The following is a 55,451-nucleotide window of genomic DNA, read 5'->3' as shown; positions in this document are numbered from 1 at the left end:
TTCAACCCGGGACGCGTGTTCGCGATCATGTGCGCGTCGAGCCCGATCCCGGCGAGGACGACGAACCCGTGCTCCTCCGTGGATCCGTCCGGACGGGTCAGCGTGGCCCAGCCGATGTCGACGGGCTGCCGCGCGCCGCCGAGTGCGGCATCGAGTGCCGCGGTCTGATCGTCCAGGGCGAGACCCAGGTTGCGGGCGAGGAGGTTCCCCGTTCCGCTCGGCACGATCGCGAGCGGCACGCCGGATCCGGCCATGGCCTCCGACACGGCGCGGACCGTGCCGTCCCCGCCGGCGACGAGAACCGCGGCCGGCTCCTCGTCCAGAGCCGCGCGGGTCGCCTCCTGCCCGGGATCCTCGACCGTCGTCTCGATGATCCGCGGCTCCTGCCACCCGGCCGTCGCCGAGTGCGCGCGCAGCAGGCCGATGAGCCGCGGGGCGTCCGCCTTGATCGGATTGACGATGAGCGCGGCGCGGGGGCGGGCGTCGGCGTCTGACATGCGCCCAGCCTAGGCCGTGCTCCCGGAGGACGGCGCGCCACGGCTGACTAGACTTGACGGGTGATCGACCTCGCCCTCCTCCGCGACGAGCCGGAGCTCGTCCGCCAGTCCCAGATCGCGCGCGGGAACGCGCCAGAGACCGTCGATGCGGCGATCGAGGCCGACCGATCGCGTCGCACGGCACTGAGCGCGTTCGAGGAGCTGCGTGCCGAGCAGAACGCCTTCGGGAAGAAGGTCGCCGCCGCGCCCAAGGAGGAGAAGGCTGCGCTCGTCGCGCAGGTCAAGGACCTCTCCGAGCGTGTGAAGCAGGCCGAGCTCGCCGCCAAGGACGCCGCCGACGTCGCGTCCGACGCGTTGTCGCGCATCGAGAACGTCGTGATCGAGGGCGTCCCCGCCGGCGGCGAGGAGGACTTCGTCGAACTGCGCCGGGTCGGGGAGGCGCCGACCTTCGACTTCACGCCGCGCGATCACCTCGAGATCGGCGAGCTCCTCGACGCCATCGACATGGAGCGCGGGGCCAAGGTCTCCGGCGCCCGCTTCTACTTCCTCAAGGGTGTGGGCGCCCGCCTGGAGATCGCGCTGATGAACCTCGCGCTGGACAAGGCGCTCGCCGCGGGCTTCACACCGATGATCGTGCCGACGCTCGTGCGTCCCGAGATCATGCAGGGCACCGGCTTCCTCGGCAACCACGCCGACGAGGTCTACCACCTGGACAAGGACGACGACCTCTACCTCGTCGGTACGAGCGAGGTCGCGCTCGCCGGATACCACCAGGGCGAGATCCTCGACCTCTCGCACGGTCCGCTGCGCTACGCCGGCTGGTCGACCTGCTATCGCCGCGAGGCAGGGTCGTACGGCAAGGACACGCGGGGCATCATCCGGGTGCACCAGTTCAACAAGCTGGAGATGTTCGTCTACACCGAGCCCGCCGACGCCGAGGCCGAGCACCTGCGCCTCGTCGCCCTGCAGGAGGAGATGCTCACCGCGCTCGGGCTCAGCTACCGGGTGATCGACGTCGCGGCCGGCGACCTCGGATCCAGCGCGGCGCGCAAGTACGACATCGAGGCCTGGGTTCCCACGCAGGGCGCGTTCCGCGAGCTCACCTCCACCTCCAACTGCACGACGTACCAGGCGCGCCGGCTCGACATCCGCTTCCGCCCGGAGACCGCGAGCGGCGCGGCCGAGGGCAAGGGCAAGACCCAGCCCGTGGCGACGCTGAACGGCACCCTCGCGACCACCCGATGGATCGTCGCGATCCTCGAGACGCATCAGCAGGCCGACGGATCCGTGCGCGTGCCCGAGGTGCTGCGTCCCTATCTCGGGGGAATCGATGTGCTGCGCCCGCGGGGCGCGGAGGTCACCGAGGCATGAGTGCTCCCTGGCTCATCGCCCTCGACATCGACGGCACGATCCTCCTCGAGGACGAGACGATGAGCCCGGGCGTGCCGGCCGCCGTCGCGCGGCTCCGTGACGCCGGCCATGAGGTCATGCTCGCCACGGGCCGCAGCTGGATGGCGACGCACCGCTTCCTCGACGCGCTCGGGATCCGCCCCGAGTTCGTGGTGTGCTCGAACGGCGCGGTCACGATGCGCCGCACGGACGGTGCCGAGGAGCGCCCCGCCGCCGAGGGGTACGAGCGGTGGCAGGTCGAGACGTTCGATCCCTCTGCCGTGCTCGCGCTGCTGCACGAGCACCTGCCCGAGGCGCGGTACATGGTCGAGCTCGGCTCCGGTCAGCGCCTGTTCACCGCCGAGCTGGACGATTGGACCCTCGACGGCGGCAGGGAGGTGCCGTTCGCCGAGCTCGCCGCGCAGGAGGTCTCTCGCGTGGTCGTGGTCTCGCCCGGGCACGACGAGGACGACTTCCACCGCCTCGTCCAGGAGGCCGGTCTCAACGAGGTGTCGTACGCGATCGGCTGGACCGCCTGGCTCGACATCGCGCCGCGCGGTGTGGACAAGGGCACGGCGCTCGAGCGGGTGCGGCACGAGAGGGAGGCCGACGGAGAGCGGATCCTCGTCGCCGGGGACGGGCACAACGACGTCAACATGTTCGCGTGGTCGCAGGCGCTCGGCGGACGCGCCGTGGCGATGGGACAGGCTCCGGACGAGGTCAAAGCCGCAGCAGGGGAGGTCACCCAGGACGTGGAACGCGGCGGCCTGGCGATCGCGCTCGACAGCGTCGCGACCGGCGTCCTGCCGCGCTGAGCGCGGCGCACCAGGACGTCGCTTCTGGCGTCCGATCAGGTCATTCAGGACCTCTCCAGGCGCATCGGCCAGAATGACAGTGCGCCCGCCCGGGCGCGTCCTCGTTCTCGGATAGACTCGACGCCTGATCGGCGTGCCCCCTGGCGCGCCGGGGAGAGTTGTCCGAGCGGCCGAAGGACCTGGTCTTGAAAACCAGTGAGTAGCGATACTCCGTGGGTTCGAATCCCACACTCTCCGCAGATCTCGTGAAAGGCACCGTGTGAGCGCGACGTCCCGATCCCGACGCCCCGTCGCCGGGCATGGTCAGCTGCCCCGCCCCCGCGCGTGGACGCAGCTCATGAAGATGATCGGCATCGTCGCGACCGTCGTCCTCGTCGCGGGGTTCGCCGTGGCAGGATACGTCGTCTACGACCTCAACCACACGTTCACGGCGAAGGCCGTCGCGCTCGACGGGCAGGAGTCCGTCCCGCCGGACATCGCCGCGATCAAGGGCGGCGTGAACATGCTGCTGGTGGGCAGCGACGAGTGCGAGGCGTCGTTCTCCGCCGAGTTCGGGGACCGCTGCTCCGACCCGGGCAACGAGGGCGAGCGCAACGATACGAACCTCCTCCTGCACATCTCCGACAGTCCGCGACGCGTCACCGTCATCACGTTCCCGCGTGACCTCATGGTCCCGATCCCCTCCTGCACGGACGCGAGCGGGAACCCCACGAGCGAGATGTCGAAGCAGCCGATCAACGTCACCCTGGAGACCGGTGGGCTGAACTGCGTCGCGCGCACGATCCACGAGATCTCCGGGCTCGACATCCAGTTCGCCGCCAAGATCACCTGGGGCGGTGTCATGAAGATCACGGACGCGATCGGCGGCGTCGACGTCTGCGTCGCGAACGGCATCGACGATCCCGACACCGGTCTCAACATCCCGGCCGGCACGCACACCCTGCAGGGCTACTGGGCGCTGCAGTTCCTCCGCACCCGCCACGGCGTGGGGGACGGCAGCGACCTGGGCCGAGGCAGCAACCAGCAGGTCTACATGTCCGCGCTCGCCCGCAAGATGGTCTCCAGCGAGGTGCTGGGCAATCCCGGCACACTGCTCAAGCTCGCGCACACGATCATGTCGAACGTCACCCCCAGCACCACGCTGACGAGTCCGACCCTGCTCGTGCAGATCGCGCTCGCGATGAAGGACGTGCCGCTGGATCAGATCAACTTCGTCAACTACCCCGTGCTCACGGATCCCGACAACCCCAACAAGGTCGTTCCCGACGACGACAGCGCCGACCAGCTCTGGGCGGCTCTCAAGGCGAACCAGCCGATCCAGATCACGGGCCAGCGCAAGGACGCGGTCGTCTCCGCGACCCCTGCGCCGACGGACGGGGCCCCCGCCGACGGATCGACCGAGGCGGGGTCGACCGACGCCGCCTCGCCCACGCCGAACCCGACCTCGAGCTCGGTCGCGCTGCCGGACAACGTCTCCGGTCAGTCCGCGGCGCAGCAGACCTGCTCGAACGGCAACGGGTTCAGCGGCTGACTCGTTCCACGCGCTGGCCGGGGTCACGGCGTCCGCGGCGGACGGCCCCGGTTCGCGCAGCGTGGGCGGACCCGTTAGGATGATTGCTGGTGTTCGGCTCGCCGGACATCTGGAGACGTCGCATAGTCAGGCCTAGTGCACCACCCTGCTAAGGTGGAGTCCTCGCAAGGGGACCGAGGGTTCAAATCCCTCCGTCTCCGCCACAGAATCCCTGCTCCGGCAGGGATTTCTTCGTCAGGGCCGAACGCGGCTCAATCGAGCCCGCCAAGGAACCGGGTGGTGGCCTCAGTGATCTGCTCTCGTGCCTCGGACGCATCGATCGTGGCGGGCCGGTCGCCGGGCTGCGGGCCGTAGGCGCCGAACTGGGCATGGTCGGCGCCGTCGATTTCCGTGAACACGGTGTCGGCGGGGAGGTTCGCGCGAGACGCCGCGATCTTGGCCGGCGTCGCGAGCCCGTCGCGGCTGCCCGAGATCGAGGCGACGGGAATCCGCAGCGACGCGCTCAGGTCGCTCGCGGGATACGAGGCGTAGAAGAAGAGCGCCACGGCGGGGGAGTGCGCGTCGTGCTGACCCGCGTCCGCCTGGATCGCGGCGACCGTGCCGCCCAGGGAATGGCCGCCGAGCGCCCACGCCGCGACGTCGGGGAAGCGCGCCCGCGCCTCGTCGAACGCGCCGGTGGCGAGAAACGCGATGCCGAGCGGCTGCTTGGCGATGACGACGAGCCGGCCCTGCTCGGCCTGGGGCCGCAGCACGGCGGCATAGGCGCGGGCGTCGACGAGCGCACCCGGCTGGAAGAACACCGCGGGGCCGCGGGCGTCGCCCTCCGGCGTCAGGACGATCTCGGTCGGCGACTCGCTGACGGTCACGGCGGCGTCCGACCGCATCGCGCCGAGCGCCGGCTCGACGGCGGGAAAGGGGCGCAGCCAGGCGAGGAGGGCGATCCCGGCCGCGGCGAGCACGAGCAGCACGATCCGCAGCGTCGTCCGTCCGACGCCACCCCGGCGCCGACGCCGTGCGAGCAGGACGAGCGCCAGGATCGCGAGAGCGACGGCGACCCCTAGCAGCACCGGATACGCCGGATGCGCGTGCGCGATCGCCTCGCCGGCCGTGAGGACCGCCCACGCGACGACCCCGATCGCGACGACGGCGACGATGACGCCGAGGAGCCGGAGGACGGTCGTCGTGCGCGTCACGGGCGTGCGGGCGGTCGACATGCTCCGAATCTACCGAGCGCGCCGATCGTCCGCGATCAGGCGTTCAGCCGTTCAGCCGTTCAGGCCGGCGGCAGCGGGCGCTCTCCGCGGATCCGCTCGAAGTCCCCCGCCAGGCTCAGCAGCCGCGGGTCGGAGTACGCGGCTCCGGCGAACGTCACCCCGACCGGCATCCCGGTCGACGCCATGACGCCCATCGACGTCGTCACCGTCGGGACGCCGAGGTGACGGATCGCGAGATTGCCGTTCGAGTAGAAGGTGCCGTTGCGCCAGGCGAGGTCGGCGGCGTCCGGATGGCGGTCGGCATCGGCGGGACCGACGTCGGCGTTCGCCGGGAAGACCACGGCGTCGAAGCCGTTCTCCGTCAGCCAGGCCTCCAGCAGCTCCTCGCGCAGGGTCTCCAGTCGGCGCAGGGCCGCGTCGAAACCGGGGATGCTCTCCGGGCGGAGCGGGGGACCGTCGGGGTCGAGCGCTCCCGGCTGGCGACGGCTGATCTCCAGGATCTCGTCGTAGCGGTTGAGATTGTCCTCCACCTCCGGATAGCGGTCGGGCAGCGCCCCCTCGGGCAGCGGGAAGATCGTGGAGGGGTCGATGCCGGCCAGCCGGGGGATCGCGGGGTCGCCGTTCGCGCGGAGGAAGTCGTCCCACGCGGCCGCGACGAGGGTGGTGTACTCGTGCGTCATCCAGTCGTCGGGGAGCCCGGCGAACTCGTGCAGACGGTCATGGGCCTCGCTCGTCCCCTCGTACTGCTCGATGAGGGGGAAGTCGGTCTCGACCACGGTCGCGCCGGCCTGCTCGAGAAGGGCTCGCGTGCGTCCCCAGAGGACGAGCACGTCCGGATGCACTGCGATCGGAACCTCGGCGGACTTCCCCAGATAGCGGCGGGGAACGGCGAGCCGGGCGCCCTGAAGCGCGCCGGGCTCCGCAACCGCGCGGTAGTCGTCCGGGCGGTGGGCCCGCGCTCCGGGCAGTGCGACCGCCTGCTGCTCCCGCCAGAAGTCGCCGCGGGTGATCGGATCGTCCTGCACGAGCACGTCGAGCAGTTCGAGGAGGTCCGCGACGGACTTCGTGTGCGGCACGGCGACGTCGCGGGTGGGGAACAAGGGCCAGTTGCCGCGCAGCGACAGGATCCCGCGCGAGGGCGTGTAGGCCACGATGCCGTTGTTCGACGCGGGGCTGCGCCCCGACGACACCGTCTCCTCGCCCATCCCGAACTGGCTCAGCGACGCGGCCACCGCGACCGCGGATCCGTTCGACGATCCGGAGGCGTAGGCCGCGGCGAGGTAGTCCGGGTTGAAGGGGCTCTCCGCGCGGCCGTACACGCCGCGCTGCATGCCGCCGTCGGCCATCGGGGGCATGTTGGTCTTGCCGATCAGCACCGCACCGGCCTCCCGCAGGACGGCGACCGTGAAGGCGTCCCACTGGGCGACCAGGTCGCGGAAGGCGGGGGATCCGGAGGCGACCGTCAACCCGCGCACCATGTACGAGTCCTTGACCGTGAACGGAATGCCTTCGAGGGGGCGTGCGGTCCCGGCGCGGAGCCGACGGTCGGACTCGGCGGCCTCGTCCCGGGCCTCGGGGTTGCGGACGACGACGGCGTTGAGCTCGGGCCGGGCGTCGATCCGCGCGAGGTGCTGATCGAGCAGCTCTCCGGCGGAAAGGGATCCGGCCTGCAGCAGCGCGCGCAGTTCGGCGATCGTGGCGGTGGGGGGAGGGATGACCACGGCGTCTCCTCGTCTCGAAAGCTATTGACTGAATTTTCAGTCATGGCTAGCATAGCCACACGAACCGAGTCAGGGAGCACCCTCATATGAGCAAGGCAGCGCCGCCGAGCGTCGACATCGCATCCGCCACCGAGACGATCGATCAATTCGGGCGGATCGAGAAGGCCGGGGTCGACTACGTCCCCACCGCGGAGCGCCGCTCCTCGCCGGGCAACATGTTCCGCGTATTCGTCGGGGGCAACCTCGCACTCTCGGTCGTGATCTTCGGCTGGCTCCCGATCACCTTCGGGCTGAACTTCTGGCAGGCGATGGCCTCCAGCGCGGTCGGGCTCGCGATCGGACTCGTCCTGATGATCCCGATGACCCTGCTCGGGAGCAGGACCGGGACGAACAACCCGGTCTCCAGCGGCGCCCACTTCGGCATGCGGGGGCGGCTGCTCGGATCCTTCCTGACGCTTCTGTTCGCGATCGCCTACGCGGCCATCGCGGTGTGGACCTCGGGCGAGGCCCTCGTCGCGGGCGCGCACCGCCTGTTCGGAACGCCGGAGGACAGCACCGCGTTCATCGTCGGATACGCGATCATCGCGGTCGAGGTCGTCCTCATCGCGCTCTACGGGCACGGCACGATCGTCGCGCTGCAGAAGTTCATCATCCCCATCGCGGGACTCGTCCTGCTCATCGGCCTGTTCGCGTACGCCCCCGGATTCGACGGCGATCGCAGCACCGGGCACTACCTGCTGGGAGACTTCTGGCCCACCTGGCTGTTCGCCGTCACGATCTCGATCGGCGGCCCGCTCTCGTACGCGCCGTCGATCGGCGACTACGCGCGGCGGATCAACCCGCGTCGCTTCTCAGACCGCCAGGTCGCCGTCGCGGCCTGCGCCGGGATCTTCCTGGGGCTCTTCGCGACCGCCGCATTCGGCGCCTTCACGGCGAGCACGTTCACGACGCTTTCGCCGTCCTACGTCGGAGACCTCGTGAAAACCTCCCCTGGCTGGTACCTCGTCCCGCTGCTGATCCTCGCGATCATGGGCGGGTTCGGCCAGGGCGTCATCAACATCTACGCCAGCGGGCTCGACCTCGAATCGATCGTGCCCCGGCTGAGCCGCACACAGACGACCCTCATCACCTCGGCGATCGCCATCGCGGTGATGTACCTCGGCGTCGTGGCGACGGACGCGATCTCGTCGATCACGGCGATGACCGTCGTGCTCAACGCCGTCGCGGGACCCTGGGTCATCATCAACGGCATCGGCTACCTCGTCGCACGCCGCGGGCGATACGACCCCGTCGCCCTGCAGCGCTACGGACTCGGCCGCGGAGGCGGACGCTACTGGTTCTTCCACGGCTGGAACCTGCGCGCGGTCATCGCCCTGCTCGCCGGAGCGCTGGTGGGGCTGCTGACCGTGCAGAACGAGCTCTACACCGCACCGTTCGCGCAGATCGCGGGAGGGCTCGACGTGAGTCTCCCGCTGTCGATGCTCGTCGGCGGAGGACTCTATTTGCTCGCGCTCTGGATCTGGCCGGAGACTGGGGTGAACGAGGGCGTCCCGACTCAGGCGGAACGCATCCTGACGGAGTGACCACGGAGGCGGGAATGGCGGAATCGGACGCGCGCGAGCGGATCCTGCGGGCGAGCCGGCAGGAGATCGCCCGCACCGGCGTGCGCGGCCTGCGCGTGCAGCGGGTGGCCAAGCGCGCGGGCGTCTCGCTCGGGCTGGTGTACTACCACTTCGAGGATCGATCGGGGCTGCTCAATGCGACGATCGACGCCGTCAACCTCGCCGTCCAGGAGCGCAATCCCGACCCCGACGACGGCTCGAGCGCCGTCGTGGACCTGCTCGTCGCCGAGTTCGACGATGAGGGCGACGTCCGCGACGACTCCGTCGTGTGGAACGAGATCCGCGCGATCGCGGTGTTCGAGACCGACCTGCAGAACGGCCTGTCGCGCAGCACGGCCGAATGGGAGCTGCGTCTGCACGGCCCGCTCGCGCAGGCGGGCGTTGCCGAGGAGCAGATCCCCGAGGTCGCGACGCTGCTGACGGCGCTCGTCGAGGGGTTGTCCAGCCGCTGGCTCTCCGGCCAGCTCGGCACCGCGGACGCCCAGCGGCTCGTCCGTGCGGGCGCCGACGCGATCCTGCACACCGCGCGCACGAGCCGAGTCCCCGGCGAGACCCTTCCCCGAGAGTGAGCCCCCCATGAACGTCCTCACGCGCCGCACGTTCCTTCTCGCCTCCGGGGCGGGAGCTCTCGTCGCGATGGCCGGCTGCGCGCCGACCCCGGAGAAGGGCTCGGCGTCGCCCGCCGCCGGCGGGGTCATGCCCGAGGAGGGCGCCCGGCACCGCGCGACGTGGATGAGCCTGCAGGTCGACGAGGAGGTCTGGGGCGAGGAGCTCGCGCCCGCCGCGCGCACGGCCCTCCAGGACATCGCGCGCACGATCGCCCGCTACGAACCCGTGTCGGCGCTCGTGGCGAAGGGCTCCGCCGGAGAGACCGACCTCGAGGGCGTCCACCTCGTCGAGTTCGACGCCGACGATCTGTGGATCCGCGACACCGGTCCGACATTCGTCCGCACGACCGACGGGCTCGCCGGGGTGGACTTCAACTTCAACGGATGGGGCGGCAAGCAGGAGCACGACCGCGACGCGCAGGTCGCGCGCACGGTGTGCGAGCGCGCGGACGTGCCCCGCATCCGCACGGAGCTCGTGCTCGAAGGCGGTGCGCTCGAGGTCGACGGCGAGGGCACCGCGATCATCACCGAGAGCTGCGTGCTCAACGAGAACCGCAATCCCGGCTGGTCCAAACAAGAGGTCGAGGACGAGCTCGAGCGCCTTCTGGGCATCACCCATGTGATCTGGCTCCCGGGCATCGCCGGGAAGGACATCACGGACGGGCACACGGACTTCTACGCGCGCTTCGCCCGTCCGGGTGTCGTGGTCGCGGGCCGCGAGGACGATCCGGAGAGCTACGACTACGCCGTGACCCGACGCCATCTCGAGATCCTGGGGAGCGCGGTCGATGCGAAGGGCCGTCGGCTCGACGTGCACGTGCTGCCCGGCCCCTCCTCGGTGCGACCCGAGTACGCGAACGACGAGTTCGCGGCCGGGTACGTGAATTTCTACGTCTGCAACGGGGCGGTGATCGCGCCGCAGTTCGGGGACGCCGAGGCCGACGCGTTCGCGAAGGACACGCTGGCGGAGCTGTTCCCCGACCGCGAGATCGTGCAGCTGGACATCGATCCGATCGCGGCGGGCGGCGGCGGCATCCACTGCGCGACGCAGCAGGAGCCGGACGCGCGCTGACCCCCGACGAGTCGGTCCCGTCCCCTCGCCCTCCGTCGGCGGATCGGGTGAGGGCCGTGCCCGCGCGACGACTCCGCCCCCGGGCCGACGTGCGCCCGCGGACGGCCGCGCGGTGCCGCGACGTCACCCTGCGCCGGCGTCCCGGGCGAACGCGGGGTTGACACCGAAGGCTTTCGCTCGCACGATAGTTGGATAACATCCAATTCTTTGATCGAGGTCCTCATGCGACGACGCACGACCACCCTCTCCGCCCTGGTCTCCGGCCTTCTTCTGCTCGCGGCCCTGACCGGCTGCACGGCCGGGGATGCAGACGAGAGTCAGACCCTCCACGTGATCCGCGCCGAGTCGTTCGACGGGTGGGATCCGGACAAGGCGGCCGCCTACGCGACCTACCAGACACTCAGCAACGTGGAGGAGCCGCTGCTCACGTTCGGTTCGGACGGTCACTCCATCACGCCCGGCATCGCGACCGCCTGGAACTACGACGCCGAGGCCCGCACCTGGACCTTCACGCTGCGCGACGGTGTGGCCTTCAGCGACGGCAAGCCCCTGACGCCGCAGGACGTGATCTTCTCGGCGACCGTCTGGGCCAAGGGGAAGAACTACGGATCGCTCTACAAGAACATCGCCGCGGTGACCTCCGACGATCCGCACTCCGTGGTCTTCCACATGTCGACGCCCGATACGACGCTCCCCGTGCTGATGACCTGGAGCTCGTCCGCCATCTTCCCGAAGGACTTCGGGGGCGTGAACGAGTCGACCTTCTGGCAGAAGCCGGTCGGCGCCGGAGCGTTCGCGATCGAGTCGTGGAGCACGGGCGGACAGACCGTGCTCGTCGCCAACCCGCACTACTACGGCAAAGTCGGCGTCCGACGGGTGGTGATCACGACCGTGACGGACGCGAACCAGGGCGCCGCGCTGCTGGAGTCCGGTCAGGCCGACATCTCGGAGTACGTCACCCCGCAGGACGCCGCCGCCTACGGCTCCGCGATCAAGGCCCTGCCGTCGAGCCAGATCGAGCACCTCAGCTTCAACACCACGCGCGCGCCCCTCGACGACGTGCACCTGCGCCGCGCCATCGCCCACGCGATCGACACCCCCATGATCATCAAGGGTGCGTTCAAGGGATACGGCGAGGCCGCCGCGGGCATCATCCCCTCGGGGCTCGCCAACGGCGCCGCCCCCGACGTCCCGGAGCCGTCCTTCGACCTCGCCGCCGCCAAGGCCGAGCTCGCGCAGGCGGCCGCGACGCCCGCCGGCCTGGAGGTGGTCTACGACGCGTCCAACCAGACGGACAAGAACGTCGCGCAGATCCTGAAGCAGAACCTCGCCGCCCTGGGGATCGACCTCACCCTCGCGCCGCTCGAGACGGGGACCTTCCTCGACCGGGCGTACGGGCTGAAGTCCGATCTCGTGCTGTGGTCCTACGGGCCGGTCTCTCCGGACGTGAGCGATCCGCTCGCCTGGATCAGCGGGACCTCCTGGTTGTTCAGCGGCGCGGACACGGACAGGATCGTCGCTCAGTTCGGCGCGTACACGGCGGCGCAGGACCCCGCCGCGCGCCAGGACGTGGTCCGCCAGGTGCAGGACGACGCCGCCTCCCAGGTCCTCGCGGCCCCGATCGCGCAGTTCCAGGTGCTGGACGCCGTCGGCCCGCGCGTCCGAGGGTTCGCCCCCGCGCCGTGGGGCATGTACGCCTGGTCCGCGATCACGCTGGGCAAGGGCTGACCGATGGGAGGACGCTACACCTTCGTCCTGCGGCGGTTCGCCTTCGCGATCCCGCTGATCGTGATCGTCGTCCTGCTGGTCTTCCTCATCCTGAAGATCACGCCGGGGGATCCCGCCCGCCTCGTGGTCGGCCTCCGCGCCTCGACCGCGGAGCTCGACGCGGCCCGCGCGCAGCTCGGCCTCGACCAGCCCGCCGTCGTGCAGTTCCTGCACTACCTGGGCAACGTCGTCCGCGGGGACTTCGGATTCTCGTTCAAGTCACAGCAGCCGGTGGCGGACATCATCGCCCAGCGCCTCCCCGTCACGCTGTGGCTGCTGGGCTTCGGGGCCCTGTTCTCGGTGATGATCTCGGTGACCGTCGCGACCCTCGCCGCGCGCACACCCGACGGCGTGTTCGACCACCTCGCCCGCGGCGCGGGGCTGGTGCTGTTCGCGATGCCCTCGTTCTGGACCGGGATCATCCTCATCCTGCTCGTCGCTCTGCCCACCGGTTGGTTCCCCGTCGGCGGATTCGGCTACACGCCGATCGAGCACCTGCGCTCCATCGTCCTGCCGGCGATCACGCTCGCGGTGTCGATGGCGCCCCTGCAGGTGCGCAGCTTCCGCGCCAGCCTGCTGGAGGTGCGCTCCTCGGAGTACATCACCGCGGCCCGCACCCTCGGCGTCCGTCCGCTGCGGGTCATGACCCGCTTCGTGCTGCGCAACGCGGCGCCCCCCACCGTCGCGGTCCTCGCCCTGAACATCGGCTACATGCTGTTCGGCGCCGTGGTGATCGAGACGACCTTCGCGCTGCCGGGCATCGGCGAGGGCATCGTGCTCGCCTCCCAGCAGCGCGACATCCCCCTCATCCAGGGGTACACGATCCTCTTCGCGGTCGCCGTGATGCTCGTGTACCTGATCGCCGACGTCGCGGAAGCGATCCTCGATCCGAGAGTGAAGGTCGACTCATGACCGCCCATGCCACGGCCACCGTGCCGCTCGCCATCGCCCGGGTGCGGAAGGAGCGGGGGCGCCGGCTCCCCCGGATGGTCTGGGTCGGCACCGGGATCGTCGCGCTGTTCGTCGTGTGCGCGGTGTTCGCCCCTCTCGTCGCGCCCGCCGATCCGCTCGCCCAGGACGTGCTGGCGTCCCTGCAGCCGCCGTCCTGGGCGCATCCTCTCGGCACCGACTCCCTCGGCCGCGATGTGCTCTCCCGATTGATCTGGGCCTCCCGGATCGATCTGACGATCGGATTCCTCGGAGCCGTGCTGCCCGCCATCGTCGGCACGATCCTCGGCGCGCTCGCCGGGTACTACGGCGGCTGGCTGGACGCCGTCGTCATGCGGTTCTCGGACCTCGTGCAGGCCTTCCCGAGCTATATCCTGGTGATCGCCCTCGTCTTCGTCCTCGGCGCGGGGCCGGTCTCCATCCTCGTGTCGATGACCGTGGTGTCCTGGGTCGCCTACGCGCGGCTCATGCGCACGGAGATGCTGCGCGTGCGGGAGCAGGACTACATCGCCGCCGCGCGTGTGTCCGGCTTCTCCTCCGCCCGCGTGCTGTGGCGGCACGCGCTGCCGAACTCGATCAGTCAGAGCCTGGTCTACCTTCCCTCCGACGTCGTGGCGGCGACCCTCGGGCTGGCCGCGCTGTCGTTCCTCGGCCTCGGCATCCAGCCCCCGGCGCCGGAATGGGGCGCGATGATCGCGGACGGGCAGACGTACATCCGGGCGCAGTGGTGGCTGTCGACGGTGCCCGGCCTCGCGATCGTGCTCTTCGGGCTCGGTCTGAACCTGATCGGAGAGGGGCTCGAGTCGTGGGTGCGCAAGTGACGGGGACGAGCGCCGTGCTCGACGTAAAGGACCTCGCGATCGATCTGCGGATCGACGGCCGCCGGCTGACGCCGGTCGACGGGGTCTCGTTCGCGGTCGGGCGAGGGGAGACCCTCGGCATCGTCGGCGAGTCCGGATCGGGCAAGAGCCTCACCCTCCGCGGAGTGCTGGGGATCCTGCCCGAAGGCGCGGCGCGTCGCGGAGAGGTCCGACTCGGCGGGGAGAGCGGTGATCCGTCTCCGCGCGTGGCGCTCGTCTTCCAGGAGCCCATGCTCGCGCTCAACCCGACGATGCGGGTCGGCGAGCTGATCGCCGAGGGCATCCGCGCGCACGGCGGGACCCCGCGCTCCGGGATCCGGGCCAAGGTCCTGCAGCTCATGGCCGATGTCGGCATCCCCGAACCGGCGCGTCGTGCGCGGATGTGGCCGCACGAGCTCTCGGGCGGACTCCGGCAGCGGATCATGATCGCGGCGGCGCTCGGCACGGAGCCCGACGTGCTCCTCTGCGACGAGCCGACCACCGCGCTCGACGTCACGATCCAGGCGCAGATCCTCGCGCTGCTGAAGCGGCTCGGCCAGGAGCGCGGCATGGGGTTGGTCTTCGTGTCGCACGATCTCGCGGTGGTCGGGACGATCAGCGACCGCATCGCAGTCATGTACGCGGGGCGCCTCGTCGAGGAGGGGACAGCGGAGCAGGTGCTCCGTCGCCCGCAGCACCCGTACACGGCCGCGCTGCTGGGGTGCACCCCCTCCACGGTGCGCGGCGATGCCGACCTCGAGACGATCCCCGGCACGCCGCCCGACCCGGGACGGTTCCCCGAGGGATGCCGCTTCGCCCCCCGCTGCCCGTTCGAGATCGACGCCTGCCACGGCGCCGACTACCGGCTCGCCGCGGGACGCGAGGGGCGGACGGCCTGCATCCGCACCGACCTGACTCTGGAGACCCGCCGATGACCCCGATCCTGGAGGCCTCCTCCCTGACCGTGCACTACGGCCGAGCCCGGCGCGGGGCCCGTCCCGCCCTGGACGCGGTCGATCTCGCCGTGGCCGCCGGTGAGTCGGTCGGCATCGTCGGCGAGTCCGGATCGGGCAAGTCGACGCTCGCGAAGGCGCTCATCGGCCTGGTTCCCGTCTCCTCCGGCGAGATCCTCCTGGACGGCACGCCGGTCGCGCGGCGGCGGACCAGGCAGCAGGTCCGCGGGCTGCAGATGGTGTTCCAGGATCCGAGCGCATCGCTCAACCCGCGTCTGGCGGTCGGTCCGATGCTCGAGGAGCTGATCCGCTTCCACCGTCTCGCCGCCGGTGCCGGGGTGAAGGCACGGGCACGACAGCTCCTCGACAGGGTGGGGCTTCCCGCCTCGGCGTACCACGCCCTGCCCCGCCGGCTCTCGGGCGGTCAGCGTCAGCGGGTCGGGATCGCCCGGGCGCTCGCGGTGGATCCGGCGATCCTCATCGCCGACGAGTCGACCGCCGCCCTCGACGTCTCGGTGCAGGCGGCGATCCTCAATCTGCTGATGGAGCTGAAGCGCGACCTGGGGCTCACCCTGCTGTTCATCTCGCACGACCTGGCCGTGGTGCGGCACATCAGCGAGCGCGTCGTGGTGATGAAGAATGGCGTCCTCATCGAGGACAGGCCGGCGGAGGAGCTCTTCGCCGCGCCGGAGCAGGAGTACACCCGTCAGCTCCTCGCCGCCGTGCCGCGACTATAGACTCGCTGCCGTGGACCGCCCGGCGCGCGCCGCGATGGGCCGCGTGCCTGCCGGGAGGTACGAGAGGCCGCGGGCGGCCGGGAAGAAGGGTGGGCCGATGTCGCGTCATGCGAAGGGCCGGGAGCGCGAGGAGATCGTCCTGAAAGCGGCGGCCGAGGCGATCGCCGAGCTCGGCTACGCCAACGTCCGCGTCTCCGACATCGCCGAGCGCGCGCAGATGACCACGGGGCACGTCACCTACTACTTCCCCTCGAAGAACGACCTCCTCCTCCTCGCGATCCAGCGCAGCGAAGAGGAGCTGGTGCAGCAGTCGCGCGAGGAGCTCGCCGGCATCGAGGATCCGATGGAGCGCCTGCGCCACCTCATCGGCCTGGCCGCCGCGAGCGGATTCCAGGACGACGGCTGGCTGCTCTGGCTGCAGGCGTGGGCGAACGGGCTCTCCGATCCCACCGTGTCGCAGAAGCACCGTCAACTCGATCAGCGCTGGTTCGAGATGCTGACCGAGGTGGTCGCGTACGGGAGAGATCTCGGCGTCTTCCACGTCGCCCGCGTCGAGGACGTGTGCGAGACGATCGCGGCCATGATCGACGGCCTCTCGATTCAGGTCGCCGTCGGCGCCGGCCGGGTGGATCGTCCCCGGATGCTGCAGCTGCTGGAGACCGGCGCTGCGGCATTGCTCGGCGTGGGAACGCGGGTCGCGGATCCGGCGGGTTGATGTCTTGACCTGAAATTGGATGTCATCCAAAATAGTGGGAAACCACTCTTTGGAGGACTTCTCATGGCATCGTTGCCGCTCACTCCCCGCGCCGCCGGATTCCGCATGCCGCCCGAATGGGCGCCGCACTCCGCGACGATCATGCTGTGGCCCTCGCGCCGGTCGCTGTGGGAGGACCGCTACGACACGGCCCGCGACGAGTATGCGAAGGTCGCCGCCGCGATCGCCGCGTTCGAACCCGTCTTCATGGTGTGCGAGCCCGACGCCGTCGCCGACGTGCGCCGGCGCTGCCCGTCCACGGTGACGCCGCTGCCGTTCGGAGCGGACGACTCCTGGGCGCGCGACTGCGGGCCGACCTTCGTCACCGATGACGCGGGGGAGCTGGCCGTCGTGAAATTCGGTTTCAACGCCTGGGGCAACCGCTTCCACCCCTACGACCAGGACGCGCTCGTCCCCGAGCGGATCGCCGCCCACTTCGGCGTGCCGCTGTTCTCCGCGCCGATGGTGCTGGAGGGCGGATCCTTCTTCGTCGACGGCGAGGGGACGATGATCACGACCGAGCAGTGCCTGCGCAACCCCAACCGCAACCGGCATCTGGGCACGGAGGACATCGAGCGGATGGTCGGCGACTACCTCGGCATCGATCGCGTGATCTGGCTGCCCTACGGTCACAGCCTGGATACCGGCCCGACCGGCACCGACGGCCACATCGACGGCGTCGCCCAGTACGTCGCTCCGGGCAGGGTGTTGCTCGAAGTGCCCGAGTCCGAGGACTCGACCGAGTTCGCCCGCGCGCGGGCCAATCTCGCCGCGCTCCGCGGCGCCCTCGACGCCCGGGGGCGTTCGATCGAGGTGGAGAGGTTCGATCCGCCGCTCGACGCCGAGGTGTCCTATGCCAACCACTATCTCGTCAACGGCGCCGTGATCGTGCCCGTCGACGGCGGCGACGGCGTGGAGAGGTCCCTCGGCCGCCTGCGGGAGATCTACCCCGGACGCGAGGTCGTCGGAGTGCGCGCCGACACCATCGCGACCGGCGGTGGGGGCCCGCACTGCATCACCCAGCAGATCCCCGCGGGGCTCGCGCTCTGAGCGGCACGGCGGGCCGCGCTCTCATCACGAGCGGGGTGCGGCCGGCCCGTGCGGCGGCTTCTCGTCGACGACGCCCGAACGCGGTGCGCCGTGCCGTCGGCTCAGCGCGTGTCGTCCCCGTCCGCGTCCTCGCTGAGCAGGCTGCGCAGCGCGGCTCCGGGATCGTCGGAGAGCCCGAGGGCGGCGTACGCGGCCAGGCCGTCGGCGGCGGCCGCGGCGGCCCATCCGCGCGCCTCGGCGTCGATCCGCCGATCCGGTCGCTCCTGCCGGAGCACCAGGAAGAGATCGACGAACGCCGCCGTCCACTCGCGGTATTCGGCCGCGAGCCCCTCGCGCACCCGATCGTCGCTCAGCGCGAGGCCGTGCAGGGCCGAGAACAGCCGCGCAGAAGACGCGCTCTCGGGCTCGGTCAGCAGCTCCAGCACGAGGTCGGCGCGCTCTCGGAAGGAGCCGGGGTGGTCGACCGCCTCGCGCAGCGGCGTGATCCACTCGGGATGCACGTCCTCGATGATCGCGAGGACGAGCTCCGTGCGATCGCGGAAATGGTAGTGGCACATGCCGTGCGTGACGCCCGCGAGCGCGGCCACGTTCCGCGTGGTGAACGTGCCCTGCTCGTCCCCCGCGAGCAGCGCGCGCGCCGAGGCGATCAGCCGTGCCCTGGTCGCCTCGCCCCGGGCGCGGCGACCCGTCGCGGGCGCCGTGGAGGGTGTGCGTTCGGGGGTCGCGGCCATTCTCACATCGTATTCCGAGTATTGCTAACCAAGCGCTTGGTAAATTAGGCTCGCCACGCCACGTTTCCGACGAACGGAGTTCGACATGACCAAGACCGATCCCACCCGGGACGCCCGCTGGACGATGGGGCGCCGCGGCTTCCTCGCCGCCGTCGGCATCGGCGCCGCGAGCGCGGCCGCCGCCCCGCTGCTCGGCGGATCCCCGGCCTCCGCGGCGACGGCGTCGTCGACCGCGGGATTCGCCGTGCCCGCCGAGGACGTGCCGCACGTGCGGACCTGGATGGCGTTCCCTGATCGCACCAACATCTGGGGAGGCAGCCTCTCCGGCGTGCAGGAGGACATCGCCCGCATCGCCAGCACCATCGCGAAGTACGAGCCCGTGTACCTCTGCACGAACGCCAAGAGCGCCGCCCGCGCCCGTTCCCTGTGCTCCTCGAAGGTGACGGTGCTCACCGACATCCCGGTGGACGACTGCTGGATGCGGGACACCGGGCCGATCTTCCGCCAGGACACCGCGGGCGGGCTGGACGCGATCGGGCTCAACTTCAACGGCTGGGGCAACAAGCAGTCCCACGCGAACGACGGCAGGGTCGCCGAGCGGATCGCCGACTACCTGGGGATCCCCTTCACCGCGGCCGACGTGGTCGGCGAGGGCGGCGCGGTCGAACAGGACGGCGCCGGCACGCTCATGGCCACCCGCAGCAGCCTGGTCAATGCCAACCGCAACCCGGGGATGTCCCAGAAGGACGTCGAGAACGCGCTGCTGGACGCCTACGGCGCAGACAAGCTGATCTGGTTCGACGGCGTGAGGGGGCAGGACATCACGGACGACCACGTCGACGCGACCTCGCGCTTCCTCGCCGACGGCCGCGCCCTCGTCCAGGTGCCGCTGCCCTCTGACAACGACGCGTTCTCCAAGGACGCCCGCCAGCAGCAGGCCGTCCTGGCCTCCTCCACCTCCGCCTCGGGCACCCGGATCTCCGTCACCCCCCTGCAGGGGCCCGACTACGGCAAGATCCGTTCGACGAACAGCAGCTTTCTCGCGTCCTACGCCAATTACTACGTCTGCAACGGCGCCGTGATCATGGGCCAGTTCGGCGATGCCAAGGCCGACGCCGCGGCGAAGGCGACGATGGCGAAGCTCTTCCCCGGCCGGGTGATCGAGCAGCTCAACATCGACCGCCTCGGCACGGGTGGCGGCGGGATCCACTGCGTTACGCAGCAGCAGCCCGCGGCCTGATCCCGGCCGATCCGGATACCCTCCGTGCGGCGGCGAGCCCGTCCCGCCGCCGCACGGACAGTGTCGCAGGCGGTCTCGCAGATGGCCTCACGGACGGTCGCACCGGGGCTCGCGCGGAACGGCGGGACCGCGAGTTCGGGGCGGAGAGCAGGCGGCGTAGAATCGAAGCATGACCGACGAGGATCCGGCCTCGTCCAGGCCGGCGACCGCACTCACGCGTGTCGTCGTGCGCGGCCTCATCGCCTTCCAGCCCGCGCACGCCCCGCGCTGGCCCGTCGCGCTCCAGGCGGCCCTGTCGATGTTCCTCCCGGTGATGTTCTTCACCCTGATCGGGCAGCCGGGCGTCGGCATGATGGCGGCTGGCGGGGCGTTCACCGCGATCTACCTCGTCGGTGCGGCGCCCTCGGTGCGGATCCGTCTGCTCCCGGTGGTCGGGATGACACTGATCGCGTGCGCCGCGCTCGGAACGGTGCTCGCGCCGTTCCCGCTGCTCGCCGCGGTGGGCCTCGTCCTCGTCACGGTCGGCGTCTCCGCGCTGTACTACGCCGTTCGCGTCGGCCCGCCGGGCCCGGTGTTCTTCGTGCTGGTGTACGGCCTCGCGACGCGCGTCACCGGTGAGGTCGACGGGCATCGCCTGGTGCATCCTCTCGTCTTCCTCGGTGCCCTCGCGCTCGGCGTCGTCGTCTCGTACGCGGTCGCCGCGATCGCGATGCTGATCGGCCGGATCCGCCACGGCGCGCACCCGGGAGGGGGTCTGCGCCTGGAGCGCCGGCCCCGACTCGATGCCGAGCAGGGTGCGCTCGTGATCCGGATCGCCCTCGTCGCGGTGATCGGCACGGTGCTGAGCGTGCTCGTCGTCGACCCGGCGCGGGGCTACTGGGTCGTCTGCGCCGGTGTCGCGGTGGTCGGCGTCAACGCGGGGCGGCGGGTCGCCCTCGTGCGGGGCAGCCAGCGCTTCGTGGGCACGGTAGTCGGCGCCGCCCTGTTCACCGTGCTCGCCCTGCTCCCGATCCCGTCACTGCTGCTGCCCGCGCTGCTGGGCGTGCTGCAGTTCTCCGTGGAGATTTTCGTCGTGCGCAATTACGCGCTCGCGCTCGTCTTCATCACCCCGCTCGTGCTGTTCATCATCACCGCCGTCGCCGGTCTGCACGGCACGCTGACGATCGCGCTCGTGGGCGAACGCGTCGTCGACACGCTCGTCGGCGCCGTGCTGGGCGCGGTCACGGGTGTCGTGCATCCGCGCGATCGCCGCACCGCGCTCGCCTGAGGCGTCGTCCCCGCGAGGGAGCGCGTCCGTCGTGCGGAGGTCTCGTGGCGGCGGGCGGTCGCGCGTAGCATGCAGACAGGGAGGAACCATGACGTCCACCGGCACCGTGATCCGCTGCGCAGCCTGCCAGACCCCCAACCGGGTCGGCGCCATCTCGCGCGGAACGCCGCAGTGCGCGAAATGCCACGCGAAGCTGCCGTGGGTCGTCACCGCCGACGAGAGCTCCTTCACCGCCGAGACCACGAGCTCGGTCCCGGTCCTCGTGGACTTCTGGGCCCCCTGGTGCGGCCCATGCCGGATGATCTCGCCCGTCGTCGAGCGCCTCGCCGCGCGCTACGCCGGAAAGCTCAAGCTCGTGAAGGTGAACGTCGACGAGAATCCCGGGCTGGCGGCGAGGTTCCGGGCGCAGAGCATCCCGCTGCTCGTGCTGATCGAGGGCGGCAAGGAGGTCGATCGTCAGATCGGCGCCGTCCCGGAGGCGCAACTGCAGGCGTGGATCCTTCCACGCATCGGGGCGTCGGGGTCCTGAAGTCGGTGTCCTGAAGGATCCCTCGATCCGCGGCGCGGCCCGATCCTGCCCTCAGCGGTCGGCGAGGACGGCGAGCACGTTGCCCGCAGGATCGCGGAACCAGGCGATGTCGGGCCCGCGACCGGGAGCGCCATGCGCGATGCCCTTCGCGTCGGTGCCGAAGTCGGGATCGACGTAGATCTTCGTCACGACGCCGCGGGCGTTGAGGTCGTCGACGGCCGCCTCGACGTCCTCCACGGGGAAGTTGAGGATCGTGAAGCCGGCGGGCTCGTGGTTCGGTTTCGAGTACACGAGGATCGATCCGCCCTGCGGCAGATGGACGGCGAGGAAGCCCATCTCGTTCGTCGAGACCTCCAGGCCCAGGGTCTCGGCATAGAAGGTGCGCGCGGCGTCGATGTCGTCGACGCTGAAGCCGCTGAACGGCCGGGTCGCGGTGAAAGCGCTCATGCGTCCAGCATGCGCCGCGCGCGAGGCGGAGTCCAGACCGCGGAGGGGCGAAACCTGCCCCCGCGACTCATGCCTGCGTGCGCAGGTCGTCCCGCGTCACCTCGTGCTGCAGCGGGAGCCCGCCGGCGAGGCGCTCGAGCTCGTCGAGCGCGGCATCGGTCATCCGGGTGAGCTCCGAGCCCAGCGAACCCGCGACGTGCGGCGTGATCATGACGTTCGGGAGCGCGTACAGCGGCGAATCCGCAGGCAGAGGCTCGGGATCGGTGACGTCGAGGATCGCGTTGAGACGTCCGGCGACGCACTCCGCGGTGAGGGCGTCGTGGTCGATGAGGCTGCCCCGGGCGGTGTTGATCACGGTCACGTGGTCCTCGAGCGCGGCGAGACGGGGGCGGTCGATCATGTGCCGGGTCGAGGGCAGCGCCGGGGCGTGCAACGAGAGCACGTCCACAGCGGGGATGAGGGTGTCGAGGGCCACGAGCTCTCCACCGGCCGCCGCGACCTCCTCCGCGGCGGCGAGGGGATCGGCGACGAGCACCCGGATGCCCTCGAGCTGTTGCAGCATCTCGACCACGCGCCGTCCGATCCGGCTGAAGCCGACGACGCCCACGGTCCGATCGCGGTTTCCCAGAGGTCCGTAGCGGTCCGCTCCGCCCTCGAACCGGCGGCTCATCGGATCCGCGGCGAGGAACGGGGCCTTCTTGCCCGCGAGCACGATCGCGGCGAAGGCGAACTCGGCGACGGGGATCGCGTTGACCTCGGCGACCGAGGACGCGCGGATGCCGCGATCCCAGAAGGACTCGGTCACCTGGGGGCGTATCGAGCCTGCGCAGTGCAGCATCGCGCCGAGCCGCGGCATCCGGGCCAGCCGGGCGGCGTCGAGCGCGGGGGCGCCCCAGCCCGTGAGCAGCACCTCGACGTCGGCGAGCCGGGCGTCCAGGGCGGGGTCGTCGAGGTCGTCGACGGCTAGCGGATCGGGCACGTCGGCGATGCGGCGGAGGCGGGCGAGCTGGGCGGCGCCGAACTGATTCCGGAACACGTCGGCGGCCATCACGACGAGCGCGGTGGGCGCGCGACCGGCCTCCGCGTCGGGGTCGTGCTCACGTATGCTCATAGCGGGAAAGCGTATACCCATGACCGCGCGGCGCGATTTCCCCGATGCCCCCGAGGAGGGTGACCGTGACCGAGCTCGATCCCGACCGCCTGATCCTGCCTGCCGAGGATCGCATCCTGTCGCCGCACACGGGGTGGACGAGGGAGCACTGGGCGGCCGTCGCCGATCATCTGCTGCTGTCCCTGCGCCCCTACGTCGGCCGGAGTCGCGCACAGGTGCGCCTGCCCGGCCTCGTGAGCGGCAGCGGCGCGGCGAGCGACGGTCTCGAAGGCTTCGCGCGATCCTTCCTGCTGTGCGCGTTCCGGGTGGCCGGCGAGCACGGCGCGGATCCGCACGGCTTCCTGGACGGGTACCGCGACGGGATCGTCGCGGGGACGGATCCCGCCGACCCGGAGCGCTGGATCCGCCCGCAGGAGCGGCCGCAGGCGCAGGTCGAGGCGGCGTCGATCGCACTCGGACTGCAGCTGACGCGCCCGTGGCTGTGGGACACGCTCGACGCCGACGCGCAACGCCGGGTCGTCGACTGGCTCGCGCTGAGCCCGGTGGCCGGCTACCCGGACAACAACTGGCGATGGTTCCGGATCACGGTGGAGACCTTCCTCGCGTCGGTGGGAGGGCCGTACGACGCCGACCGGATCGCCGCCGATCTGGCCCGCATCGAGGACTACTACCGGGGCGACGGATGGTGGTCGGACGGGATCCGGAGGGCGTACGACCACTACTGCGGCTGGGCGATGCACCTGTACCCGCTGCTCTGGGCGGGATCCGCGGAGGCCGAGGGCTTCGGCGCTCAGGCCCTGGCGCCGGTGTTCCGAGCGCGCCTCGCCGACTTCCTCGACGACCATCTCGCTCTCCTCGGAGCCGAGGGCGTGCCCGTGCTGCAGGGGCGCAGCCTCATCTACCGGTTCGCGACGGCCGCGCCGTTGTGGATGGGGGCGTCCTCCGGTACCCGGCAGCCGCTCGGGCAGCTGCGCCGCGCCGCCTCCGGCACGCTGAAGGCGTTCGTCGAGCGGGGCGCGATCGACGAACGCGGCCTGCTCTCGGTCGGGCTGTTCGGCGCCTGGCCTGCGATGGCGCAGAGCTATTCCGGAGCGGGTTCGCCGTACTGGGCGGCGAAGGGCTTCTTCGGCCTCGCGCTGCCCGCCGAGCACCCCGTCTGGAGCGCCGTCGAGGAACCGCTCCCGGTGGAGCGGGGCGACGTGCGACGCGTGCTGCGGGCGCCGGGTTGGATCGTCAGCGGCACCGCGGTGGACGGCATCGTCCGGGCGATCAACCACGGCACCGACCACGGCGACGTCGGGGACCGGACGGGGGACTCCGCGCTGTACGCACGCTTCGGCTACTCCTCCGCGACGCTGCCGCCGCTCACCGGTGCGACGGTCGACGACCCGGCCGACAACATGGTCGGCGCGGTGGACGGAGCAGGTCGCTCCACGCACCGCACCGGCTTCGTCCGCGGCCCGATGGGGGACGACGGCACCGCGGCCTTCGCGGTCTCGATCGCCGACGCGCACTGGGTCGATTCGAGCATCGGCGGCCCGACGTACGACCACGGATCGGCGCGGATCGGCGCGGTCGTGGACGGCCCGCGCCTCGCGACGGCGTCGATCGTGCGCGGCGCGTGGGAGGTGCGCGTGACGCGCCGCCTCGCGAGCGGTCGTCCGGAGGCGGATGCGGATCCGATCCTGCTGCGGCTGAGCGGCTGGCCGTTGTCGGGCGCCGCACCCGCCCGCGCCGTGACCACGGCCGCGTCCGTCGCGCTCGAGCTCGCCGGCCTCCGCTCGGAGCTGCGGATGCTCGGCGCGTCGGGCACGGGCGCGTCGGGATCGGGCGCGTCGGGCACGGGCGGGTCGGTGACCGGATCCGTGCACGTCGAGGAGGGGACGTCGCCGATCGGGGCCGTGACGAGCCTGCCCCGGTTCGAGGTCGGCGGGATCGAGGTGGGCGACGTCGTGAGCACGGCCGTGCGGCTCGGGCGCGGATCCGAGCCGGCGCCGCAGACGGCCGTCGTCCCGGCCGAGGACGGAGCGGTCTCCGTGGTCGTGACGTGGCCCGGTGGCGCGGTCTCTGCCGTGCGCGTTCCGAGCTGAGACCCCGCCCTTGCACGACCGCCGAGGCGTTCGCGTCGCCGTCCGGGTCAGGGGGCGGGTGCGGCCGGCAGTACACGGCCGGAGCGCAGCACCGCCTCCCAGCGCGCGCCGGTCGCGAGCAGCCTCGGCAGCCCCGCGACGAGACCGCGCCGAGGCAGACGGTCCATGAGGTCGACCTCTGCGGGCAGTCGCCGGTGCTCGCCCCTGCTCAGACGCTCGAGCGCGTGCAGCAGCGCGAGCGGATGGGACTCCAGGGCGCTGTGCCCGTTCTCGATCTCGACGAGGACCGCGTCCGGCGCGGTTGCGGCGACGCGCTCCGCGACGGCCGCCGGCGTGCGCAGATCCCGCGTTCCCGCGAGCAGGACCGTCGGCCAGGCGAAGCCGCTTGCCGCGGCGGGCAGGTCGAACGGCTCCCCGGTGAAACGCGGGAAGCGGTCCGCCACGGGGGCGTACGCGAGCGAGGGATCCAGCGCCGAGCCGTCGGGATCCGGGCCGAACCCGAGCTCGCGGAAGGCGATCGCGCCGACGAGGTCGAACTCGTAGAACCCGGGAACGTGCGTCTCCGACTCTCCGCGGTCCGCGTACGCCTCCAGCGCGGCCCAGACCGAGGCGTGCGGGCCCCGCAACCGCTGGCGCAGCAGCGGCGTGAGCAGCTCGGCGCCGCCCAGTTCATAGGCGGCCCGGAGCACGCCGAGCAGGATCCGCGGATCCGATCCCTCGGTCAGCAGCTCCTGCACGGCGCCCGCGATCCGCGCATCGCCCTCGACGAACAGCTCGCGGATCAGCGCCCGCTCGACGTCCCGGTCGGCCGTGGACTGCAGCGTGGAGTCGAGCAGCATCCCGGCCACGCGGCCGGGGTGGCGGGCGCCGAAGGCGGCGGCGATGTAGCTGCCGTAGGAGGATCCGGCGACGTACGCGCGGGAGACGCGCTCCGCGTCGAGCACGGCGGCCAGATCGTCGACCACGTCGACGATCCGCATGGCCGAGATCGGCAGACTGCGACCGGACGGATCGACGCGGGAGAGCCCCACGCCCCGGTGCTCCATCATGATCACGTCGAGTCCGCGCGCCGCCGCCACGCGCCGGAAGCGTCGGTAGGGGAGCACGGATCCCAGGCCGGGCCCGCCCGGGATGACCACGACGGGGATCCGTGCTCTCCGCCCGCTGCGCACGTAGGCGAGGTCGAAGGCGGGCGCGGTGTCGGTCGCCGCGCGACGCACGCGCCGGACGCCCTTGACGGGAGCGGCCAGCAGCCGGGGCAGCGCGCTCGGCGCATGCGTCCCCTTCGCCCTGTCGGTGCCGGCGGCTCTCGTCATGGCTCGATTATGCGCGCACCGGTGTAGGGCGCGCCTTGCGGTCGGCTATCAACGGGCTAAGAACGACCGGGATCCGCCATCGCCTCGACCGCCTGGTCGGCCTCCGCGACGATCGCGGCCATCGCCGCCGCCGCGGCGTCCGGGTCGCGGGCGGTGACGGCTGCCGCGACCTCCTGGTGCAGCCGCAGGGCGGTCTCGTCTGCCTCGTGCGGCATGAGGGCGTGGGCGGTCCGCCCGTGCAGAAGCGCGCCGACGACGTCGGCGAGTCCCGCGAGATAGGCGTTCCCCGATCCGCGGAGGATCGCCGTGTGGAAGGCGACGTCGTGACCGAGGTAGACGGGCTCGTCGGCGCGCGCGCTGTGCTCGACCATCCCCAGGACGGCGCCCACGAGCGCGGCGCGGTCCTCCGGAGTCGCCTGCTCGGCGGCGAGCCGGGCCGCGAGCGGCTCGATCGCGGAGCGCAGCTGTGACAGCTCGTGCAGGGCGCGCAGGCGGTCGGCCCCGTCGAGGCGCCAGCGGATCAGCTCCGGTGCGTACGCGTTCCAGCGCGTCGCCGGGAGGACCTCGATGCCGGCACGACGGCGCACGTCGACCATGCCCGTGGTCTCGAGCACGCGGACGACCTCGCGCGTCGCGGAGCGGGACGCGCCGTACTCCTCGGCGAGGTCCGCGGTCAGCAGGCGCGCGCCCGCCGGGATCGTGCCCTCGACGATGCTCGTGCCGATCGTGTCGAGCAGCCGCCGGTGTTGCGCGATCCCCGTCTCACGCGTCCCTGCCACCATCGCTCCATTATCGCGATCATCCGACGAGACGACGCATGATTCGATAAATGCCCGACATAACTCGTGTTAAATCTTGATTAAGTCCGACTTATCTCCTAGCCTGATGGGAAATCCTCCGCCAGACCAAGGAAGCTCATGGCCATGTTCACGCCCCTGCTCGCCCCTGCCGCCGGTGTGTCCGCGACGATCCTCGGGACCGCCGACACGCCGCCGCCCACGACCACGGCCCCCGAGGGCGTGCTGATCCTCGCCGCCCTGCTGGGCATCGCGACGATCGTCGTGCTCATCACCTGGGTCAAGCTGCACCCGTTCCTCTCGCTCGTGATCGGATCCCTCGTCACGGGTCTCGTCGCCGGTATGTCGGCCACGCAGACGGTCACGAGCTTCACGAACGGATTCGGCGCCACGGCGGGCGGGGTCGGGGTCCTCATCGCCCTCGGCGCGATCTACGGCAAGCTGCTCGCCGACTCCGGCGGCGCCGACCGCATCGTCGACACCCTCATCTCCAAGGCCTCGGTCGCCGCACTGCCGTGGATCATGGGTCTCGTCGGCGCGCTCATCGGTCTCCCGATGTTCTTCGAGGTCGGGCTCGTGCTGCTCGTGCCGGTCATCATCCTCGTGGCACGGCGATCGGGTCAGCCGCTCATGAAGATCGCGATCCCGACGCTCGCGGGCCTCTCGGCCATGCACGGGCTCGTGCCGCCGCACCCGGGGCCGCTCGCCGCGATCAGCCTCATCGGCGCGAACCTCGGCGTCACGCTCGCGTTCGGCGTGCTCGTCGCGATCCCGACCGTCGTCATCGCCGGCCCGCTGTTCGGCAAGGTCGTCGCCCGCTGGGTGAACGTGCCGGTGCCGGACCTGTTCCGCACCGCCGAGGACGAGGCACAGCCCGGCGAGACCGCGGCCGTCAAGGCGCGCCGTCGTCCGAGCTTCGGCGCGACGCTGTTCAGCATCCTGCTCCCTGTCGTGCTGATGCTGCTCTCCGCGGTCTACGACATCGTCGCTCCGGCCGACACCTCCGCGGTCAAGGGCATCGTCGACTTCCTCGGCAAGCCCGTGATCGCCCTGCTCATCGCGGTGCTCGTCGGCATGGTCGTGCTCGGCCGCGGCGGGGCGATGAGCGCCAAGGAGGTCGGCGCTTCCGTCTCCTCCGCGCTCCCCGGCATCGCGGCGATCCTGCTGATCGTCGGCGCGGGCGGCGGGTTCAAGCAGGTCCTCGTCGACTCGACGATCGGCACCGTCATCGCGCACGCCATCTCCGGCATCGGCGGGGCGCTTCCCGTCGTGCTGTTCTTCGCCTGGCTGGTGGCCGTGCTCATCCGGGTCGCGACCGGATCCGCCACGGTCGCGACGATCACCGCCGCCGGCATCATGCAGCCTCTCGTGCAGGATCTGCACATGACGAGCGGCGGGGCCGCGCTGCTCGTGCTCGCGATCGGCGCCGGATCCCTGTTCCTGTCGCATGTCAACGACGCAGGATTCTGGCTGATCAAGGAGTACTTCGGCCTGAGCATCCCGCAGACGCTCAAGTCCTGGACCGTGATGGAGTGCCTCATCTCGGTGGTGGGCCTGATCGGTGTGATGGTGATCGGCCTGTTCGTCGGCTGATCCGGAAGCAGAGGAGCAGATCATGTCGCAGCACACGCCGCCGACGATCCTGGTGATCATGGGGGTCTCCGGATCCGGCAAGAGCACGCTGGCCGGCGTCCTCGCCGGCCGACTCGGGTGGGCTCTCCAGGAGGGCGACGACCTGCATCCCGCGGCCAACGTCGCCAAGATGGAGGCGGGGATCCCGCTCACCGACGACGATCGCCTGCCCTGGCTCGCGCTGATCCGGGAATGGATCGTCGCGCGCCAGGATCGGGGCGAGTCGGGAATCGTGACGTGCTCCGCACTGCGGCGCAGCTATCGCGACATCCTCGTCCGACCCGGCGTCGAGTTCGTGCATCTCGCCGGCACGCGGCACGACCTCGCGGAGCGTCTCGGACGGCGCCTGGGCCACTTCATGCCGGCCTCCCTGCTGGACTCCCAGTTGGAGACCCTCGAACCGCTCGGCGCGGACGAGTCCGGATTCGTCGTCGACGCGGCCCTGCCCGTGCAGGAGGCCGCCGCTCAGGTGCTCGGCTGGCTCGACGCCCACGGCGTTCCGACGCACGCCTGAGCGCCGCCGGATCCCGGTCGCCGCAGGCCCCGGGAGGTCCGTCCGCCCTGCGCGTCGGGCCCCTCGGAGCGACGATCGGGCGCCGGCCTGCGTGGCAGGGGGAATGACCGGATTGCCGCTGCCGCGGGCGGACGCCGTCTCAGAAGAGGCGATCCTGCCGGTGCGGTGCCATGATGTCCCCATGAGGAAGGTGGGGAACCTCGTGAGCGTGGAGTTGGAATCCGCGAGAGTCGGACGGCTGCTACGGCAGTCGATCCTGAGCGGAGAGCGCCGGCCGGGGGATCGGATCATCGAGCGCGACATCGCCGAAGAGCTCGCCGTGAGCAGGCTGCCCGTGCGGGAGGCGATCAGGGCGCTCGTCAGCGAGGGGCTGCTCGTGGCGCGCCCGCGATCCTGGGCCGTCGTGCGCGCGTTCACCGAGCGCGACATCGCGGACATCGCCGAGATGCGGGACGCCGTGGAGGGGCTCGCCTTCGAGCTGGCCGCCCGACGCCACACGGCGGAAGGCCTCGCGACGGTGCGCCGTGCGCTCGAGCGCGAGATCGCCGCGGCCCGGGCCGGCGACGTTGCCACCGCCGAGGAGGCAGGTGCCGAGTTCCACCTGCTGATGGCGGAGCTGGCCGGCAACTCGGCGATGGACGAGGTCCTGGGCATGATGCGGGGACGGATCCTGCTGCTGTTCGGACCGCACGACGATCCTCTCGCGATGGCAGAGGACCACGCCCGCATCTACGAATCGCTCGCTCTGCGCGACGTGGAGACGCTGCGGTTGCGCGTGCAGCGGCACCTTCGCGCGGCGGCGGAAGCGGCCAAGCGGCGCCTGGCTGCGCAGACCGACGCTCGGGGGGACGACGTACCGACCGACGCGGCGGACGACGTCCCGACCGCCGGGGCGGGGGACGGCACGTCGGAGTGGGTGCCGGAGCGTCTCTGACTCGCGTGACGGACTGTGTCGTCTCGGCGTCCCGTGCAGAAGACCCCCATCGTCCGCCCATGCTCCGGACCGGGGGAACGGGTACTCTCGATGTCGGAGGAGGTCGGAGTGGGAAAGACTGCGGATGCCGTCGCCGAGGGCGTCGCGATCGCCACGTCGGCGGCCCGGCTGGTCGTCAAGAACCACATCCTCGTCGGCACGATCGCGCAGGGCGGATCCTTCGACGTCGCGAAGTACATGAACGACGCTCGCGAGGCGCTCCTGGATCTCGCCGCGGAGTCCGACCAGGCCGCCGATCTCGCGAACAGCCTGCGCAAGCGCGCCCACGGCCGCTACTCCGATCCGCACGGGACGCACGACTACCGCGACCGCGACGTGCGCAACCTGCGCAGGCGCGCCAAACAGTCCGGGGCGGTCGCCGATCGGCTGCGCGAGATGTCGGAGGATCCGGAGACGCTGCGCTTCCTCGTGGAGGCCGCGCGCGCGGCCGCGTGGGGTGATGTCGCCGGCAACCTGCAGCGCCGCCTGCGCGTGGAGGCCATGCGCCCGGACGAGGATCCCGACTACGCCACGATGCGGGAGGCGCGGATGCAGGCGCTGCGCCTCGTCGACCTGCAGGAGCTCGCCTCGGATCAGCGTGCCCGCCGCAAGCGCCAGGACAAGGCGGACAAGGCCGCCGCCAAGGAGGAGAAGCGGGCGTCGAAGAACGCCCGCTGACCCCTCGGCGCCGATCCGCCGAACGCGGTCAGGAGTCGCCGAGCACGTCCGGGATCGAGCGGTCGGGGCCGGGAGCCGCACTCGCGGCGGCGGCGACCTCGGCCGTCTCCGCGATCACGGTGGAGAGGTCGCCGGACGCCGAGGACGACGCGTCGGAGGGGCCGTCGTCGATCGCCAGGAGATACGGGGAGGCCGGCACGAAGAAGGTGGTGCCGGTCACGGGGCGGGAGACGTCCAGGATCCGGTCGTACATGCCGGGAGGGTCGCCGAGGAACATCCGCTCGAGCATGCGCTCGGTCACCCAGAGCCGCCGGGAGTATCCGATGAAGTACGTGCCGGAATCGCCCTCGACCGCGGAGCCGAAGGGCATGTTGTCGCGCAGGATGTCGTACTCCACGCCGTCGACCGTGATCGTGTTGAGCGTCTTGTGGGACTTCTGGCCGTGGTCGGCGTCCGGGAGCTCGATGTTCTCCGCCTTGGTGCGCCCTATGACTTGCTCCTGCGCCGCGGTGCCGAGGCCGTCCCAGCGGGTCAGCTCGTGCAGGTACTTCTGCACGACGAGGTAACTGCCGCCGGCGTGATCCGGATCCTCCTCGCCGACCACGGCGGCCGGCGCGAGCTGCTCGTCGATCGGGTTCGCCGTGCCGTCCACGAAGCCGAGCAGATCCCGTCCGTCGAAATAGCGGAACCCGATCGTGTCGTCCTCGACCGTCACGTCGTCGCCCAGGGCGAGCATGATCTGGCGGGTCAGCTCGTAGCAGAGATCCCGACGGCTCGCGCGGACGTGGAAGATCAGATCGCCCGGGGTCGAGACCGCGGTCCGCGCCGTACCGCGCAGCTCGCGGAAGGGGTGCAGCTCCTTCGGCGCGGGCCGCCGCACGAGCCGATCCCAGGCAGACGCCCCAATCCCGACGGTGAGGGACGCGCTGCGGTCGAGATCGCGCGAGAGCACGTTCTTGAGCAGGTCGTCGGATCCCGCGACCGTGGTGCGCACCCGGTCCCAGGCTCCGTCGTCGTCCTTGATCGTGAGCACCAGGAACACGGCGGCTTCGCTCAGCGGTCCCTCGATCTGCTGCAGTCCAGTCATGTCGAACCTCCGAGTCGAGCGTAGGGCGGACGGCGGGATCCGCGCGACTCCGCACGCGGCGGGGCCGATTCGCGTTCCCGCGCCTCTCTGGGGTATTGTTGACGAGGCCCGCGAGAGCGGGCGGTCTTGTGAAAGACCGGATGCGCCTGTAGCTCAATGGATAGAGCATCTGACTACGGATCAGAAGGTTGGGGGTTCGAGTCCCTCCAGGCGCACCACATCAGAAAGCCCCGCTTCGGCGGGGCTTTCGTCGTTAACCCCGGCAGCGAACCAGTCAAGCGGCTGACCGGTCAGGCGAGCGATACGAACGAAGTTCGACATGCTCGGCTCAGTGCGGCCAGTCTCCCAAGCGGACACCGTGGCGCGAGCGACGCCCAGCGCCGTCGCCAATTCCGCCTGTTCCATACCCGCCAGCAAGCGAGCGCGGCGGTAGCGCTCAGCCGTGGTCCACGTGGGGTTATCAGCGATCATGCTCATGGCGTCAGTCTAGCCTGACGCAGCGATACAAAACTAGACACGCCGCGATCAATGAAGATCGCCTGTCGCGATCTAGGCCAATGTTGCCCTCGTGATACAGAACACGACACGGCGACAGGATCGCCACACAAACCGGATCCGGGACTCATCACCGGCCCCGCAAGGGGATAACCACATACGCGGCTAGGACGCACACCACGACCCCAGGGAACGGGGCGAGACCCGGGAAGCCTGTAGCCCGTCACCACGTAGGACCGCGAGCGACTGGGCGGTGACTAAAGGCAGGCCCCGGCACCGATCCCCAACGGACCCCAGATCGCACATACCGGCACTGGCCGGGCCTCAACAGCCCGGCGTCATGTATCGACCGGGCTGGCTCCGAAGAGCAGACCCCCATCGGCTTGAACCCCTCTGAGAGAACGTCCCACGCCTCGGGATATCTCTCAGGGTCAAGCCACTCCCAGAACTTCACCAAAGAGCAGGACCGATGGAGCACGAGTACACAACCTCCGGGTGGTGCCGATGCGGACACCACAGGGACGACGGACGTCGCGAACAGAGCGAACCCCGCCGCCTCAACCGCGCCGAGATCCGGGCACTACTCGCTGAACACGGACCCGCCTACGAACCGAAAGACAGGACATGAGCAAGCACTACCGCATGAGCGTCAACACCAAGACGTCGCGCTGGTTCTTCGTCATCGCTGACACCATCCACGACGCGATCAAGGCCGTAGAGGCCGCGACGCACGCCTATGTCAACTTCGGGCTCCAGGTGCACCGCACCGAGCCGAGGCACGATGAGACCCTGATCGAGGCCTGACATGCGACGCATCATCCGCCGTGCCGTCCACTACCTCGTGTTCCTCACCATCACCGTGGGCGCGTTCCTTGTCGGGGCTGTCGTCCTGCCCTCGTTCGTCTCCAGCGGATGGACGTTCCTTGTCGGCTGGATCGCCTCGGGTGCGTGGCTCTACTGGTTCGCCAAGCGACGCATCTCCGTGGACGTCGCTGCACACCGAGAGACCATGCACGCGATCCGGGCACAGGCCATGCTCCTTGCATCCGAGTGCGCCGTGCCGTGGCGCGATGGCGAACACGCCTGCCTGTGCGTGCGACCCTACGGCCACACCGGGCCACACCTGTGTGGCATCTGCGAGGACGTGACGCGATGACCGCCACCATCACCGACGCCGAGGCTCGCCGGATCCGCACTGAGGCCAACAGGCTCACCACGCTCCTGGAATCGGCGCGCAAGCTCCAGCCCCAGGCCGTCCGCCTCCGCATGGTCGCCACCGCCCGAGCGCTCGACAGCATCGCCGCCACGCTCGACGGCGCACGATGCCAGCTCATGGAAGACGGGCCGTCCTACCTCGAAGCGGCAGCCGCGTTCGTGCGCGTCGCTTCCGAGCACCTTGCCGTGCACGCTGCCGTCATCGGCAGGAGCCAGCACCCGTGAGCGCCAAGCACCAGACAGCCGAGTACCGACGCAATGCCCGCATCGTGCGGCAGCGCGTCACCAGCGCACACCGCGCCGGACGGCCTGTCTCGTGCTGGCGCTGCAACCGCCCCATCCAGCCCGGGCAGCCCTACGACGTGGGACACCTGCCCGGCGCTGTCGGCTCGGCACTCACTGAGCTGGCGCCCGAGCACCGACACAAGACCGGCGCTTGCGTCGGCAACCGCAGCGCCGGAGCCAAGCTCGGCGCGGCCATCACCAACGCTCGACACACACCAACCATCCCGACCGGCAAGGCAACAACATGGCGACTCTGACCGACACCGACTCTTTGAGTTCGGCCACCACAACTGCCGCCTCCGCTAGCGAAATCCCCCCCCTGGACTGGGCAGGACAGCAGCTCCCGGACGACGTGGCCGCGCACCCGCTCATGGACCCGGCCGCGTGGGATGAGCTTCGCGACAGCGGACGCCGCCCGCTCGATGAGTCGCCCCTGGTTGGCAACCTCCAGGCGCGCGCGGAGTTCCTGGTCGGCGCGTGGATCATCAACGAGATTGTGCCGTCGCGCATCGTGCCGGGCGGGCTCCTCGCGAACCTCCAGCCGCAGATGCTCCGCACGGTCGATGTCATCGGCGTCGGCGCGATCATCGACGGACTCGGAGAGCAGGACGGTGCTGGCGCGTTCCTCAACGCCGTGCTGGAGCCGCGACGCAGCGCCAAGACCACAACGCTGTGGTGCATCCTCCTCGGTCGGTGTTGGATGCGCGCCGTCTACATGGCCGGGTACACCATGCTCACCACGGCCAAGAAGGGCGGCGAGCGGTTCAAGCTCGACGTGCGCGACCCGATCACGCGTAAGTGGCGCGACAAGGCGCACCGCGAGAAGGTCATCGGGATCAAGCTCAACGAGTCCAACGGCTCTCTCGGCGTCGAGTTCGCCAACGGATCCAAGCTCGCGATCCTCTCGCCCAACGGTGACGACGTGCGCTCCGGCGCGTACGACACCCTCGTGATGGACGAGGGTGGCGAACCGGAGCCGGAGCTGTGGGATGACATCGTGGGCGCGGTCGTCCCGTCGTTCGACACGCGCCCCGGCGCGCAGCTCATTTACGCCGGAACGGGCGGCAAGTACCGCGACGGGTCGCACTTCTGGGCCACCCTGCACGACCCCACAGCCGGGCGGATCCGCTACGGCGTGCCCGACGAAATCGAGGATGCCGACCTCCAGACGTGGGAGGACGTGCGTCCGCTCATCGAGGCGCTGCACCCCGGCCTGGACGGTCTCACCAACGCGACCGCCATCGCCCGCAACTTCGTCATCCTCGGGTGGGAGCGGTTCGCCCTGGAGTACCTGGGGCACTTCGGGCGCGCAGCCGGTAACGATGTCGTGCTCGGCCCCGAGTGGGGCACCACCTTCGAGCACGGATCCGTGCCTGAAGGCATCGTGCCGCTGGCGCTCGCGTTCGCGGTGCACCCGTCCGGCCTATGGACCTCCGTCTCCGTCGCCTGGTATCTCACCGACGAGAGCGGCGACCTCGCGCGCTCCGCCTGGGCCATGGACGGCGACACCGACGCCGCCCCGCCGCGCGTCGGCTTCAAGCTCGTGCACCACCAGGAGGGCAACGCCGGGATGCCGGGCGTGCTCTGGCGGCTCTGGAAACAGACCCGCCTCCCCATCGTCCACGACGACAGCCCGCAGGAGAAGGAGATCATCCAGCAGCTCATGCGCCAGGCGCGCCCGCGCCCGCAGGTCAAGGTGCTCCGGTTTGCCGAGAAGAAGGTCGCGACCACCAAGCTCATCAACGGCCTCAAGCACGGCAACGCCCGCCACTGGGCGCAGGAGCCGCTTGACGCCGCCGCCGCGGGAGCTGTCCGCCGCCTCTCCGCGGGCGCGGTCCTCTTCGGCGCGCCCGCGTCCAATCCCGAGTTCGACGTGACGCCGCTGGAGTCCGCCGCCGCAGCCGTCTACGCACTGCCCGACCCCGGCGCGGGCGAGTCGTTCGCGCCCATCGTTATGGGCTAGACACAAAGTTATCCACAGATTTCAGTTCGATACCTACAAGAAAGGTTAAGGTTTCGGTCATGTCCTGGTTCTCTCGGTTCCTGTTCGGCCCCACCGGCTCGGCGGGCAACGTGCTCGCCCCGCTCCCGGTGCTCCCGTACAGCCCGAGTCCCGACCTCGCGGCCCTCGTCTACAGCGACATCTACGGGCCGACCGGCGCGGACGCCGTGACGCGCGAGAGCGCCATGAGCGTCGCGCCGGTCAAGCGTGCCCGGGCCGTGATCGTCGGACGCCTCTCCGACCTCCCGTTCGAGCAGGGCACCACCGACGACGCGGGCGAGTTCGTGGCCGACGCACAGCAGCCCGCCTGGCTCACGGGCACCGGCACAGTGCAGAGCGCCTGGCACCGCGCCGCCTGGACGCTCGATGACGTGATGTTCACCGGCTGGGCGCTCTGGCTCATCGAGCGCGACGGCGACACCATCACGTCGGCGCTCCGGCTCCGCCGCGACCGCTGGGCGTTCGATGAGACCTCCCCGACCGGCGTGTCTATCGACGGCGCTCCGGTCGGGGATCCCACGACCGTGCTCCTCATCTGTGGCCCGGATGAAGGTCTCCTCATCACCGGACGTGACGCCATCCGCGGATGGCGCTACATGGAACGCGCCTGGGTCGGGCGCGTCCGCAACCCGATCCCGCTCGTCGTGCTGCACGAGGTCGCGGGCGAGGAGGTCACCGAGGCCGAGGCCCGCGCGTACGTCTCCGCGTTCAGCACCGCGCGGCGCTCCGACGACGGTGCTATCGGCTTCCTCCCGTCCAAGCTCAGCCTGGAGACCTACGGGCAGATTGAGGCCGACCTGTTCGACAAGGGCCGCAACGCCGCCCGCATCGACATCGCCAACCAGGTCAACCTGCCCGTCTCCTACCTCGACGGATCCACCGCCACCAGCTCGCTCACGTACGTGACGCAGGAGGGCAGCCGGAACCAGCTTGTGGACGACCTGGAGTACTGGCTTGCACCGCTGGAGGTCGCCCTGTCCACGCTCGCCCCGGAGGGCCGTGTCATCCGCGCCAACCGCAAGAACCTCACCGCCGTGCCGAACGAACAGTTCGGCCCGCTCATCGACAAGAACACCGAAGGGAACCAGGCATGACCGATCACGAGTTCGCGTATGACGCCGCGTCGCGGACGCTCCGAGGGATCCTCCTCCCGTTCGGGGAGCCGTCCCGCCGCAACGCATCCGGATCCGAAGGCGTCATGTTCTCGGCAGACAGCATCGAGCTTCCGCGGGATCCGTCCGTCGTCACCCTCAACCGGGAACACAACCGCTTCGACCCCATCGGGCGAGCCACGTACCTGGAGAAGCGCCGCGAGGGCGTGTATGCCGAGTTCGCAATCGCCGAGACCGACCAGGGCGACGAGTACCTGCGCAACCCGTCCGGTATGCGCAAGCTCTCCGCCGAGGTAACCGGCATGATCCTCGACGGCCTCAACGTGACCGCCTCCCGACTCACGGGCGCGGCCCTCGCCCCTGCTGGCGCGTTCCCGTCCGCGGGCCTGTTCTCCCTCGCCAACGACACGCAGCCCGCCGACACCGCCACGAGCGAGCACCGCGAGTCCGAGTACACCGACGAGAACGGCGTCACCTGGCGGCGCGTCGTGGATGTCGAGACCGCGACCACCGAGACCGACACCGGCTCGACCACCACCACCACCATCACCGAGACCAGCGAGACCACGAACCAGGACGGCACGCCCGTCACCCCCACCGAAGGAGTCTTCACCATGACCAACATCGTCCCCGACGCGCAGGGCCACACCCAGGCGCGCGACTCCCGCAGCCTGTCCGGCCTGTTCGCCGCCATCGCCTCCGGAGACCTCGACGCGCGCGAGGCGTACGGCGATGCGGGCGAGCTGTTCGCCCTGTCCACCGTCCAGCACTCCGGCCCCACCACGGTCACCATCGGAGCGGACACGCAGGCACCCGGCTACCTCGGGGAGCTGTGGCTCCGCCTCCCCTACAACCGCCGGTTCGTGCCGCTCCTCAACACCGCCGCCCTCACCAACTACCAGATGCAGGGCTGGGGCTGGGACCCGACCAAGCTCCCCACGATGGGCGACTACGCGGGCAATGTCGCGGACGTGCCGTCCAACGCCGTGGACACGCTCCCGTACACGGTCACTGCGCAGCGTCTCGCGGGCGGGCACCAGATCGACCGCCGTTTCACCGACTTCGGGGATCAGTCCGTCGTGTCCTCGTTCCTGGTGCAGCAGGGCGAGAGCTACAAGCGCACCACGGACGCCAAGGCGCTGGCCGCGATCATGGCCGCCGCGCAGGTCACCGCGCCCGGCACCGTGCCGGCCAACGTCCCGAAGGGACTCGCCGCCATCGTGGACGGCGCGCTCGGCGTCATCGGCACCGAGAACCGCCCGAGCTACGCGCTCGTGTCGCCCGAGCTGTGGCGCGACATCATCATGATGGCCGACAAGGACAAGCTGGCCTACCTGAACGCCGGGTTCGGCCTGGAGTCCGGCGACCTGGAGTCGTTCCACATCCTGCCCGCCTCGGTCGGCGTCGGCAAGGTCATCGTCGGGGCCAAGGAGGCCATGACGTTCTACGAGCTGGGCGATACGCCCATCCGCGTCGAGGGCGTCAAGCCGGGCCAGGGCGCGAACGAGGTCGCCGTGTTCGGCTACTGGGCCACGCTCGCCAACAACGCCGCCGCCATCCGCAGCGTCACCGTCGCCTGACCGAGGAGGAGGGTAGGCAATGGCCACCTGGCTCACCGCCAACGATCCGCAGCTCCCCGAGCTGTGGGCCGACATGCCCGTGATGGAGAGCGTCACGACGCTCTACCTCGCGGCGGCGAAAGAGGCGTGCATCGCCTACGCTCCCGCCCTCCCGTCCGGGGTCACCGAGATCCCGGACGGGTGGCGACTCGCCCAGGCGCTCCAGGCTCAGAATGCATGGAACGCCAACCAGGCGGCACCGTCGCCCGACTTCGACGGCAGCGGCTACGGCGTCACCACGCACCCGCTCGACTGGCAGGTTAAGCAGCTCCTCCGCCCCAAGCGGGCCATCGGAGTCGTGCTGTGAACGTCCGTCAGCAGCTCGCCGCCGACCTCCAGGCCGCGTTCCCCAAGCTCCGGGTGATCGCGACCGAACGCAAGCTCGCCGAGGTCAAGACTCCCACGCTCCTCATCCGGGCGCGGTCCATCGACCTCACCGCGGGAGCGCCGCTCTCGCATCGCGACGTGGGACTCCTCCTCACGCTCATCAGCCCGCACCTGGACCTCGACCGCGCCGCCGACCAGCTCGATGTGCTCGCGCCGCAGCTCCTCGACTGGCTCGACCCGAAGTACCTGCACGAGGCCGCGCAGCTCGTCGGCTACGACGCACGCCTCGCGTACGACATTCCCACGACCATCATCGCAAGCAAGGAGGCCTGACATGGCCAAGATCGCACTCAAGCCGTACGTCCTGCGTGACTGCACGCTCAACATCAAGAACGGTGCCACCGACCTCGGAGACTACGAGGGCAGCGTGTCCAAGCTCGAACTCGTGCCGACGACCGCCGTCCAGACCTGGAAGGGGCTCACCCCGTCTGCCGTGTACCAGGACGTGGCCGCCTCCGAATGGGTCGCGAACATCGACTTCGCACAGGACTTCGAGACGCCCGCGAGCCTCAGTCAGTACCTCCTCGCGAACGTCGGGGCCAAGCTCACGCTCACTTTCAAGCCGAAGCAGAGCGCGGGCGTCAAGTCCGCCAGCATCGTCGCCACCGGTCTCCCCGGCAGCATCGGCGGGGCGGTCGGCGGGTTCGCCACCTCGTCTGTCTCCCTGCCCTGCGACGGGCAGCCGGTGCTGGCATAGCCGTCAGGCTCCGCCTGACAGCAGAATCCGGACCACGGGAGCGGCGATGCGACTGGACGTACTGAAGTCGAGAGAACTCCTCGCGACGATCTACGCCATCCGGTCTCTGGACAAGACCATCCAAAAGATGATCCGCCAGGAGACCAAGAGCATCGCCGCTCCCGAGTGGACCAAGGCTCTCACCAAGCGGGCCAACACCGCGCTGGAGCAACAGGTCATCGTCAACACCGCCGTCGTGTCCGTGTCCAACCAGAACGTGCGCGCACAGTCCGCCAACAAGGGCCGTCCGCTCTCCGGGGGGCTCAACCCGAAGACTGACTATCCCGCCGTCGAGTGGGGCGCAGACGACGACACACAGGTGTATGAGCGTCGCTCCCGCAAGGGCGGCATGCACTCGGTCAAGCGGCACACCGCCAGGCAGTTCAAGCGCCGCAGCAGCGGCTACGTGTGGGGGCCGACCGTCCAAGAGATGATCCCGCGCCTTGCCCGCCTCTGGGTACAGACCACCGTTCGCACCATCGCCAACGCCATCGACGGGAAACAGGAGTAGGGCCGTGGGCCTCAGTATCGACATCGCCGCGAACACGAGCGCGGCACAACGCGGGATCAAGGATCTGTCCAAGACGCTCGACGGCGTAGCCGATGCACTGGACGACGTGGCCGACGACGCCGCCAAGGGCGGCGACCGCGTAGAGCGCAGCTTCCGCGACATGACCAACGCCGCCCGCGACGCCGGGCGCAAGGCAGCGGACGGCGCAGACAAGATCACCGACGCGCTCAAAGACACCGAGCGGCAAGCCAAGCGCACCGAACGCGCCGTAGACGACATCGGTGACGCGCGCGGCCTCGGCAAGATGAAGGACGCCGCGCAGGAGGTTACCCAAGAGGTCGGGCAGAACCTCGGTGAGGCGGTCTCCTCCGTTCGTGGCAACCTGTCCGACCTTGGACAGGTTGGACAGGACACCCTCGGCGGTCTCGCCGCCACCCTCGCAGGCACCGGCCCGGCTGGTATCGCGGGGGCGGCAGCCCTCGCAGCGGGCGCGGTCGGCCTAGGTGTGATGACGAACGAGCTACAGAAGCAGCAGCAGGAGGCCGACGAGCTCAGAGACCGACTCCAGGCCGCCTATCACGATGCCTCCGATGCAGGGCGCGCCTACCTCGACATCGCCCAGATCATCGCGAACCAGCAAGACCTCATCAACAACCCGGCCCGAGCGGACGAATACGCCAAGCTCCTCGACACGCAGAAGAAGACGGGTCTGGACATGTCCACGATCCTCAAGGCTAACGCGGGCGATCTCGACGCACTGCGCGTCGTCATTGACTCCGTCTCCGACGCGAACAAGCGAGCCACAGATGCGGGCGACGAGTTCAACGTGTGGACGCAACGGACGAATTCCGGCCTCCAGGAGCTGAACAACTACTGGAAGACAACAGGAGAATCCGCACAGAACGCTAGCCAGCAGGCGGCCGAGTCCATCAAGTTCACCAACGATCTGCTCATGGAACAGATCGGCGCGGCATCGGACGCGGGGGTCGAAGTTGACGACCTCAACAACAAGCTGGTCACGCTCAAGACCGACCACGGCGACACCAAGATCCTCATCGACGCGCAGACCGGGCAAGCCTCCCTCAACGTCGACAAGTTCCGCGCGGACGCGGATGGCGTCATCGACCACGTGAACGGCCGCGAGGTCGTTATTAAGGCGACCGCTGACACGGCTGAGGCGGAGCGGCAGCTTGACATCTTCCGAGGCATGACCATCGGCGTGGATGTCGTCCCGAACTACGGGCCGCTCAAAGACGGATACAAGTGGGGCGGCTGACCATGACGACGACTATCACGGCGGGGACCGCCACCATCACACCTCTTCTCGTGGAGGGGTACACCGCGGCGCGCGACGGCGGCGCGCTCGTGCATCGCATCCTCGGTAGTTCCGCGCCCGACGTGACGCTCCGTCCTGCCGGGATGCGTACGGGGTCGCTCGTGCTTCTCTTCGATGTGGAGGGGACCGCTCGGGCGGCGTGGACCGCGCTGTCCGGTGCGGTGGTCGCTGTCCTCACGGACACAGATCGCGCTATCGGCATGTCGTTCGTCGTGCCTGACGGACAGCCGCTCTCGCTCGCGCTCGATGATGTGACGCGGCGACATTGGCACCTGACCGTGCCGTTCCAGGAGGTTTCGGCGTGACGGTCTCCACGCACGTCTACACGGCCCAGATCGTGGGCGGGGCGACCCTGCGCGTTAAGGGCGGCGAGGTGAGTCTCGATGCGTCGCGTGCGCCGCACGTGGATGGGACGGTCACGATTGCTCTGCCGAGCCTCGCGGTACTCGCAGCCCTCGACCCGCGGCTCTCGCCGGCCGCGCGCATCAAGATCGACGTGGCCGCGTCGTTCCCGTGGGGCACCCAGTCGCGCTCGTTCAACCTCACCCTGCGTGATCGGACCATCAACCACGCGACGGGCAGGGTCGAACTGCTCGTGTCGTCCGATGAGGGAATCCTGTCCGACTATGCGCCGCTCACCGACGACCTGGCACCGCTGGGGTATCAGGCGTCCCTGCGCGGTCTCGTCGGCTACGTGCTCAACAAGGTCATCCCCGGTGCGGTCCTCGCGGCTGGGACCGACGTTGCCGTGCCCGCGCTGGCGGACTCCTCGAACCTGATCCGCAACCCGCGCGCCGGAGTCAACACGACCGACTGGTACGGGACGTACACGTCGGGCGGGCTGACCATCAACAGGATCGGATCGAACGGTCCTTCGTACGCGCCGACCTATGTCGCGTACCTGTCGAACTCGGGCGTCTTCACGAACAACGCGGAGATGTTCATCACCGACGCGGCGGTCTCGATCACCGCGGGTAAGAAGCATGTCCTCTCGGTCTCCGTGTCCGCGATCAACGGGCGGCAACTGATCCTCGACGCGATGTGCTTGGACGCCTCGGGGAACATCACCGGATTCATCCCGCCCGTGAACTTCACCGGGAATGCCACCTGGCAGCGCGTCGCGACCGAGTGGTTCGTCCCGTACCCGAACACGGTTCGCATCCGCCCCAGGATCCGCGCCGCGCAGCTCGGGGGCAGTGAGTACGTGAACGTGACCGGCTGGCGGCTCTGCGAGGTTACCGGCGACCCTGCCGCGGATGCGGCGTACTTCGACGGCGATACCGCCGACACCGCCCAGTACGATTACTCGTGGGCGCAGACCGCGCACGCCTCGATCAGCAACCGCAAGCGTCTCACGGACGCGGCCACACCGGACGGGCTCACGTGGAAGGCCGGGCAAAGCGCGCTCGCGTTCCTCGGGCCCATCGTGGAGGCCGCGGGGCGACGGCTCGTGTGCGACGAGAACCGGGTATGGACGCTCCGGGAGACCACATACAGCGCGCCGGGCACGCTCGCCATCCGGCACGGCGTGAACCTCACCGACGGGTCCGAGAAGATCAGCCGCCGCGACGAAGACTGGTTCGACGCCGCGGTCGTCGTCTACCGCTGGACGGACCGCAACGGCATCCAGCAGGAACGCACGGACTCCTACGCGCTCACCGCCTCCTACACGCGCCTCAGGCGCTTCGAGATCACGACCGCCTACCCGGGGCCGGGGTTCGCCCAGTACGTCGTCAAACGGGCACAGGGCCGCGGACGCGAGGTCACCGTGTCCACGGTGTCCGACTGGGCGGCGGCAGCAGAACAGGAAGTGCAGATCGTTCTCGACGGCGCTCCCACGCAGACCGGGCAGACGATCAGCGTCGCATTCGACTTCGACCGCGACGAGATGACCATCACAAGCCGCACCATCGACACCCCGCCCGGGGCGTGGATCCTCCTCGCGGCAGGACAGAAATGGACGGACTCCCCGGTCGGGGCGTCTTGGACAGGAGAGGCAGTCTGACATGGCAATCGGAGACGACGCACTCGCGGACGGCATGGACCTCGTGTCCGGCACCGCCGACCGGCGCAACGGCTGGCAGGAGATCAACAAGACCCGCGACTACATCGTGCAGCGCATCAAGAGCTACTTGGCCGCGTTGTGGCCGCTCCCGATCGCCAAGGGCGGCACCGGCGCCGACACGTCCGGGAAGGCCCTCGCCGCTCTCGGCGCGTGGGGAAACTCCGGAGCGGTCGCCGCGGGGCAGTACCCGAAACTCGGATGGAACGGGCAGCGGCTCCTCGCGGAGATCCCCGGCTACGCCAGCCCGTTCGAGATCGCACGACTGTCCGACGTGAACAGCGGATCGTACCTTCCCACGTCGGGCGGCACGGTCTCCGGGGATATCTACCTGCCGAACTCCAGCGCAGCGACCTCCGGCTACACCATCGCCTATATCAACGGTGACGGACGTATCAGCCGGGGCGCGTCGTCCGAGCGCTACAAGGAGAAGATCGAGGCCATCGACCCAGCCTCGCTCGGAGACCTGTTCCCGATCCTGCACCGCTACCAGATGCGCGACGGACGCCGCGAATGGAAGTACGGGTACATCGCGGAGCGCCTGCACGAGTCCGACGACCTGCGCCCGTTCGTGGTCTACGACGCCGAGGAACGACCCGACAGCATCGACTTCATCGCGCTCCTCATCGCGCAGGTGGCGCAGCTTCGCCAGGAGAACGACATCTACGCGCAGCGCCTGGACCGGCTGGAGGGCAACGCATGAGCCCGGACGATGTGATCCCGCTCGGGGACACCGGCATGTGGGCGCGGCGGGCCGTCGTGGACGCCTGGACCGCAGCCGGATCCCCGCCCGTCAACTCCGCGACCCGCCTCGAGGACGAGCAGCAGGAACTCTACGACGGGTGGCAGGCCGGGCTTCCCGGCTACGCGCCCGCCGACAACCCCGCCGACACGACACAGGCCCTCGCCCACGTCCGTGGAGTCGCGCTCGACATCACACCCACGCCGGAGCGCGTGGCGGCGCTGGAGGCCGCGGGCCTCGTCCGCCCGTACCCGTACGAGGAATGGCACTGGCAACTCCCCGGCGACGTGCGCCGCTTCCCCCTCATCACCACCTACCCGATACCGGAAACGATCCAACAGCTAGGAGATGTCATGTCCCTCCGCATCATCAGCAGTCCCGCCTATCGCGCAGCAGACCAAAGAGTGATCCACAACGGATCCTCCGCGGCAGCCATCCCGGCCGGATGGACAACCGCGCTCATTCTCCAGGGGCACATCGATCATGCCGACTACGACGCTGACCATCTGCTCGAAGCGGAAGTCAACCTCGTCTGGCAGCTCGGCGGGTACACCGCCGAGGACGCCGCCAAACGAACCGCCGCACTCCTGAGCGGAGTCAAGGAATGAGCGCCGACACCCGTGGCGGGCGAGCTGACGCGGCACGCGCGCGCCGCTGGCGCATCGCCCGGCGCTGGATCTACGGCGTCGCGATCGCGGCCGTACCTGTCGCGGTCTACTACAGGTGGATCGAGCCGGAGGCAGCACCGCTGTTCACGCCGCTCATCCTCGCACTCGTCATGGTGAAGAGCGACGGAACTCCCGAGGGTGTCGAGTGATCCCCGACCCCCTGGAAGTCGCCCTCGTCGCGATGCTCTCGATGGTGCTCGCAGGGCTCATCGCGGCGGGCGTGACGATCAGCGTCCAACTCATCAAGTGGAAGATCGAGAACCAACGGCTGTGGTCCTGGAACCGAGCGCTCCAGGACCACATCTACCGCGGATCCCCACCACCGCCACCCAGCGCACCACCCGGCCTATTCGACTAGCGGGCCGGGGGTGTGCAGCGAGCCATAGTCTGACCATCAACGATTGGTGTTTCCACCAGCGTGACGCCTTCCGGATGGGAGTTGCTTACCACTGTGATCTTGCATCCGACGCTCGACCCGAACTTGACCACATTTGCGGCTATCGTCTTCCCTGGCGTGTAGGGGACTTCCTCGGAGTAAGGCAGTGTCACGTGACGCTGGATCATCCCTGTGTCGGTCGAGATGGTTACCGTAGCGTTCTCGCCTGCGCCCGAGAACTCCAAAACGTAACGGGCGTTCTCCGGCGTCGGTGTTGCAACGGATCGCGGCGGGGGCGTGTAGGCCGGTTCGCGCTCGTAGTCGGCGGCGGTGCTCGCGGTGCTGCACCCAGTGAGAGCGAGAGCAACGAGCGCCAGCATGGCAAGGCGTTTCATGATCCTGAGCATAGGGGTCACACAGCTTTCAGGCGGCGCGCGGGCAACTCTGGCGCGGCATACCCGGCAGCGGCGTAGACGGCGGCGCGGAGCCGGTGATCGTGTGGCCGCACGTAACGGGTCGTGGTGTTGGGGTTCGCGTGCCCGAGGAGGTTCTGCGTCGTGAGCGTGTCGCCGTCCGTGGCCTCGTGCACGTTCGATCCGAACGAGTGCCGCAGCTTGTGGCCGGTCCATCCGCCCGGAAGCGCTTCCTCCAGCAGTTCGCCCACGCGGCGAGGGGACAGGTGCCCGTCGATCCGACCGGCGAACAGCCAACCATCCACAGTCTCGGCGGATGCCGCGCGCGTGCGCAGATCGAGCGCCAGCCGGGGAGTGAGCGGCATCATGCGCTGTTTGCCGCCCTTGCCGTGCACGAGCAGCGACCACCCGAGCAGATCCTCACGGATGTCGTCGGAGTGCACCTGGGCGATCTCGGCACGGCGCATCCCGGCGTCATGCGCCAGCCGCAGCATGAGCGCAGTCCGGTCGTCCGCGTGCCGCAGCGCCTCCGCGTACGCGCCGGGCGGCACCGGGTCCGGATTCGGCTCGGACGGCTTCACCTTCGGAAGATGCTTCGCGGGGTTCGCATCGGTCAGGCCGACCTTCCGCGCCCACTTCCAGAACTCCCGGTAGCCCGCATACCGACCCCGCCTGGTCTCAGTCATCCACGACTGCGCGGCCACGTACGCGAGAAGCGTCGTGATCGTGACCTCCCACGGCCCGACGCCGATACGCCGCGCCATGTGCTCCAACTGCTCCTTCCGGGCGCGCACCGTCGCGCGACTCCGATCCTTCGCGATCATCCACACGCCATAGGCCGAAATGGCCTCCGCCCACACGACGGGCACGACGGCAACACTCATACTTCTCCTCCAGTCAAAACCCCTGCTCAGCAGGGGAAGATAGTCAGAAACGACACCAAATGCAGGGCGCTATCCGTCGAGCGAACTACCCTTCGTGCGATCTGGGAGCAGCGCCGCCCACTTCATGCGCGCCTCTACGAGAGCGTTCAGTGCGTCGCATTCGCTGGACAGCGCCTCCTTCGCGGCGCGTTCCTCAGCGGTTGCGGTGTCGAACGCCTCCAGTGCGGCTAGGTGCCGAACGCTGAGCGCCTCCACGCGATCCTGGGCGGCGATGATCAGATCCTCAAACATCTGCGCCTCAAACATCTGCGCCTCACTCATCGCTCGCGCCAACCGTGCGGTCTGGGAGCACGATCGGGGATGGCTCCGAGCGATCTTCGTGCGCGTTCCCGAAGTGGATCACCGGCTTCTCGAAGTGCATGAAGTTAGTCATGCGCTCACCTTCTCGGCGTAGCGTGCGTGAGCGCTCTGGCGGGTGATCCCGAGGCCGTCAGCGATGTACTGCCACGAGTACCCGGCGTCGTGCATGCCCCGGACAGCGTGCGTGATCGCCGCCTCCACGTCATCACGGAGGGACGCGAGTTCGCCAAGCTCGAAGTCATCACCCGCCGCGCCACGTTCGCCGGCGGCTCGGATGATCCTCTTAGCGAATTGCACGTAGTCGGTCGTTTCGACCTCGCGACGGGTCATCGTCCCGACCCCGATCCGGTCGGGATTTCGCTGTCAGTTTGGAACTGACGGGCGGCGTAGGCGAGAATGGACCGACGCTCCGGCGTCCAGAACGCGCCCGAACGGGCACGCCCACGGGTTCGAATCAGTCCCCAGACTCCGAACCAGAAGGTTGGGGGTTCGAGTCCCTCCAGGCGCACACTGTGTTGAGACAGTAGGCAGAGCCCCTATCGCGGAAGCGATGGGGGCTTCGTCGTCTCCGGGGCTGTTCTTAGCGCGTCCATAGCGCGACGAAAGGGGCCGTCCGGCGGGTCGGTCTCGTGCGCTTCGATGCCGAAAGGGTCACCACGGGATGGTCGCCCCGTTCCGATCGAGGTACTGCAGCCCCGGGATCCCGCGCTGCGCGTCCACGGTGTCGACCAGCGGCGGGATGCTGTCACTGATCTCGAGCCTGGCCTGCGGACCTCCCAGCGTCGTTTTCACCCACCCGGGTGCCATGAGGAGAATGGCGCGAGCATCCTCGGCGTGGCGCACCGCGTAGCTGCGCATCAGCTGATTGAGAGCGGACTTGGTTGCGCGGTACACCTCGAAACCCGCCTGGGTGTTGTCGGAGATGCTCCCCTGACCTGACGACATCACGGCGATCGTGCCGGTCGGGGAGACGAGTCCATGGAGCGCCTCGACCGCACGCATCACGCCGAGCGCATTGGTGACCATCATCCGGGAGAAGTCCTGCGTCGAAATCTGAACGGCGATGTCCTCCATCGGCGCAAGAGAGATGCCTGCGACGACGAAAAGAAGGTCGAACTGGCGTCCGGCGAGCCTCGCCGCGAGGGAGTCGATCTGGTCCGGGTGGTCGATATCGACCTGCTCGATCTCGACCGAGTCCCCGGCGCGCGCCGCGAACTCGTGCAACGGCGTGGCTGTCTCACCGCGCACCGTTCCCACGGCGTGCGCTCCGCGGGCCACGTATTCTTCGACGATCGCCTCCCCGAGCCCGCGCGAGGCGCCGACGATCAACACGGATCGGTTCACGGTCTGCCGGATTTCCGCAGTCATCTCTCGGTTCCTCTCACGTCGGCGTTCAGGCAAGCAGGCTGGTGCGGGCGCCGATCTGTTCGCGGTCTCCGACGGGTCCCGGAACGTGGCCAGGGTCCGCGGAGACCCGTTGCCGGAGGGGGCCGGGGATCGACTTTCCTTCCTGATGCTATACAGCACCGCTCATCGGTGCCGTCGAGACGTGCATCGTCCAACCGGCGGCGCAGGCGCCGGAGCACCGGGAGTTCGTCGTGTCCGGGGGCTGTTCTTAACGCGCCCATAGCGCGACGAAAGGGGCCGTCCGGCGGCGCTGCGGAGCATGGGACCCATGACAGCCGATCAGCTCCTCGACCTCGATGTCGTCGTCCCCGTGTACAACGAGCAGGACACCCTCGAGCAGAGCATCGCGCTGCTGCACGAGCATCTGCGCACCGAGATGCCGGTGCGCTGGCGCATCACGATCGCCGACAACGCCAGCACGGACGGCACCGCTCCCCTCGCCGACGCCCTCGCGGCACGGCTGGACGATGTGGTCGCCGTGCATCTGGCGGAGAAGGGACGGGGGCGGGCGCTCGCCGCCGTGTGGTCCGCCTCCCCGGCTCGCGTCCTCGTCTACGTCGACGAGGACCTGTCGACCGATCTGAGGGCGCTCGGCCCGCTCGTCGCACCGCTGCTGTCCGGACACTCCGATCTGGCGATCGGCTCCCGGCTCGCGAACTCGGCGCGGATCGTCCGCGGAGGACGGCGGGAGTTCGTCTCCCGCGGCTACAACGCGCTCCTGCATGCGACCTTCGGCGTGCGATTCAGCGACGCGCAGTGCGGGTTCAAGGCGATCAGGGCGGATGTCGCGCGGCGCCTCCTGCCCTTCGTGCAGGACACCGGCTGGTTCTTCGACACCGAACTGCTGATCCTCGCGGAACGCGCGGGGCTGCGCATCCACGAGGTGCCCGTCGACTGGATCGACGATCCGCAGAGCTCCGTCGACGTCGTGGCGACGGCCGCGGCCGATGTGAAGGGCATGGTGCGGGTCGGGCGTGCGCTCGCCTCGGGCCGGATCCCGGTCGGCGAGCTGTATCGCGACATCGGTCGTCACCCCTTCGCCCGCGCGGACGTGCCGCTGCTCGCGCAACTCGTGCGCTTCGGCGTGATCGGCGCGCTCTCGACTCTCGCCTACGCGCTCGTCTACCTGCTGTGTCAGCGGATCATGCCCGCACAGGGCGCGAACTTCCTCGCGCTGCTCGTCACGGCTGTGGCGAACACCGCGGCGAATCGGCGCTTCACGTTCGGGATCCGCGGGCGCGCGGGCGCGTCCACGCACCATCTGCAGGGTCTCGTGGTGTTCGGGCTCGCCTGGGCGCTCACCTCCGGATCCCTGCTGCTCCTGCATGCCGCCGACCCGCACCCCGGCGCCGTCGCCGAGGTGTCGGTGCTCACGGCGGCGAACCTCGTCGCGACCCTGCTGCGCTTCGCCCTGCTGCGGCTCTGGGTGTTCCGAGACCGGGACGCGCATCGGGCACCGCCCGAAGACCCCGGCGAGGCGCTGTCACGCAACCGTCTGGCCGCCCGATCCCTGTCCCCACTCGCTCAGGAGGCGAACCGATCATGAACGCAACCATCGCCGCGACCCCGGGTCGCCCGACGCACCCCACGACCACGACCCTCCCGGTGTCGGAGCACGCCGCGACGCCCGCCGACACCGCCACGAGCATCCCCCGCGCCCGGTGGGAGGCGCCCGCCTACGCCGGCGCGCTGCTGCTCACCGGCCTCCTCTACGTCTGGAACCTCGCGGCGAGCGGATGGGCGAACGCCTTCTACTCCGCCGCCGTGCAGGCGGGCACCCAGAACTGGGTCGCGTTCTTCTACGGATCCAGTGACGCGGGCAACTCGATCACGGTGGACAAGCCGCCGGCGAGCCTGTGGATCATGGAGCTGTCCGCCCGCGTGTTCGGACTGAGCTCGTGGAGCATCCTCGTCCCGCAGGCGCTCATGGGCGTCGCGACGGCCGCGATCATCCTCTTCACCGTGCGTCGCCGGTTCGGGGCCGCGGCGGCGCTGGTCTCGACGGGCGTGTTCGCGCTGACGCCCGTGGCGGCGCTCATGTTCCGCTTCAACAACCCGGACGCTCTGCTGCTCCTGCTGCTCACCGCCTCCGTCGCCCTGACCCTGCGCGCGATCGAGGGCGGGCGGTTGCGCTGGCTATTGCTCGCCGGGGTCGCCGTCGGCTTCGGCTTCCTCACCAAGCAGCTGCAGGCGTTCCTCGTGCTCCCCGTGCTCGCCGGGATCTACGCGGTCTTCGCCGGGACGACGATCGTGCGCCGGCTGCTGCACCTGCTCGCCGCCCTGGGCGCGGTCCTCGTGTCAGCCGGCTGGTGGGTCGCGGTGGTCGAACTGGTGCCGGCCTCCGCGCGGCCGTACATCGGAGGCTCCCAGACCAACAGCTTCCTGGAGCTCACCTTCGGCTACAACGGCCTCGGGCGGATCACGGGGGACGAGACCGGCAGCGTCGGCGGGGGCGGCGGCGGTGCCGGCGGAGGGATGTGGGGATCGACGGGCCTGTTCCGCCTCTTCGAGAACGAGATCGGGGGGCAGATCTCCTGGCTCATCCCCGCCGCGCTGCTCCTGCTCGCGGGTGCGCTCGTGCTGATCGGCCGCGCTCCGCGCCGGGACCCCCGCCGCATCCTCATCGTGGCCTTCGCCGCCTGGCTGCTCGTGACCCTGATCGCGTTCAGCTTCATGGCCGGCATCTTCCACGCCTACTACACGGTGGCGCTCGCCGCCCCGCTCGCCGGTCTCGTCGGCGCCGCGGGGACCGTGGTGTTCCGTCATCGCGACCGGCTCTGGGTGCGGATCCTCCTCGCCGCCTCCGCGGTGGTGACGGCCGCCTGGGCCTGGATCCTCCTGGATCGCGCGACGTCCTGGCTTCCCTGGCTCAAGATCGTGGTCCTCGTCCTCTCCCTCGCCGCCGCGGCGCTCGTGATGGTCCCGCCGCGCGGCCGCTCGCTGACCGCGCTCACGGCATCCCTCCTGCTGGCCGGATCCCTCCTGGCGCCGGCGGCCTACACGCTCGAGACGATCGGCACCGCGCACAGCGGGTCGATCGTCACCGCGGGCCCGTCCGTGCAGGGAAGCGGCATGGGCGGCTTCGGTGGACGCGGCGGCGGCATGCCCGGAGGCAACGCCGGCGGCGGCATGCCCGGGGGGACGGGCGGCATGCAGGGCGGTGCCGGGGGCGGCATGCCCGGCGCGACGGGTGGCACGCAGGGCGGCTTCCCTGGAGGTGCCCCGACCGGGACGCAGAACGGGCAGACGCAGAACGGGCAGACGCCCTCGTTCACCGGGGAGCGCGGCACGCGGACCGGAGGGGCGGGGGGTCTGCTGGAGGCGTCGACCGTGTCCACGGCCATGAAGACGCTGCTCACGGCGAACGCGTCCGACTACACCTGGGTGGCCGCGGCGATCGGCTCGCAGACGGCCGCCGGCTACCAGCTCGGCACGGGCGACGCGGTGATGCCGATCGGCGGCTTCAACGGCAGCGACCCGTCCCCGACGCTCGCGCAGTTCAAGGACTACGTCGCCCAGGGCCGGATCCACTACTTCATCGCGGGAAGCGGGATGATGGGCGGCTCCTCGAGCGGCAGCAACGTCTCCTCGCAGATCCAGGACTGGGTCGAGTCGACGTTCACGGCGAAGACGGTCGACGGGGTCACCGTGTACGACCTGACCGCCGCGAAGTGACGCGCGGGCGGGGGAGGGGGAGGACGTCTTCCTCCCCCGGTGACGGCGTCCTGCTACGCTTCCGCACCGTTCGCCCTTGTCTTCCAGCGGAACAGGCGAGAACGCCGGAACACGAGCAACGAAATCAAGTATGCCGAAATACCAGAATCTTTGTAGGGTGGATCCGGACTGGGGAAATGTCCCGTCGTTCTGCCGACCCGGAGGATATCTGTGTTTGACACGCACGGTGCACGATCGCGCCGCCGACCGTTCCGACTCCTGACGGGTTCGGCCATCGCGGCTCTCGTCGCGGGAGGCGCCGTCCTCGTGCCGCAGGCGGCATCGGCCGCTGCGCCCTTCCCGGACACGCAGCTGTATGCGACGGTCTCCGGCTCTGCCACGATCTACGCCGTGGACCGCACGACGGGGGCGGCCACGCCCGCGCTGACCTCCCCGGGCAACGTCACCGGCCTGAACCAGATCGGCATCTCCGGGGACGGGGACAAGCTGATCCTGACGAACAGCACGAACGTCTACGAGTACACCGCGAGCACGTCGTCCTGGGACACGGTGCTCCGCTCCACGGCGCCCTCGGTCGCGAACCAAATGGGCGGCGTCGACCCGAAGAGCGGACGCTTCTTCTTCGGCGGACAGGTCAGCGGCGTGCCGACGCAGTTCACCTTCACCTCGTACGATCCGACCACGAACACGATCGCGCAGAGCCCGGTCTCGGTCTCCGTCTCGAACGCGCCGGGCGGCAACGGCGACCTCGCCTTCGACCGACAGGGGAACCTGTACTTCGTCTCGAGCAGCGCATCCTCCGCGCAGCTCTATCGGGTCGACGCGGCTGCGCTCGGCGGTGGTTCGACGACCGCGACGCCGGTCGGGCCGACCATCACACCCGCCGCAGCGCTGACCTCGCTGGCCTTCGGCGATGACGGCTACCTCTACATCGCCGGCTCCGGCGCCAACACCTTCCTGCAGGTCAACCCGGTGACGGGCGCGACCGTCGCGCAGCGCACGATCGCGGAGAACGGAACGTCCCTCACCGTCACCGACCTCGGGTCGCGTGCGGTGCCCTCCACCGGTCAGTCCGGGGGAGGGTTCACCGACGGCCGTGCGAAGCCCGGAGACGAACTCACGACCACCATCGGCGGCGGAGGCATCACCTCCAACAACACCGCGACCACGGCGCCCGGCAAGGACACCGTGACCGTGGGGCCGATCATCCTGCTCCCCGGCGATTCCTACACGGTCACGCAGACGCCGGGCAACGCCGGGACGGACCCGAACGCCTACGACACCTCGTACGTGTGCACCAACCTCGTCGACAACAGCGTGGTCTCCTCCGGAAAGGGCACGACGGCGCCGTTCACCGTGCCCGCCGCCGGCGGCGACGTCCGCTGCGTGTTCTCCAACCCGCTGAAGCCGGTCGTCAAGGACACCTCCTCCACGGGCAACACCGCGGGCCAGCCCGCCACGGTCGACCCGCTGCAGGGATCGGTCGGCGACATCGACCCGAAGACGGTCGAGCTCACCTCCAACGGGCCCGGTTCCACCGTCTCCGACGGCGGCAAGACCCTCACCGTCCCTGGACAGGGCGTCTGGACCGTGGACCCGAACACGGGCGCGGTGACGTTCACGCCGGAAGCCGGCTTCACCAAGAACCCGACTCCCGTCACCTACACGGTCGACGACACCCGCGGCAACCAGACCGAGGGCAAGGTCAGCGTGACCTACACCGGGTCGGCACAGTCCGACACCGGCACGACGGATCAGGGCGCGCCGACGACGATCGGCGTGCTCGACAACGACAAGGGCGGCACCGTGGCCTCGAGCGTGGTGTTCCCCACGGCGGGGCAGCCCTCCGGCGCGACCGTGTCGAACGGCGGCAAGACGCTGACCGTGCCGGGGGAGGGCGTCTACACGATCGACCCGACCACGGGTGCCGTGACATTCACCCCCGATCCCGCGTTCCGCGGTACGGCCTCGTCGGTGACCTACCAGGTCGCCGACGCCGAGGGCGCCACCACGACCGCACCGATCACGGTCACCGTGAACGCGGTCTCCCCGCGCGCCGTGAACGACACCGCCTCGACCGGGCAGAACACGCCCGTCACGGTCGACGTGGTCGGCAACGACAAGCCCGGTGTCGACAACGGCACCCCGCTCGACCGGAAGAGCGTCGTCTTCCCCACGGCGGGGCAGCCGACCGGCGCGACCGTGTCGGACGGCGGCAAGAAGCTCACCGTCCCGGGCGAGGGCGTCTACACGACCGACCCCGACACCGGGAAGGTGACGTTCGCCCCCGCGCAGGGCTTCACCGGAACCGCGACGGCCGTCACGTACCAGGTCGCCGACACGGGCGGGAAGACCGCCACGGCGACCCTCACGGTGACGGTCGATCCGGTGTCCCCCACCGCGGCGCCGGCCACCGGCAGCGTGACTCAGGGCGGCTCCGTGACGGTGGACGAGCTGAGCAAGGACACACCGGGCAACGCGGCCACTCCTCTCGATCCGAAGAGCGTGATCTTCCCCACGGCAGGTCAGCCGGTCGGCGCGACCGTGTCGGACGGCGGCAAGAAGCTCACCGTTCCCGGCCAGGGGGTCTACACGATCGACCCTGACACCGGGAAGATCACCTTCGCGGCGGATCCCGCCTTCCGTGGCACGGCCTCGCCGGTGACGTACCAGGTCGCGGACGTCGACGGCTCGACGGCCTCGTCCACCGTCACGATCACCGTGGACGCCGCCGCTCCCGCGGCGGTCGCGGACACGGACACCACGCCGCAGAACACGCCTGTGGGCGTCGCCGTGCTGGGCAACGACAAGCCGGGGGTCGAGAACGGCACGCCGCTCGATCCGACGAGCGTGGTGTTCACCGTCGCGGATCAGCCGGTGGGGGCGACCGTCACGGACGGCGGCCGCACGCTGACCGTGCCGGGACAGGGCGTCTACACCGTCGCCCCCGCCACCGGTGTCGTCACCTTCACCCCGCAGCAGGGGTACGCCGGGACGGCGAGCGCGGTCACCTACCAGGTCTCCGACACGGGCGGCCAGACCGCGACGGCGACGATCACCATCACGGTGACGCCGGTCGCGCCGACCGCGCACGACGACTCGGCGCAGACCCCGCGTGACACCCCCGTCACCGTCGCGGTGCTGGGCAACGACACCGCGGGCAACGCGGCGACGCCCATCGACGCCACGAAGACCCGTCTGCTCGACGCCGGACGCAACCCGGTGACCGACCTGAAG

57 protein-coding genes and 3 tRNA genes (1 of these 60 running past the window's edge) are annotated in these 55,451 nt (G+C 70.0%); 45 read left to right on the top strand and 15 right to left on the bottom strand.

The annotated features are described in order from the left end of the window. Window positions 1–497 carry the start of a diacylglycerol kinase family protein gene (locus Q0P88_RS07175; RefSeq protein WP_295012573.1) on the bottom strand. Its footprint begins 499 nt before the window's first position, so only the first 497 of its 996 coding nucleotides appear in the window; the start codon lies at window positions 495–497; its stop codon lies off the left edge, out of view. A gap of 60 nt (window positions 498–557) precedes the next feature. Here Q0P88_RS07175 and serS point away from each other — a divergent pair, with 60 nt between their 5' ends. The 5 genes from serS (at window position 558) to Q0P88_RS07150 (ending at window position 4,435) form a co-directional block, all read left to right on the top strand. Continuing rightward, complete coding sequence (serS, locus tag Q0P88_RS07170) at window positions 558–1,868, top strand: serine--tRNA ligase (RefSeq protein WP_295012571.1); 1,311 nt, start codon at window positions 558–560, stop codon at window positions 1,866–1,868. Then, a complete protein-coding gene (locus Q0P88_RS07165; protein WP_295012569.1) occupies window positions 1,865–2,701 on the top strand; it encodes an HAD family hydrolase in 837 nt (278 codons plus the stop codon). The genes serS and Q0P88_RS07165 overlap by 4 nt, the downstream gene beginning before the upstream one ends. Before the next feature lie 152 nt (window positions 2,702–2,853). Further along, window positions 2,854–2,938, top strand: a tRNA-Ser gene (locus tag Q0P88_RS07160). A 22-nt stretch (window positions 2,939–2,960) separates the two neighbouring features. Next, window positions 2,961–4,232, top strand: a complete 1,272-nt coding sequence (locus tag Q0P88_RS07155) for an LCP family protein (RefSeq protein WP_295012567.1) — start codon at window positions 2,961–2,963, stop codon at window positions 4,230–4,232. Window positions 4,233–4,343: 111 nt separating this feature from the next. Further along, a tRNA-Ser gene (locus Q0P88_RS07150) sits at window positions 4,344–4,435 on the top strand. A gap of 48 nt (window positions 4,436–4,483) precedes the next feature. Here Q0P88_RS07150 and Q0P88_RS07145 read toward each other — a convergent pair. Together Q0P88_RS07145 and Q0P88_RS07140 are read right to left on the bottom strand one after the other, a co-directional pair. Beyond that, window positions 4,484–5,446, bottom strand: coding sequence for an alpha/beta hydrolase (locus Q0P88_RS07145; protein WP_295012565.1), 963 nt, complete (start codon window positions 5,444–5,446; stop codon window positions 4,484–4,486). Between the two features lie 59 nt (window positions 5,447–5,505). Beyond that, the gene (locus tag Q0P88_RS07140; protein ID WP_295012563.1) at window positions 5,506–7,167 is read right to left on the bottom strand and encodes an amidase; all 1,662 of its coding nucleotides are present in this window, start codon (window positions 7,165–7,167) and stop codon (window positions 5,506–5,508) included. 86 nt (window positions 7,168–7,253) lie between these two features. Here Q0P88_RS07140 and Q0P88_RS07135 point away from each other — a divergent pair, with 86 nt between their 5' ends. The 10 genes from Q0P88_RS07135 to Q0P88_RS07090 all read left to right on the top strand — a co-directional run bounded on the left by Q0P88_RS07135 (window position 7,254) and on the right by Q0P88_RS07090 (window position 17,517). Continuing rightward, the gene (locus Q0P88_RS07135; protein WP_295012561.1) at window positions 7,254–8,750 is read left to right on the top strand and encodes a cytosine permease; all 1,497 of its coding nucleotides are present in this window, start codon (window positions 7,254–7,256) and stop codon (window positions 8,748–8,750) included. A 14-nt stretch (window positions 8,751–8,764) separates the two neighbouring features. Beyond that, the gene (locus Q0P88_RS07130; RefSeq protein ID WP_295012559.1) at window positions 8,765–9,358 is read left to right on the top strand and encodes a TetR/AcrR family transcriptional regulator; all 594 of its coding nucleotides are present in this window, start codon (window positions 8,765–8,767) and stop codon (window positions 9,356–9,358) included. A 7-nt stretch (window positions 9,359–9,365) separates the two neighbouring features. Continuing rightward, entirely contained in the window at window positions 9,366–10,469 is a 1,104-nt protein-coding gene (locus Q0P88_RS07125; protein ID WP_295012557.1) for an agmatine/peptidylarginine deiminase, read from the top strand. A 207-nt stretch (window positions 10,470–10,676) separates the two neighbouring features. After that, a complete protein-coding gene (locus tag Q0P88_RS07120; RefSeq protein WP_295012555.1) occupies window positions 10,677–12,197 on the top strand; it encodes an ABC transporter substrate-binding protein in 1,521 nt (506 codons plus the stop codon). A gap of 3 nt (window positions 12,198–12,200) precedes the next feature. Continuing rightward, window positions 12,201–13,148 (top strand): ABC transporter permease, encoded by a 948-nt coding sequence (locus Q0P88_RS07115; RefSeq protein WP_295012553.1) that lies wholly within the window; start codon window positions 12,201–12,203, stop codon window positions 13,146–13,148. Beyond that, window positions 13,145–14,005 carry an ABC transporter permease gene (locus tag Q0P88_RS07110; protein ID WP_295012551.1) on the top strand — a complete coding sequence of 287 codons (861 nt, stop codon included), beginning with the start codon at window positions 13,145–13,147 and terminating at the stop codon, window positions 14,003–14,005. Before Q0P88_RS07115 ends, Q0P88_RS07110 begins: the two co-directional genes overlap by 4 nt. 14 nt (window positions 14,006–14,019) lie before the next feature. After that, the gene (locus Q0P88_RS07105) at window positions 14,020–14,958 is read left to right on the top strand and encodes an ABC transporter ATP-binding protein (RefSeq protein WP_295012549.1); all 939 of its coding nucleotides are present in this window, start codon (window positions 14,020–14,022) and stop codon (window positions 14,956–14,958) included. Continuing rightward, entirely contained in the window at window positions 14,955–15,713 is a 759-nt protein-coding gene (locus Q0P88_RS07100) for an ABC transporter ATP-binding protein (RefSeq protein ID WP_295012547.1), read from the top strand. Before Q0P88_RS07105 ends, Q0P88_RS07100 begins: the two co-directional genes overlap by 4 nt. A gap of 97 nt (window positions 15,714–15,810) precedes the next feature. Next, on the top strand, window positions 15,811–16,428 hold the full coding sequence (locus tag Q0P88_RS07095) for a TetR/AcrR family transcriptional regulator (protein WP_295012545.1): 618 nt from the start codon (window positions 15,811–15,813) through the stop codon (window positions 16,426–16,428). 63 nt (window positions 16,429–16,491) lie between these two features. Then, a complete protein-coding gene (locus tag Q0P88_RS07090) occupies window positions 16,492–17,517 on the top strand; it encodes an agmatine/peptidylarginine deiminase (RefSeq protein WP_295012543.1) in 1,026 nt (341 codons plus the stop codon). Between the two features lie 101 nt (window positions 17,518–17,618). On the opposite strand, the gene Q0P88_RS07085 is transcribed toward Q0P88_RS07090, so the two are convergent. After that, a complete protein-coding gene (locus Q0P88_RS07085; protein ID WP_295012541.1) occupies window positions 17,619–18,248 on the bottom strand; it encodes a TetR/AcrR family transcriptional regulator in 630 nt (209 codons plus the stop codon). An 85-nt stretch (window positions 18,249–18,333) separates the two neighbouring features. Between Q0P88_RS07085 and Q0P88_RS07080 the strand changes: the two genes are divergently transcribed. The 3 genes from Q0P88_RS07080 to trxA all read left to right on the top strand — a co-directional run bounded on the left by Q0P88_RS07080 (window position 18,334) and on the right by trxA (window position 21,284). Further along, window positions 18,334–19,488 (top strand): agmatine/peptidylarginine deiminase, encoded by a 1,155-nt coding sequence (locus Q0P88_RS07080; RefSeq protein ID WP_295012539.1) that lies wholly within the window; start codon window positions 18,334–18,336, stop codon window positions 19,486–19,488. Window positions 19,489–19,657: 169 nt separating this feature from the next. Next, entirely contained in the window at window positions 19,658–20,755 is a 1,098-nt protein-coding gene (locus Q0P88_RS07075) for an FUSC family protein (RefSeq protein ID WP_295012537.1), read from the top strand. A gap of 88 nt (window positions 20,756–20,843) precedes the next feature. Continuing rightward, on the top strand, window positions 20,844–21,284 hold the full coding sequence (gene trxA / locus Q0P88_RS07070; RefSeq protein WP_295012535.1) for a thioredoxin: 441 nt from the start codon (window positions 20,844–20,846) through the stop codon (window positions 21,282–21,284). A gap of 51 nt (window positions 21,285–21,335) precedes the next feature. On the opposite strand, the gene Q0P88_RS07065 is transcribed toward trxA, so the two are convergent. Continuing rightward, window positions 21,336–21,731: a VOC family protein gene (locus tag Q0P88_RS07065; RefSeq protein ID WP_295012533.1), complete on the bottom strand. Its 396-nt coding sequence runs from the start codon at window positions 21,729–21,731 to the stop codon at window positions 21,336–21,338. Window positions 21,732–21,798: 67 nt separating this feature from the next. Further along, window positions 21,799–22,842: a hydroxyacid dehydrogenase gene (locus Q0P88_RS07060; RefSeq protein ID WP_295012530.1), complete on the bottom strand. Its 1,044-nt coding sequence runs from the start codon at window positions 22,840–22,842 to the stop codon at window positions 21,799–21,801. Between the two features lie 65 nt (window positions 22,843–22,907). On the opposite strand from Q0P88_RS07060, the gene Q0P88_RS07055 reads away from it, so the two are divergent. Further along, a complete protein-coding gene (locus tag Q0P88_RS07055) occupies window positions 22,908–24,932 on the top strand; it encodes a DUF2264 domain-containing protein (protein WP_295012528.1) in 2,025 nt (674 codons plus the stop codon). 47 nt (window positions 24,933–24,979) lie between these two features. On the opposite strand, the gene Q0P88_RS07050 is transcribed toward Q0P88_RS07055, so the two are convergent. Continuing rightward, window positions 24,980–26,248 carry an alpha/beta fold hydrolase gene (locus Q0P88_RS07050; protein WP_295012526.1) on the bottom strand — a complete coding sequence of 423 codons (1,269 nt, stop codon included), beginning with the start codon at window positions 26,246–26,248 and terminating at the stop codon, window positions 24,980–24,982. A 56-nt stretch (window positions 26,249–26,304) separates the two neighbouring features. Beyond that, window positions 26,305–27,030 carry a FadR/GntR family transcriptional regulator gene (locus tag Q0P88_RS07045; RefSeq protein ID WP_295012524.1) on the bottom strand — a complete coding sequence of 242 codons (726 nt, stop codon included), beginning with the start codon at window positions 27,028–27,030 and terminating at the stop codon, window positions 26,305–26,307. A gap of 135 nt (window positions 27,031–27,165) precedes the next feature. Here Q0P88_RS07045 and Q0P88_RS07040 point away from each other — a divergent pair, with 135 nt between their 5' ends. The 4 genes from Q0P88_RS07040 to Q0P88_RS07025 all read left to right on the top strand — a co-directional run bounded on the left by Q0P88_RS07040 (window position 27,166) and on the right by Q0P88_RS07025 (window position 30,842). Then, window positions 27,166–28,638: a GntP family permease gene (locus Q0P88_RS07040; RefSeq protein WP_295012522.1), complete on the top strand. Its 1,473-nt coding sequence runs from the start codon at window positions 27,166–27,168 to the stop codon at window positions 28,636–28,638. 22 nt (window positions 28,639–28,660) lie between these two features. Next, window positions 28,661–29,191 (top strand): gluconokinase, encoded by a 531-nt coding sequence (locus Q0P88_RS07035; RefSeq protein ID WP_295012520.1) that lies wholly within the window; start codon window positions 28,661–28,663, stop codon window positions 29,189–29,191. Window positions 29,192–29,372: 181 nt separating this feature from the next. After that, the gene (locus tag Q0P88_RS07030; RefSeq protein ID WP_295012518.1) at window positions 29,373–30,125 is read left to right on the top strand and encodes a GntR family transcriptional regulator; all 753 of its coding nucleotides are present in this window, start codon (window positions 29,373–29,375) and stop codon (window positions 30,123–30,125) included. Between the two features lie 108 nt (window positions 30,126–30,233). After that, complete coding sequence (locus Q0P88_RS07025; RefSeq protein ID WP_295012516.1) at window positions 30,234–30,842, top strand: asparagine synthase; 609 nt, start codon at window positions 30,234–30,236, stop codon at window positions 30,840–30,842. Between the two features lie 28 nt (window positions 30,843–30,870). On the opposite strand, the gene Q0P88_RS07020 is transcribed toward Q0P88_RS07025, so the two are convergent. Continuing rightward, window positions 30,871–31,929, bottom strand: a complete 1,059-nt coding sequence (locus tag Q0P88_RS07020; protein WP_295012514.1) for a Dyp-type peroxidase — start codon at window positions 31,927–31,929, stop codon at window positions 30,871–30,873. A gap of 142 nt (window positions 31,930–32,071) precedes the next feature. Between Q0P88_RS07020 and Q0P88_RS07015 the strand changes: the two genes are divergently transcribed. Then, window positions 32,072–32,147 (top strand) — tRNA-Arg (locus Q0P88_RS07015). Here the strand turns inward: Q0P88_RS07015 and Q0P88_RS07010 are convergent. Then, on the bottom strand, window positions 32,110–32,400 hold the full coding sequence (locus Q0P88_RS07010; RefSeq protein WP_295012671.1) for a helix-turn-helix transcriptional regulator: 291 nt from the start codon (window positions 32,398–32,400) through the stop codon (window positions 32,110–32,112). The genes Q0P88_RS07015 and Q0P88_RS07010 overlap by 38 nt on opposite strands. 648 nt (window positions 32,401–33,048) lie before the next feature. On the opposite strand from Q0P88_RS07010, the gene Q0P88_RS07005 reads away from it, so the two are divergent. The 18 genes from Q0P88_RS07005 to Q0P88_RS06920 all read left to right on the top strand — a co-directional run bounded on the left by Q0P88_RS07005 (window position 33,049) and on the right by Q0P88_RS06920 (window position 45,457). Next, on the top strand, window positions 33,049–33,228 hold the full coding sequence (locus tag Q0P88_RS07005) for a hypothetical protein (protein WP_295012512.1): 180 nt from the start codon (window positions 33,049–33,051) through the stop codon (window positions 33,226–33,228). Between the two features lies 1 nt (window position 33,229). Continuing rightward, window positions 33,230–33,580, top strand: a complete 351-nt coding sequence (locus tag Q0P88_RS07000; RefSeq protein WP_295012510.1) for a hypothetical protein — start codon at window positions 33,230–33,232, stop codon at window positions 33,578–33,580. Continuing rightward, complete coding sequence (locus tag Q0P88_RS06995) at window positions 33,577–33,864, top strand: hypothetical protein (protein WP_295012508.1); 288 nt, start codon at window positions 33,577–33,579, stop codon at window positions 33,862–33,864. Before Q0P88_RS07000 ends, Q0P88_RS06995 begins: the two co-directional genes overlap by 4 nt. Further along, the gene (locus Q0P88_RS06990; RefSeq protein WP_295012506.1) at window positions 33,861–34,181 is read left to right on the top strand and encodes a hypothetical protein; all 321 of its coding nucleotides are present in this window, start codon (window positions 33,861–33,863) and stop codon (window positions 34,179–34,181) included. The genes Q0P88_RS06995 and Q0P88_RS06990 overlap by 4 nt, the downstream gene beginning before the upstream one ends. 95 nt (window positions 34,182–34,276) lie before the next feature. After that, the gene (locus Q0P88_RS06985) at window positions 34,277–35,887 is read left to right on the top strand and encodes a hypothetical protein (protein ID WP_295012504.1); all 1,611 of its coding nucleotides are present in this window, start codon (window positions 34,277–34,279) and stop codon (window positions 35,885–35,887) included. 59 nt (window positions 35,888–35,946) lie between these two features. Beyond that, a complete protein-coding gene (locus Q0P88_RS06980; RefSeq protein ID WP_295012502.1) occupies window positions 35,947–37,020 on the top strand; it encodes a hypothetical protein in 1,074 nt (357 codons plus the stop codon). Continuing rightward, a complete protein-coding gene (locus Q0P88_RS06975; protein WP_295012501.1) occupies window positions 37,017–38,618 on the top strand; it encodes a hypothetical protein in 1,602 nt (533 codons plus the stop codon). Before Q0P88_RS06980 ends, Q0P88_RS06975 begins: the two co-directional genes overlap by 4 nt. A gap of 19 nt (window positions 38,619–38,637) precedes the next feature. Beyond that, window positions 38,638–38,964, top strand: a complete 327-nt coding sequence (locus tag Q0P88_RS06970) for a hypothetical protein (protein WP_295012499.1) — start codon at window positions 38,638–38,640, stop codon at window positions 38,962–38,964. Beyond that, a complete protein-coding gene (locus tag Q0P88_RS06965; protein ID WP_295012497.1) occupies window positions 38,961–39,317 on the top strand; it encodes a hypothetical protein in 357 nt (118 codons plus the stop codon). Before Q0P88_RS06970 ends, Q0P88_RS06965 begins: the two co-directional genes overlap by 4 nt. A gap of 1 nt (window position 39,318) precedes the next feature. Beyond that, entirely contained in the window at window positions 39,319–39,741 is a 423-nt protein-coding gene (locus tag Q0P88_RS06960; protein ID WP_295012495.1) for a hypothetical protein, read from the top strand. A 46-nt stretch (window positions 39,742–39,787) separates the two neighbouring features. After that, window positions 39,788–40,291 carry a hypothetical protein gene (locus Q0P88_RS06955; RefSeq protein WP_295012493.1) on the top strand — a complete coding sequence of 168 codons (504 nt, stop codon included), beginning with the start codon at window positions 39,788–39,790 and terminating at the stop codon, window positions 40,289–40,291. Between the two features lie 4 nt (window positions 40,292–40,295). Continuing rightward, window positions 40,296–41,567 (top strand): hypothetical protein, encoded by a 1,272-nt coding sequence (locus Q0P88_RS06950; protein WP_295012491.1) that lies wholly within the window; start codon window positions 40,296–40,298, stop codon window positions 41,565–41,567. Between the two features lie 2 nt (window positions 41,568–41,569). Continuing rightward, a complete protein-coding gene (locus Q0P88_RS06945; RefSeq protein ID WP_295012489.1) occupies window positions 41,570–41,932 on the top strand; it encodes a hypothetical protein in 363 nt (120 codons plus the stop codon). Then, entirely contained in the window at window positions 41,929–43,632 is a 1,704-nt protein-coding gene (locus Q0P88_RS06940) for a hypothetical protein (RefSeq protein ID WP_295012487.1), read from the top strand. The genes Q0P88_RS06945 and Q0P88_RS06940 overlap by 4 nt, the downstream gene beginning before the upstream one ends. Window position 43,633: 1 nt before the next feature. Further along, window positions 43,634–44,392: a hypothetical protein gene (locus Q0P88_RS06935; RefSeq protein WP_295012485.1), complete on the top strand. Its 759-nt coding sequence runs from the start codon at window positions 43,634–43,636 to the stop codon at window positions 44,390–44,392. Beyond that, a complete protein-coding gene (locus Q0P88_RS06930; RefSeq protein ID WP_295012484.1) occupies window positions 44,389–45,039 on the top strand; it encodes a hypothetical protein in 651 nt (216 codons plus the stop codon). The genes Q0P88_RS06935 and Q0P88_RS06930 overlap by 4 nt, the downstream gene beginning before the upstream one ends. Next, on the top strand, window positions 45,036–45,248 hold the full coding sequence (locus tag Q0P88_RS06925; RefSeq protein WP_295012482.1) for a hypothetical protein: 213 nt from the start codon (window positions 45,036–45,038) through the stop codon (window positions 45,246–45,248). Before Q0P88_RS06930 ends, Q0P88_RS06925 begins: the two co-directional genes overlap by 4 nt. Then, the gene (locus Q0P88_RS06920; protein ID WP_295012480.1) at window positions 45,245–45,457 is read left to right on the top strand and encodes a hypothetical protein; all 213 of its coding nucleotides are present in this window, start codon (window positions 45,245–45,247) and stop codon (window positions 45,455–45,457) included. The genes Q0P88_RS06925 and Q0P88_RS06920 overlap by 4 nt, the downstream gene beginning before the upstream one ends. Here the strand turns inward: Q0P88_RS06920 and Q0P88_RS06915 are convergent. The 5 genes from Q0P88_RS06915 to Q0P88_RS06895 form a co-directional block, all read right to left on the bottom strand. Next, window positions 45,454–45,870 carry a hypothetical protein gene (locus tag Q0P88_RS06915; protein ID WP_295012478.1) on the bottom strand — a complete coding sequence of 139 codons (417 nt, stop codon included), beginning with the start codon at window positions 45,868–45,870 and terminating at the stop codon, window positions 45,454–45,456. The two genes, Q0P88_RS06920 and Q0P88_RS06915, sit on opposite strands and share 4 nt — an antisense overlap. Before the next feature lie 17 nt (window positions 45,871–45,887). Then, a complete protein-coding gene (locus Q0P88_RS06910) occupies window positions 45,888–46,772 on the bottom strand; it encodes a tyrosine recombinase XerC (protein WP_295012476.1) in 885 nt (294 codons plus the stop codon). A gap of 69 nt (window positions 46,773–46,841) precedes the next feature. Continuing rightward, a complete protein-coding gene (locus tag Q0P88_RS06905) occupies window positions 46,842–47,093 on the bottom strand; it encodes a hypothetical protein (RefSeq protein ID WP_295012474.1) in 252 nt (83 codons plus the stop codon). A gap of 108 nt (window positions 47,094–47,201) precedes the next feature. Continuing rightward, window positions 47,202–47,462, bottom strand: coding sequence for a hypothetical protein (locus Q0P88_RS06900; protein WP_295012472.1), 261 nt, complete (start codon window positions 47,460–47,462; stop codon window positions 47,202–47,204). A 321-nt stretch (window positions 47,463–47,783) separates the two neighbouring features. Further along, entirely contained in the window at window positions 47,784–48,500 is a 717-nt protein-coding gene (locus Q0P88_RS06895; protein WP_295012470.1) for an SDR family NAD(P)-dependent oxidoreductase, read from the bottom strand. 298 nt (window positions 48,501–48,798) lie between these two features. On the opposite strand from Q0P88_RS06895, the gene Q0P88_RS06890 reads away from it, so the two are divergent. The 3 genes from Q0P88_RS06890 to Q0P88_RS06880 all read left to right on the top strand — a co-directional run. Beyond that, window positions 48,799–50,085, top strand: a complete 1,287-nt coding sequence (locus Q0P88_RS06890; protein WP_295012468.1) for a bifunctional glycosyltransferase family 2/GtrA family protein — start codon at window positions 48,799–48,801, stop codon at window positions 50,083–50,085. Then, window positions 50,082–52,214, top strand: a complete 2,133-nt coding sequence (locus tag Q0P88_RS06885; protein WP_295012466.1) for a glycosyltransferase family 39 protein — start codon at window positions 50,082–50,084, stop codon at window positions 52,212–52,214. Before Q0P88_RS06890 ends, Q0P88_RS06885 begins: the two co-directional genes overlap by 4 nt. Before the next feature lie 210 nt (window positions 52,215–52,424). Then, window positions 52,425–55,451: tandem-95 repeat protein (locus Q0P88_RS06880; RefSeq protein WP_295012464.1), on the top strand; the 3,027-nt coding region annotated here is incomplete at its 3' end.

Origin of the sequence: uncultured Microbacterium sp. (assembly GCF_945952435.1) — a bacterium.
GTDB lineage: Bacteria > Actinomycetota > Actinomycetes > Actinomycetales > Microbacteriaceae > Microbacterium.
The sequence above is the reverse complement of the archived record's forward strand: the minus strand, read 5'-3'. Positions and strand labels throughout refer to the sequence as shown.

Excerpts from the sequence above, each read along its gene's own strand:
- Q0P88_RS06885 (WP_295012466.1), top strand. The coding sequence starts at position 50,082 with ATGAACGCAACCATCGCCGCGACCCCGGGTCGCCCGACGCACCCCACG.
- Q0P88_RS07135 (WP_295012561.1), top strand. The coding sequence starts at position 7,254 with ATGAGCAAGGCAGCGCCGCCGAGCGTCGACATCGCATCCGCCACCGAG.
- Q0P88_RS07145 (WP_295012565.1), bottom strand. The coding sequence starts at position 5,446 with ATGTCGACCGCCCGCACGCCCGTGACGCGCACGACGACCGTCCTCCGG.
- Q0P88_RS06900 (WP_295012472.1), bottom strand. The coding sequence starts at position 47,462 with ATGACCCGTCGCGAGGTCGAAACGACCGACTACGTGCAATTCGCTAAG.
- Q0P88_RS07095 (WP_295012545.1), top strand. The coding sequence starts at position 15,811 with ATGTCGCGTCATGCGAAGGGCCGGGAGCGCGAGGAGATCGTCCTGAAA.
- Q0P88_RS07030 (WP_295012518.1), top strand. The coding sequence starts at position 29,373 with ATGAGGAAGGTGGGGAACCTCGTGAGCGTGGAGTTGGAATCCGCGAGA.
- Q0P88_RS07000 (WP_295012510.1), top strand. The coding sequence starts at position 33,230 with ATGCGACGCATCATCCGCCGTGCCGTCCACTACCTCGTGTTCCTCACC.
- Q0P88_RS07100 (WP_295012547.1), top strand. The coding sequence starts at position 14,955 with ATGACCCCGATCCTGGAGGCCTCCTCCCTGACCGTGCACTACGGCCGA.
- Q0P88_RS06980 (WP_295012502.1), top strand. The coding sequence starts at position 35,947 with ATGTCCTGGTTCTCTCGGTTCCTGTTCGGCCCCACCGGCTCGGCGGGC.
- Q0P88_RS06890 (WP_295012468.1), top strand. The coding sequence starts at position 48,799 with ATGGGACCCATGACAGCCGATCAGCTCCTCGACCTCGATGTCGTCGTC.
- Q0P88_RS06960 (WP_295012495.1), top strand. The coding sequence starts at position 39,319 with ATGGCCAAGATCGCACTCAAGCCGTACGTCCTGCGTGACTGCACGCTC.
- Q0P88_RS07035 (WP_295012520.1), top strand. The coding sequence starts at position 28,661 with ATGTCGCAGCACACGCCGCCGACGATCCTGGTGATCATGGGGGTCTCC.
- Q0P88_RS06955 (WP_295012493.1), top strand. The coding sequence starts at position 39,788 with ATGCGACTGGACGTACTGAAGTCGAGAGAACTCCTCGCGACGATCTAC.
- Q0P88_RS07010 (WP_295012671.1), bottom strand. The coding sequence starts at position 32,400 with ATGATCGCTGATAACCCCACGTGGACCACGGCTGAGCGCTACCGCCGC.
- Q0P88_RS06935 (WP_295012485.1), top strand. The coding sequence starts at position 43,634 with ATGGCAATCGGAGACGACGCACTCGCGGACGGCATGGACCTCGTGTCC.
- Q0P88_RS06915 (WP_295012478.1), bottom strand. The coding sequence starts at position 45,870 with ATGAAACGCCTTGCCATGCTGGCGCTCGTTGCTCTCGCTCTCACTGGG.
- Q0P88_RS06925 (WP_295012482.1), top strand. The coding sequence starts at position 45,036 with ATGAGCGCCGACACCCGTGGCGGGCGAGCTGACGCGGCACGCGCGCGC.
- Q0P88_RS07040 (WP_295012522.1), top strand. The coding sequence starts at position 27,166 with ATGGCCATGTTCACGCCCCTGCTCGCCCCTGCCGCCGGTGTGTCCGCG.
- Q0P88_RS06975 (WP_295012501.1), top strand. The coding sequence starts at position 37,017 with ATGACCGATCACGAGTTCGCGTATGACGCCGCGTCGCGGACGCTCCGA.
- Q0P88_RS06945 (WP_295012489.1), top strand. The coding sequence starts at position 41,570 with ATGACGACGACTATCACGGCGGGGACCGCCACCATCACACCTCTTCTC.
- Q0P88_RS07085 (WP_295012541.1), bottom strand. The coding sequence starts at position 18,248 with ATGGCCGCGACCCCCGAACGCACACCCTCCACGGCGCCCGCGACGGGT.
- Q0P88_RS07005 (WP_295012512.1), top strand. The coding sequence starts at position 33,049 with ATGAGCAAGCACTACCGCATGAGCGTCAACACCAAGACGTCGCGCTGG.
- Q0P88_RS07065 (WP_295012533.1), bottom strand. The coding sequence starts at position 21,731 with ATGAGCGCTTTCACCGCGACCCGGCCGTTCAGCGGCTTCAGCGTCGAC.
- Q0P88_RS07020 (WP_295012514.1), bottom strand. The coding sequence starts at position 31,929 with ATGACTGGACTGCAGCAGATCGAGGGACCGCTGAGCGAAGCCGCCGTG.
- Q0P88_RS07165 (WP_295012569.1), top strand. The coding sequence starts at position 1,865 with ATGAGTGCTCCCTGGCTCATCGCCCTCGACATCGACGGCACGATCCTC.
- Q0P88_RS07115 (WP_295012553.1), top strand. The coding sequence starts at position 12,201 with ATGGGAGGACGCTACACCTTCGTCCTGCGGCGGTTCGCCTTCGCGATC.
- Q0P88_RS06910 (WP_295012476.1), bottom strand. The coding sequence starts at position 46,772 with ATGAGTGTTGCCGTCGTGCCCGTCGTGTGGGCGGAGGCCATTTCGGCC.
- Q0P88_RS07080 (WP_295012539.1), top strand. The coding sequence starts at position 18,334 with ATGACCAAGACCGATCCCACCCGGGACGCCCGCTGGACGATGGGGCGC.
- Q0P88_RS07050 (WP_295012526.1), bottom strand. The coding sequence starts at position 26,248 with ATGACGAGAGCCGCCGGCACCGACAGGGCGAAGGGGACGCATGCGCCG.
- Q0P88_RS06930 (WP_295012484.1), top strand. The coding sequence starts at position 44,389 with ATGAGCCCGGACGATGTGATCCCGCTCGGGGACACCGGCATGTGGGCG.
- Q0P88_RS07130 (WP_295012559.1), top strand. The coding sequence starts at position 8,765 with ATGGCGGAATCGGACGCGCGCGAGCGGATCCTGCGGGCGAGCCGGCAG.
- Q0P88_RS07125 (WP_295012557.1), top strand. The coding sequence starts at position 9,366 with ATGAACGTCCTCACGCGCCGCACGTTCCTTCTCGCCTCCGGGGCGGGA.
- Q0P88_RS07060 (WP_295012530.1), bottom strand. The coding sequence starts at position 22,842 with ATGAGCATACGTGAGCACGACCCCGACGCGGAGGCCGGTCGCGCGCCC.
- Q0P88_RS06970 (WP_295012499.1), top strand. The coding sequence starts at position 38,638 with ATGGCCACCTGGCTCACCGCCAACGATCCGCAGCTCCCCGAGCTGTGG.
- Q0P88_RS07110 (WP_295012551.1), top strand. The coding sequence starts at position 13,145 with ATGACCGCCCATGCCACGGCCACCGTGCCGCTCGCCATCGCCCGGGTG.
- Q0P88_RS07090 (WP_295012543.1), top strand. The coding sequence starts at position 16,492 with ATGGCATCGTTGCCGCTCACTCCCCGCGCCGCCGGATTCCGCATGCCG.
- Q0P88_RS06995 (WP_295012508.1), top strand. The coding sequence starts at position 33,577 with ATGACCGCCACCATCACCGACGCCGAGGCTCGCCGGATCCGCACTGAG.
- Q0P88_RS06905 (WP_295012474.1), bottom strand. The coding sequence starts at position 47,093 with ATGAGTGAGGCGCAGATGTTTGAGGCGCAGATGTTTGAGGATCTGATC.
- Q0P88_RS06895 (WP_295012470.1), bottom strand. The coding sequence starts at position 48,500 with ATGACTGCGGAAATCCGGCAGACCGTGAACCGATCCGTGTTGATCGTC.
- Q0P88_RS07075 (WP_295012537.1), top strand. The coding sequence starts at position 19,658 with ATGACCGACGAGGATCCGGCCTCGTCCAGGCCGGCGACCGCACTCACG.
- Q0P88_RS07045 (WP_295012524.1), bottom strand. The coding sequence starts at position 27,030 with ATGGTGGCAGGGACGCGTGAGACGGGGATCGCGCAACACCGGCGGCTG.
- trxA (WP_295012535.1), top strand. The coding sequence starts at position 20,844 with ATGACGTCCACCGGCACCGTGATCCGCTGCGCAGCCTGCCAGACCCCC.